The sequence below is a fragment of the Maridesulfovibrio salinus genome (assembly GCF_055394525.1).
This window is the reverse complement of record NZ_AP042461.1, coordinates 3,607,066-3,663,142: the sequence shown is the minus strand read 5'-3', so window position 1 is coordinate 3,663,142 and position 56,077 is coordinate 3,607,066. Positions and strand designations below refer to the sequence as shown.

Below are 56,077 nucleotides of genomic sequence, written 5' to 3'. Positions count from 1 at the left end.
TTTTCGGCAGTAGGCTGCAAAACCTTCTTTAATGATTGGTTCTGACCAGGGAGAAATCCAAGGGCGTTGTTTTGGGCGGTAGTAGGGGGCAAAGCATGCGAAACCGCGTCCGGTTTCGACAAGATTTAAAGCTCTTTTCCAAGGCACGAGTTCGATTGTTACGTCATAGCCGTCCATTTTCGAAAATGCTTTTTTAAGGATTTCAACATAGATGCCGTTAGGAGTGTCACCTTTCAGAAAGGCATAAGGAACGTAGGCGTTCTCACCATAAACTGTGACCTGCTGAGCAGCGTTTGAAATCTGGGTGCAAACCAGAACCGACAATACTACGACCAAATAGACTATCCTTTTCATTTTTATCCTCCGGTCAATTTAAAAATTTCAGGCCTAGTATCTTTATGCCCTATTTTTACGTTGATGGAAATAAAAAATGGAAAATGTAATGCTCAGGTCACAAAAGTGTTTTTATGTTCATAATCTGTATGGTGTAGTTATTGTGGTGCTTTTATGTTGACTTCAGCTCTGCATAATCTAAGTATTTCATATGAATAAATTCCTGATAGAGCATGAAATATAGGTGTAAGCTGATCCAGCCCCTCACTTTTGAAAAAAACAATTGTATCAAAAATACAGTTCAGTTCATTTTCTGGCAGATCAACAATATCTTCAGCTTTTATTTTTCCGGCAGCAACACAACTGGTCAGGTGGGTATAGACTGTAGTGGATTTGATTCCTCTATCGTTTGCTACTTTTTCCACATCCTGCAAGTTTTCGAAATATTCAAGGGTTTCCATGGCGGAGGCGGAAACTTCCGGAGTTTCGGTTTGCGAGGCGGGGTCCGGAAGAGATTTTATTTTGTCTGCGGGAATGGGGAAAAGATCCTCAGGTCTTCCATAGTTTTCTTGATGGTTCATTAGGGCGTCAAGAATCGCATTGCCGTACCTGAATATTTTCTGATCGCCGAGACCGTTGACCGCGTAGAGTTCGCCGATGGTCTGGGGCCGGTAGCAGGCCAGTTCCAGAAGCGTTTTATCGGCAAATATAGCGTATGCCGGAACGTGCTGTTCTTTTGCCAGCGCAGTCCGCAATGTCCGCAGGGAATCAAGCAGTACCTTGGCCTCTTCAGTTGTCAGACTTGGACTGTTCTGGTCCCCGATTACCAGTTTATCAGGCAGTCTGGAGGATTTCCGGGTTTTTGTCTTTGCCAGAACCGGATCTTTTCTGAAAGCCACATTTCTTTCTTTACGGAGTACCTGCCAGCTTTTTTTATTCAGCTTGAGGGAACCGTAGCTTTCAATATCCACATCCACCAGCCCCTGTGAAACCAGTTGGCGGTGAATTGAAAGCCATTCATCGGAGCTGAATTCTTTGCCGATTCCATAGGTGCTCAGTTGATTGTGTCCGAAGCCGGAGATCCTTTTTGTGTCTTTGCCAAGAAGAATCTCAATCAGATAGTTTGCCCCGAACATCTGGTCGGTGCGATAGATGTTGGAGAGAGCTTTCTGCGCTGCAACGGTTCCGTCAAAAGTCGAGGGCGGATTGATACAGGTGAAGCAGTTTCCGCAGGGCTCTTCCATTTGTTCACCGAAATATGAGAGCAGGGACTGGCGCAGGCATCCGGGAGATTCACAATAGGCAAGCAGGGCGTTGAGCTTGCGCAATTCAAGCGCCTTGCGGTCATCGGGTGCATTCCCGGACATGATCATCCGTTTCAGAAACCCGATATCCTGGATCCCAACGGACATCCATGCTTCAGCGGGCAGTCCGTCACGTCCGGCACGCCCTGTTTCCTGATAATATGCTTCAATGGTTTTGGGCATATCCAGATGCGCGACATAGCGGACATCCGGTTTATCAATCCCCATACCGAAGGCGATTGTAGCCACCATGACCAGACCGTCCTCGGACATGAAGCGGGCCTGATTGGCTTCGCGTGTCTGTGGATCAAGTCCGGCATGATAGGGCAGGGCTTTGATTCCATTCCGGCACAGGAATTCAGCTGTTGATTCCACTTTTTTGCGGCTCATGCGGTAGACGATTCCGCATTGGGCGAAGTGGTCGTTTTTAATGAAGTTCAGAAGCTGCCTTTTTTCATTCTCTTTGGGAACAACGGTATAGCGGATGTTGGGGCGATCAAATCCCGTTGCGAAAATATCTTCCTGAGTGAATCCGAGACGCATCAGAATCTCATTTCGGGTTGGCCCGTCAGCGGTTGCGGTCAGGGCAAGGCGGGGAACTGCCGGAAAGCGTTCCGCGAAATCCGAAAGGCGCAGATAGTCCGGGCGGAAATCGTGTCCCCACTGGGCAACGCAATGTGCTTCATCTATTGCAATGAGAGAGATTTTGAATCCTGAAAGCATATCCATGAACCCGGGCTGGGCCAGCCTTTCAGGTGCTACATAGAGCAGGTCCATGTCCCCCGCGTGGAGTTCGTGGATAATATGGTTGGCCTCCGAGGGCTGCACTGAAGAGTTCAGGCAGGCCGCGCGCACTCCCATCTGTTTCAGGGCGGCAACCTGATCTCGCATCAGGGCGATCAACGGGGATATTACAATGCCCACTCCTTCCCGCAGGATGGCCGGAATCTGGTAGCATGCCGACTTTCCGCCACCGGTAGGCATGAAGACGACAGCATTTCCGCCGTCCATGATGCGGTTAATGACATTTTCCTGAATACCCCGGAAAGATTCATATCCGTAGGTCTGGCGCAGTACGTCAAGGGGAGTGCGGGAATTTTTATTCATGAATATTTTTGATTGAATTACCGGGTTGAAAATTTTGAGACGGAATGGATTATACCCGGAAAGGTGGCTTGGTTAAATGTCTGCTGCTCAGGTTAAAGAGAGAGTTGCCCGGCAGCGGAGCGAGTATTTAAAGGCGCATCAATTTATCTGTCTTGGTTTAAAGAAGCGGGGCGAACCTTTATCCGGTAGGCCCCGCAGATATTTTACGCTGATATTCTTCTACATTGCCCAGCCTTCACCGTTGGGTCCGCAGGTCAGTACCTGTGCCCCGTCGGCGGTGACTGCAATGGTGTGTTCGAAATGCGCTGAGGGTTTGTGGTCTTTAGTGATAATGGTCCAATGGTCCTTGAGGGTTTCCGTTGACTTCACCCCGGCATTGATCATGGGTTCCACGGCGATTACAAGACCCTGCTTGAGTTTGAAATCCTTAAGCACCCTGCTGTTGTAGTTGGGGACCTGCGGGTCTTCCCAGAGTCCTTCACCTATGCCGTGCCCGACAAGGGATTCCACAACAGAGAAACCTTCGTTGCGGGCATATGTGGCCATCTTTTTGGCAATTTTGCTCCATTTCACTCCGGGCTTGATGGATTTGATGGCCATGCGCAGGCATTCTTCGGTTACGTCCATGAGTTTTCTTTTCTCATCATCAATTTCACCGATGGCATGGGTTACGGCGCAGTCAGAGCACCAGCCGTTCAGCTTAACACCGATATCAATGCTGAGTATGTCGCCGTTTTCAAGTTTGCGTGCGGAAGGAATGCCGTGAACGATCGCTTCGTTGATGGACATGCAGCAACCGGCCGGAAAAGGGACTTTACCGGGGACTCCTTTGAAAAGAGGAGTGGCGTTGTTGGAAGTAATGAATTTTTCCACCTCAGCGTTGATTGTTTCAGTAGAGACACCGGGTTCGGACATCTCTTTGGCAACCATGTGGGCTTTGTGGAGAAGCAGTCCGGCTTCGCGCATCAGGTCGATTTGTTTTTTATTCTTCAGTATCATTTTATGTGGCTCCGAAATTGTTGTCGTGAAGGAATAGGGATACTCTTTAGAGTATAGATGTCAACCCGCAGAGCCCTCCATTCTGCGAGGCAACACATCTACGGAGTTTAAAAAACTTAACTTAAAATCACTGGACTTCACTTACTATTTACGTATTCTAAAAACAGAATAAGGTTTTCCCTTTAGTTAAGTATCCTGTTGGAGTTGCGGTGGTAAATCATGGAACACAAGTTTTCCGGTGAAGTTGTATCTGTCCGAGGGAGCGTGGTTGACGTTCGTTTCCCAGAAGAAATCCCTCCCCTTCTTGCGGTGATGTATTCTGAAACAGACCGGAGGGTCACGCTGGAAGTGGCGGACCATCTGGACATGAATTCAGTGCGCGCCATTGCCATGACTCCGACCGGAGGATTGGCCCGGGGAGATACAGTAGTTTCCGAAGGTAAAACACTGCAGGCTCCTGTTGGTGAAAAGCTGCTTGGAAGGGTTCTCAATGTTTTCGGGGAACCGGTGGACGGACGAGACCTGCCTGAAGATGTTGAATTCCGTTCCATACACAATCAGCCCATCGAGCTTTCAAGGCGTGTTGTTTCCGAAGATATTTTCTGGACCGGAATCAAGGTTATTGATCTGCTCATGCCGCTTGAGAAAGGCGGTAAGGCCGGACTTTTCGGTGGAGCCGGAGTAGGTAAAACCGTTCTTATAACCGAACTTATCAACAATATGGTCGGCGCGCATAGCGGAATCAGCATCTTCTGCGGCATAGGGGAACGCTGCCGTGAAGGTGAGGAGCTTTACCGTGAAATGGGTGATGCCGGGGTCCTTGATAATACGGTGATGGTTTTCGGGCAGATGAACGAACCGCCCGGGGCAAGATTCCGTACCGGACATACCGCGCTCACCATGGCCGAGTATTTCCGTGATGACCGCGGGAAAGACGTGCTGCTTTTGATCGATAATATTTTCCGTTTCATTCAGGCGGGAATGGAGCTTTCCGGGCTTCTGGGCAGGCTGCCGTCCCGTATGGGCTACCAGCCTACCCTCGGCTCGGATCTCGCGGAACTGCAGGAGCGCATCTCCACCAGCAGTTCCGGGGCTATCACTTCCATTCAGGCAGTCTATGTTCCCGCTGACGACCTGACCGATCCGGCGGCAACGCATACATTCTCGCACCTATCTTCATCCATTGTGCTTTCCCGCAAGCGGGCGGGGGAAGGGTTCTACCCTGCAGTAGACCCGTTGGAATCCCGCTCCATGATGCTTTCACCTTCTATCGTCGGGCAGAAGCACTATGATGTGGCCCGGGAAGTCCGGCGAACTCTGGCCCAGTATGAAGATCTCAAGGACATTATAGCCATGCTGGGGCTTGAAGAACTTTCCCGCGAGGACCGCAGTATCGTTTCACGGGCCAGAAAGCTTGAACGATTCATGACCCAGCCTTTCAATACAACCAAGCATTTCACGGGTATGGACGGAAGAATTGTATCCCTTGAAGATACTGTTTCAGGTTGTGAACGGATTTTAAATGATGAGTTTCCGGATACCAGCGAACGTGATTTTTACATGATCGGCTCGATCGAGGAGGTTGGGTGATGAACTTGAAAGTCTTGCTGCCCTCGGGTGTTTTTCTGGACCGGATAGTGGACAAGGTTCTTGCGGAAAGCAGCACGGGCGGCTTCTGCCTGCTGCCGAAGCATCTTGATATGGCCTCTTCACTGGCTCCGGGGATTCTTACTTATTTCGAAGAAGGCGAACCCGGCTACCTTGCCGTGGACGGCGGGGTTCTGGTCAAGCAGGGTGATTCGGTCCGTATTTCATCCCGGACAGCTGTTGCCGGAGAACTGGGCAGGCTTCAGGCTGAAGTGGAGCGTATGCAGGAAGAGGCCGCGGAAGCGGAAAAGTCCGCCCGCAGTACTGTCGCGAGGCTCGAAGCCGGATTTGTACGCAGCCTGATCGAGGTGGAGACTCAATGAACGCAGACCGTCACGAGCAGAAGAACAAATCCGGAGAGTTCTGCCGTACCGTTGGTTCGAAAGAGCAGCGCAGAATGCTTGCGGAAAAACAGGGGACAGTCGGGACATGGTCCGCTTTCGGTTCCATGGGGTCCGTTGGTTGGTTCATTGCCTTGCCCACGGTTCTGGGAAGTGTTTTCGGGGTCTGGCTGGACCACCGCTGGCCTTCGAAGATCAACTGGACCCTGACCATGCTGGGCGTGGGACTGTTTTTCGGCTGCATGTGTGCGGGAATATGGATGAACCGGGAAAAGAACAGAATAATGAAAGAGCGTGAAGAGTGGCTCAGCCAGAATTCGGATCAGGAGAAGGAGCAGGATGATGGTGAATAGCATCCTGCCGAATCTTGTTTTTCTGGGGCTTGGAGCGGTTTTGGCTGGTATCCATTTCGGGGGGCTGTGGCTTACTGTGCGAATGCTGCCGAATTGTGCGAGGCCTCGTCTGTTCTTCTGGTCCGGTTGTATCGGGCGGTATGCCGTTACCTTGCTGTGTTTTTCAAAGATCATGGCCCACGGCGGAGCGGCTTTGGCTTCGGCTTTTGCCGGATTTTATCTTACCCGGTCATTCATGCTTTCAAGTGTCAGTGGTGTAGGGATGTCTGAATTTCTAGTCTGGAAGAGGCCTTCATGGAAATAAGCCCGGACCATATCATCTATTTCAGTTCAGGTTTTTTCAAACTGAATGCCACCATAGTTTTCACCTGGCTGGTCATGTTTCTGCTTGTGGGATTTTCGTGGCTGGTGGCAAGGCGGGCCACTGCTGCTCCTGAGATCGGCAACCGGCAGAATCTGCTGGAAGTGCTGGTGGGCGGCCTGCTCAACCAGATAAGGGATGCCACCAACCAGCATCCGGAAAGGTTTCTGCCTCTTCTGGGTACACTTTTTATTTTTATACTGGTTTCCAATTTGCTTGCGGTGGTTCCCGGTTTTCAGCCGCCTACGGGGTCGCTTTCCACTACCACCGCTTTCAGTCTCATAGTTTTTTTTGCCGTGCCTTATTACGGCATCAAAGAGAACGGGGTGCGCAATTACCTCAAAAGTTACATTCAGCCCTCGCCGTTCATGCTCCCGTTCAATGTCATCGGCGAACTCAGCCGAACTTTCGCGCTGGCGGTAAGGCTGTTCGGAAATATCCTCAGCGGAACCATGATGGGAGCGATTCTGCTTGTGATAATGCCGCTGTTCATTCCGGTGATCATGCAGATGCTCGGGCTTTTGATCGGGGTGGTGCAGGCTTATATTTTCACTGTTCTGGCGGCGGTGTTTATCGCCGCAGGGCTGGAGGTGCATGGTTAGGCCTCGGCTGTTTTATATGGCGTAGATATGCTTTTAATTTTCAACTGACGAAAAACCTCAAGGAGGAATATAATGGAAAGTCTTGGTTGGATTGCTTTCGGGTCGGTAATAGCGGCTGGAATTTGTATGGGGATCGGGGCGATCGGTCCTGCTGTCGGGCAGGGTATGGCTCTTTCCCGCGCGCTCAGCTCAATCGCTCAGCAGCCTGATGAAACCAACACCATAGTGAAGTTTCTTTTTGTCGGTATGGCAATGGTGGAATCAACCGCCATTTACTGCTTTGTGGTGGCAATGATTCTTCTTTTCGCCAATCCGTTCTGGACATATTTCCTTGAAAAGGCCGGAGGCTGATAATGCTTTTGGACTGGTTCACTGTCTTTGCGCAGATTCTGAACTTTTTCGTCCTTCTGGCCCTGCTGAAAGTGTTTCTCTACGGACCAATCACCAATGCCATGCAGGAGCGCAGGCAGGGTGTGGCGGATGAAATGGCCAAGGCTCGTAAGTCGCGTGCCGAGGCTGAAAGCCTCACCGCCAGACTGCGTGAAGAGCGTGAGGAATTGGAGAATAAAACTTCCGAGGTGATGGCTGAGATCCGTGTTGACGCGGAGAAATGGCAGAAGCAGGAAATGGAGCTGGCCCGTGGGGAGATTGAAGGGTTACGCCGTGAATGGCTGGCTGCTCTGGCCCGTGAAAAGGCCGCCGTGGCGAGCTATCTCCGTAACCGTCTGGTACATGAAGTTGCAAACACAGCAGCTTTGATGGTTCGTGATCTTGCAGACAGTGAACTTGAAGAACTGGTAATGTCGGGATTTTTGCGCAACATATCGTCAGAAGCGCGGGAAGTTGATTGCGGTGACAGTGAGATACTGATCCGTACCGGATTTGAGCAATCAGAAGTCCAGAAAAGGAAACTGGCTGGAATATTGTCAGAGCTGTTTCCTGTTCAGAATGAACGTATCTTCATACATGATGCAGATCTCGGCTTCGGAATTGAACTGATCGCCGGAGACCGCAAATGGGAATGGAACTTATCTTCCTACGTAACTGAACTGGAACACAAAATATTACAAGAGATTAAAGATTAACTGTCCTGTTCATAAAAACGGCACGATCTAATTTCTAGAAAAATTGTGCGGCAACAAAGGCGAAGCCCCGATAAAAGTTTTGGGATTCTTAACCCCTTTTTCAAAAAGGGTTTAAGCCCCGGAGGGACCGCCGGTAGGCATGCCGGAGGCATAACATGGGATTCATATCAGAGAATATAGATCAGGCGCTGGGCGCGTATGAGAAGGGCCGCGAGGAAATGGACTACAGTCCCGAATCCCGCGAGGTCGGGCGGGTTCTTTCTGTCGCCCGAGGTGTTGCACAGGTGGAAGGGCTTGGTTCTGTCCGCTCCGAAGAGCTGATAATGCTTGGCGCGGACACACCCGCCATGGCGCTGGACCTTCTGCCGGACTCTATCGGGGTGGCCCTGCTCGGCGGAAATACAAATCTCAGGGCCGGGGACGAGGCCGTTCCTTCAGGAAGGGTTCTCAGTGTTCCGGTAGGTGACGCTCTGATCGGCAGGATTGTCGATCCGCTGGGCAATCCGCTGGATGACGGGCCCAAGCCGGAAACCTTTGAGACCCGGGTGGTGGAGGCCGAGGCCCCGCCGATTCTAAAGCGTGCCCCTGTGGATACTCCCATGGCGAGCGGCATAAAGGTCATCGACACCCTGATTCCCATCGGGCGAGGTCAGCGTGAATTGATTTTGGGCGACCGCCAGACCGGAAAAACCTCTATCGCTCTGGACATCATTCTCAATCAGCAGAAGGAAGATGTGGTCTGTGTCTACTGCGCCATCGGTCAGCGGAGTACTTCCGTGGCGAGGGTTATCGATACCCTCCGGGCAAATGGGGCCATGAGTTATACTTTTGTTGTGGTGGTTGAGGGAGATTCTCCCTCGGGCATGCAGTACATAGCCCCTTACGCGGCAACAAGCATGGCCGAGTATTTCATGGAGCAGGGCAAAGACGTTTTGATTATTTATGATGATCTGACCCGTCACGCGCAGGCCTACAGACAGCTCAGCCTGCTCATGCGCAGGCCCCCCGGTCGTGAGGCCTTCCCCGGTGATATTTTTTATATTCATTCAAGGTTGCTGGAGCGGTCCACAAGATTGAAGCCGGAGCACGGTGGCGGAACGCTTACAGCATTGCCTATCGTGGAAACCGAGGCCCAGAATATTTCGGCCTACATCCCGACCAACCTCATCTCCATAACTGACGGGCAGATTTATCTGTCACCTGTTCTTTTTCAGAAGGGCATGCTCCCGGCTATCGATGTGGGTAAGTCCGTATCCCGTGTGGGCGGCCGTGCCCAGCCTCCGGCATACCGCAAGGTTTCCGGTGATCTGCGGCTCAGTTATTCCCAGTTTCAGGAGCTTGAGGCCTTCGCAAGGTTCGGGACTCGTCTGGACAAGGATACCCGAAGCCGCATCGAACACGGTCTGAGGGTGCGTGAACTGCTTAAGCAGAACAGGTTCTCTCCGTTGACGGCATCTGAGCAGTTGGCCATTTTATGGACTGTCTCCCTGGGACTGCTTGATGAAGTTCCGCTGGATCGAATTGCTGATGCCCAGGAATTTCTGCTCGGTAAATTGAATGAGGGATTCGAGGCAATGGATACTTTGCCGCAGGCCGGTCCCGATGACGAAGTCTGGGATGCTCTGGAGAAATCCATAAGACATCACGTTGAGCAGTGGGGGAAGAATAATGCAGCAGCTTGAGGCCGTACGGAGGAAGATAGCCACAACAGGTGATCTGCTATCGGTCGTCAAAACCATGAAAGCTCTAGCTGCGGTTAATATCCGCCATTTTGAGCATGCCGCAAACGGTGTGGTCGAATACGCGGATGTCGTCAATCAGGGCTGGACTGTCTTTTTCCGAAATGCCGGGATTGTTCCGCGAGGTCCGCGGGATGGACGGGCCGTGCTGCTTGCGATCGGTTCCGATCAGGGCATGTGCGGACAGTTTAATGAAGTCGCGCGTGTCAAGACACTTGAAGCCGTTGAAAATTTGAACTCCGAAGGACACATGGTTTCCTGCTGGACCTGCGGGGAAAGGCTGAAAGGATCGCTCGAAGACGCGGGGGTTGATGTGGAGCTTAATTTCAGAGTGCCCGGAAGCCTGCGGGGAGTGAATACGGTAGTCGATGAGATCGAATTCAACCTGGAAGACTGGAAAAGCCATAAGGGAATGAACAGGTTCAGTATCGTAGGGAATCTGCATGTAAGTGACGGTGAAAAAGTCAGTGTAAACCATATTCTCCCATTGGCGCGCAGAAGCAACAGGAAGGACTGGAAAAACCGCTCGCTGCCGATGCTGAATGTGTCGACTGAAAGAATGTTCTCCACTCTTTTCCGGGAATATATCTACATATCGGTTTACGGGGCCATCGTGCAGTCACTGGCGGCGGAGAACAGCGCGCGTCTGGCGGCGATGCAGGTTGCGGAAAAGAATATCCTTGAACACGTGGAAGTGCTGGAGTCGGAATACCGCAACACCCGGCAGGGTACGATTACCGGAGAACTTCTGGATATTGTCGCCGGAGTGGAGGCTGTTGTCGGGGGGTGAGGATGGTTGTAATCAGATGTTATTCATTGTAGACGAATTTTAGTTTTATAAAAAAGGATAATTCAACCGTCCCAACCAATTTTCAGGTCTAAGATGATAACAAAGATTCAGCTCATTAATTGGAAGAGCTTTGCAGACGCAACTCTTTATATAGATCCCCTCACTGTTTTGATTGGAACAAACTCCAGTGGTAAGTCCAATGTTTTGGATGCCTTGGAGTTTGTAAGACGTATTGCTTCCGGGGTCGGTGTTGACAATGCGTTAGCTGGTGGTGGTGAACTGCCTCCTTTGCGGGGGGGGCGTGCAGGGGCTGTACGCAATGGAGCAGATGATTTTTCCATAAAGATACAAGTTGCAATCGGTGCTGATGAATATGAGTATTCTGTTTCTGTTGCTATAAGGAAGAATAAAGCGAGGATAGTAAAAGAATCTCTTGATTATATTAACGGTGACAAAAACCTCACTCTATTTGAGGGCGGTACGGATCTGTCATTTGTTTTCGGGAATAGCAATCTGACTGCTGAAATGCATAGATCTATGGGGCCTATTTCTGAACATCCTGAACATATAAATAATTTCCTAAGTATTAAAGAGGTATTTTCTAACCTTTTTCCTTTCAAGCCAATGCCCGAGCGTATGCGAGTCCCAACTCCTTTGTCCGAAGATTTAGCTTACAACGGATCAAATCTCGCCGGATTTCTTGCCAACCGTGAAGATAAAAAAGAGATAGAAGCACAACTGCTTAAGTTTATAACTGAATTGCCTGAAGGGGATATCACAGAAGTTTGGGCTGAAACTATCGGGCGTACCGGAACAAAAGCTGAATTGTACTGTAAAGAAGCATGGGGAAGCACCCAGGACGGAACTATCGTGGATGCCAACAGCATGTCAGACGGAACCCTTCGTTTTATCGCAATTCTTGTCGCCGTTCTGACAATGAAGCCCGGAAGCCTTATTGCAATCGAAGAACTTGATAATGGATTGCACCCTTCCCGTGCGGAACTTCTTTTGAGAGGACTCAGGGAGCTCGGCGCCGAGCGTGGAGTTGATGTACTCGCTGTGACACACAATCCTGCCCTGCTTAATGCTCTTGGCCCTGAGGGAATACCTTTTGTCTCAGTCGTGCATAGAGATTCGAACGGGAACAGCACAATTACCTTGCTTGAAGAAATTGAAAGGCTCCCCAAATTGATTGCAGGTGGGCCGCTTGGCGAGTTGGTGACTCAAGGCAAAATTCAGAGAGCACTGAAGGACGGGGAAGATTCGTATGCCCCGTAAAGTTCTGATTATTGATACTTCGATCCTTTGCGTCCATTTGCAGATACCGGGCAAAGAGACCTGCGGTCCCGATGCAGATAAATGGGATCATGACAGGGTTAAGCAGAAATTTGAGGATGAAGAAAAGGCTGGAACGACTTTTGTTCTTCCCATGGCAACACTGATAGAATGCGGGAATCATGTAAACCAGATTAAATCCGGTGGTTGTTATGATTTTGCCATGGGATTGGCTAAAATACTTGAAAAGGCAGCAAACGAGAAATCTCCATGGGCGGCTTTCACGGACCAATCATCTCTATGGAGTGGTGAACAGTTGTTAAAGCTTGCAAAAGAATGGCCAGAGCATTGTTCAACAATCGGTATCGGTGATTATACAATCAAAGATGTGGCTGAACTTTATGCGAAGGCTGGTAATCCCGTAGAGCTGCTGACTGGTGATAAAGGCCTTAAAGCTTATGAGCCAATAAAGCCAAGTGTGCAGCCTCGACGCCGACAAGCGAAGTAATTATTTACAGCTGATGATATATTTTTAAAGCCCGCCTGCTTGCGCAGACGGGCTTTTCTATCGGGGGTGGTATAGTGATTCTTCAGCGGATCATGTCCGGCGAAGTGAGGCTTTTTACTGTGCTTCCTGAACTGCCTTGGGGTTAACATACTTCACGAGGAAGAATGCCATCGCGGCGATTGCGGCTGCGATACCGATCAGGATTGAGATGTTCATGTCGAGTCCGAAACCGATCTTTGCCTGCGCGATGAAGGTGGTGACAACTGCAGTCATGAAGGTTGCGGGTACGGAAGCGATCCAGTGGAACTTGGCTTTCTGGGCAAGGTATACAGCGGCGGTCCAGAGTACCAGCATGGACAGGCACTGGTTGGAGAAGCCGAAGTATCTCCAGATTGCGGAGAAGTTCTGGGTGGAGATAACGTAACCGAGTGCGAACAGGGGTACTGCGATCAGCAGACGCTTGATGGCGGGACCCTGATCCATCTTGAAGGTTTCCGCCACGATCAGACGGGTTGAGCGGAAAGCGGTGTCACCGCTGGTGATGGGCAGAACAACAACCGCGATGATAGCGAAGATGCCGCCAACAGGTCCGAGCAGGGAGTTTGCTACTTCGGATACCACCGCGGAAGGTGAACCGGCGGCGATAACAGCGTTGAGAGCTTCGGGGGATTCATAGAAGGACAGGCCGAGAGTACACCAGATGAGGCCGATGATTCCTTCGATGATCATTGCGCCGTAGAATACGGGACGGCCTTCTTTTTCATTTTTAACACAGCGGGCCATAAGCGGAGACTGTGTGGCGTGGAAGCCGCTGATTGCACCGCAGGACAGGGTGATGAAAAGCAGGGGCCAGATCGGCCTTCCGGTGGGGCTTGTGTTAACAGTGAAGTCGAGGTTGGGCAGCATGGTGTGGCCGCTGAACATAAGGGCAACCGCCAGAGATATGGTCATGACGAGCAGCAGTGCGCCGAACAGGGGGTAGAGGCGGCCTATGAGTTTGTCGATGGGCAGGATGGTAGCGAGGAAATAGTAACCGAAAATACAGGCCACGAGGATTCCGGTTTCAATTCCGGTCAATCCGGTGAGCAGTTTTGCGGGAGCGAGAACGAATACAACGCCGACCAGCATGAGCAGAACAAAAGCGAATACACGCATGACCTGGCGGGCGGACATGCCGAGGTATTCACCTACGAGTTCGGGTACGGATGCGCCGTTGTTGCGGATGGAAAGCATGCCGCTGAAATAGTCGTGAACCGCACCGGCGAAGATACAGCCGATAACAATCCAGATGAGGGCAACAGGGCCGTAGAGCGCACCGAGGATGGGGCCGAAGATGGGGCCGATTCCGGCAATGTCCAGCACCTGAATGAACATGAGTTTCCACATGGGCATGGGCATGTAGTCCACGTCATCACGCATGGCGTATGCGGGAGTGGTGCGCTGGGCGTCCGGGGCAAAGGCGTTGTCCACGAATTTACCGTAAAGAAAGTATCCAACGATAAGTGATGCCACACAGGCAAAGAAAAATAGCATAATAAGGTCCTCCGTTCCTTGAGCTGATAAAAAGTATGCGCTCTTGTTGCACAGAGAACCGGGGGGATTCCACGGTTTGTGTCTGAAGTGTCGTTTTCGGTGTCTGAAATGACTTATGGGGGATGAAGTGACCGGATTATTGTCTGAGTGTGAGATATATGGTTTTACTGGCGAGTCCGGCAGTGTGAAATTGACAGCTGCATGAAATGAAAATATTCTTCCAGAAATTTTAATATGCTGCGTTGGCCGCGGTGTTCTATTTAACTTAGGGGTTCACATGCATCCTGATAAGAAAAAAGCCTTATTCGTTGCCCGTAAAATTTTTACCGAACTGGTTTTTGATACGCAAAAGCTTGAAGGGATGCCTTTTACTTTTCCAGAGGTTCAGACCTTTATTCAGGGGATTACTGTCGGCGGTCACAAAATATCAGATGCGGAAAAATTGAAGCAGCAGGTATTGGGCTGGGAAGTCCTGCTTGGTTTGGCGGAATCTGGAAAATTTGAGATAAGCAAGAGTATCGCATGTGATCTGCAGGCAGTTATTGCTAAGGATGAAGCTCTGGAGGTCGGGTGTTTCCGTTCCGGGCAGGTCGGTATTGCCGGAACAGATTATAGTCCCCCCATGCCTGAGGAACTGGACGGAGTTTTTCAGAGATCAATGGAATCAATTTTGTCTGAAGAGTCAGTTACTGTTCAAGGGTATCTCTTGCACCTGCTTTTCGCCCGTAATCAGTTTTTTTATGATGGTAATAAAAGAACAGGGCTTTTAATGATGAACGGTCATCTGTTATCGAATGGATACCCGCCTGTGTCTATCCCGGCCAGATTGCTGGCTGAGTATAACGCCGGGATGATCGAATATTACGAAAGCGGAGATCCCGCTGAGATGCTTTCTTTTATTAAGGAATGCCATGAAAAACTCGGGGCAAAATTCGGATTTTGATTCAGTTTCAGAACAGTTTCCTATCTATATAATAAAGCCTGACACGAAAAATCGTGTCAGGCTTATTTCTTTCAAAAAGATTAGGGGGAGGTGGTTCAGCGGTTGATGCACCGTTGGATAAACGCCTTACAAATCCTTACCCGACGAGTTCCTTTGCGAACTCAGCGGCTTTCTGTCTGGCTTCATCCCCGAGGTTGTCGGGGTTTTTACAGCCGCCCATGAAGAGGGTGGCGGTGTGGTTGGTCATGTGTGGTTTCTTCATTCTGGAAAATGCGGTGAATGTTTCTGCCGCGTTGTTTTCGTAAGGGCCGCCACCGGTTACCAGAAAGCCGTGACGCTGATCCTTGATGAGGGAGTCATGGTCCGGCTGGTGGTAGTTGACGTACAGGCTGTAGGTTCTGTCGATAACTGTCTTGAGCTGTGCGGAAGGACCCCAGAAGTAGAGTGGGGAAGCGAAGACTACCGCGTCGGATTCAACCATGCGCTCCAGAATTTCCGGGATATCGTCTTTGATGACGCAACCGATTTCATCCGGTTTTTCCTTGCATTTCGCACAGGCGATACAGCCGTTGAGATCTTTGTCATTGAGATAGACCGATTCAACTTCGTGACCCATTTCCTTGAGATCTTCTTCAACCCAGCCAAGAATTTTAGCTGTGTGTCCATTTTTACGGGCACTGCCCTGAAGACATAGAATTTTCATATTCCGCTCCTGAATTTTATCATGATTATTAGGAAAGACAGCTTAGCCTGCCGGTTATTGACAGGCAGAAATATTGTGGTGAGAAGCTAAGCAAGAATCAATGGAAGTGCAACGGGCAAAAGTCGGAGAAACTTAAATCAGTGCATATTCTTCAGTTCCGCCACAACTTCATCAACAGCGTGGCTGAAAAGTTTCATTACCTGCCCTTCGGTCTGGGGGCGTCCTTTCTTGAATATGAAAATGGGAACGGCCTTGTTTTTCTTTTCCGAATAGAAATAAAAAAGCCGCAGCCCTTTGCGAGCTGAAATGCGCAGCATGGAAATCGCGACTCTGACCTTGCGCAGCGGCATGGTGTTGAGGCCCCGGTATACAACGCCCCCGGCTGGCTTCCTGATTATCTGGCTTTTGGCTTTGACGATATCCTTCCGGGCCTGCGGGTATTTCTTGAGCAGGCTTTTTTCGTAACGCAGGTAGGCATCTGTTTCCTGTAGCTTGAGCAAGTTTAAAGAACCTCCTCAAGCTCGCAGAGGGAGCTCTGTATCTTGGGATCGGAAACAATTGCGAGATCAAGTATAAGATCGTTCCAGTCGATAACCGGTCCGGTTAGCCTTCTTCCGGCCCAGCGGGCCAGCGGGGAGTCCATTGTTAAAAGTCTTGTATGTGCGGAGACAAGTTTGTCTCTAAGTCCCGATGCCCTGTCAAAAACAACAGCGCAATCGCCACCGCTGCCGATGTTGCAGGAAGCCCCGTGCCAGTCTTTAAGAAAGCCCCTTATTACCGCGCGGCTGAACCCTTTTATTACATACAGAGTCTTCAGCGAGCACAGCAGATCCTTTGCGGTAGGAGAACTGGAATGTACCGTGTCGTACAGGCAGTCGATTCTTTCAGCAAAGGAGTTCAGCAGACGTTTGTTGCGGAATTTTCTGTGAGTGCTCATAGGTGTCCGGTCCGTGCAATGGATTTCATTTACACCCATTTTAGAGCAGCTGCATCATTAAATCAAGGTGTCAGCCCGCGCCAAGCACAAACTCCTGCATCTGTACCGCGGTTTTAAGTTTGGGAACCCTGAATTTAATCTCGGTTCCCTGTCCGACTCTGCTTTTTATTTCCATCTTGTATTGAGGTCCGTAAATCTGTTCCAGCCTTCTGATGCAGTTGCGGACCCCGATGCCTTTTTCACGGGAGTCGATTTTCTTGCGTTCGTATATGTGATCTATGCGGCTTTGGTCCATACCGATGCCGTCATCATTGATTCTGATATGCATTTCTTCATTTTCACAATGAATATGTATGGAAACAGTTCCTCCGTCCTCACGTCCAAGGATTCCATGTTTCACGCTGTTTTCCACCAGAGGCTGGATGATGAGAGGCGGTATAGGCCAGTCAAGGCATTCATCCGCAACCTGTAATTCTAAATTGATACGATCACCGAAGCGGGCTTTCTCGATGGCAAGATAACTCTGCAACTGGGCCAGCTCCTCGTGCAGCGGGACATATCCACGGCTGCTGTCGAGGTTTTTGCGCATGTATTTGGAGAGTTCCTGCAGCAGTTCACGGGCCCGGTCCGGGTTGGTGCGGCAGAATGAAGTAACCGTGTTCAGGGAGTTGAAAAGGAAATGCGGGTTGATCTGGGCCTGCAGGCGGCGGATTTCCGCATGGGCCAGCATCTGTTCCTTGACCTGTATTTCTTCGAGCTCCAACTGGGTGGAACAGAGATTTGCAAGACCTTTAGCCATTTCAAAGGAAAGCAGATCAAGCTGGTTTTTGCGTGTTCCGTAAAGCTTGAGGGTTCCCACAACCTGACCGTTTTTGTGCAGGGGAACTACGGCGGCTGAAGTGAAAGGGCATCCCTTGTGATTGCAGCCTATTTTACTGCTGGAATCAAGAAAGATGGGCTCTTCTTCTCTGAGAACATGAAGCGTGGATTCTGTCCTGATCTTTTTGCCGGGCAGGTGGTGATCCACTCCTTCACCAACATGGGCCAGAACATTGACGTTATCCGTGATAGCAACAGCCGCAACGGACATGTGGGCATGGATGATTCTGGCGGTTTCCTTGGCGGAATCAATAGTCAGTCCGGATCGCAGGTGGCTGACTGTAAGGTTGGCGATATCAAGAATGTGCTGCGCTTTAACAGAATCCTGCTTGGTTCCGTATCTGAAAACAATATTGATCACCTGCGCGAATATTGCGGCCCCGAAGGTGTTCAGCACGATCATGGGCATCGCTATCAGCTCCACAAGTTTCAGCGCTTCTTCGTATGGATGCGAAAGGTACAGTACCATGACCATATGGATTATCTCACCCACAAAAGCCAGTCCCGCCGCTGCCCGCCAGTCCATCCGGTTGCTTAAACGGGTGGCGATCAGTCCGGCCGCAAGTCCTTCTAGCATTGTGGCCAGTCCGCAGGGAACCGCGCTGAATCCACCGAAGTCAATGAGGATACGGTGTCCTCCGGCGATTAATCCCGCGCCAAGCCCCACCAGTGGACCACCGAACAGTCCTCCGGTGATTACAGCCATGGCCCGCAGATTCGCCACAGACTGAAAAACGAAGTTACCACCGTATGTGCCGAGTATTCCGAACACACCGAATATCAGAATCTGCAGCATGGTGTTGCTTTTTTTATATTCCTGCCGGAATCCGATGCGGTGGATCGGGGTAATTGTCAGCAGTAGAAATGATCCGGCAACAATCAGCCCGAATCTTTCCGCAAGAGTAATTATCAATGTTTCTGGATTCATAATATTTTTAATGCCGTAAACATAGGCGAAGCCGTATTAAAGTTTTGGGATTCTTAAACGCTAGAGAGAATAAACTTTCTACTCCGCACAATTGCCAGTAACCCTCGGCGAAGCCCTATTAAAAAGTTTTGGGATTCTTAAACCCTTTTCCAAAAGGGTTTAAGCCCCCGGAGGGCCGCCGGAGGCAGACGAAGCTAGGCTAAATTAAGCCAGTCCCAGACGTTGGCGGAAGTCTTTCACGCGTCCTTTGCTGATGATAATTTCTTCTTCATCGATATACTTCATGGTCACGACATACTTCCCGTTAAACCAGGGCGCGAAATCCCGTACATGGGTCAGGTTCACCATTTCGCCGCGATTGGTACGGAAAAAGGGTTGTCCTGCCAGACGTTCCTCAAGCTTGTCCAGAGTTTTGTCTCCATAACAGGGAAACACTCCCTTGGCGGTGTAGACCATTATTTTTCGCTCCTCCACCCGGCAGAGTATTACATCTGCTGGCTCAAGCAGCAGTATCCTTCCGCTTGCTTCCACAGATATCCGCAGAACTTTCTGCCCGAGCCCCATGGTGCTGAGCAGGGCGTTCATATCCGGCATTTCAACCTTCTCTTCACAATTGGCGAATACCAGACAGCGGGCCCTTTCAATGCTTTTCCCCAGTCTTTCGGTGGAGAGCGGCTTCAATATGTAATCAACGGCATTTTCTTCAAAGGCTCTGAGGGCGTACTCATCGTAAGCGGTGGCAAATATGACCAGCGGAGGATTCGGAAACTCCATTATTTCCTGAAGTACATGGAATCCGTTTTTGCCCGGCATCTGAATGTCGAGAAAGACGAGTTCCGGCTCCATCTCCCTTATCAGGCTGATCCCTTTGCTGGCGGATGTGGCGGTTCCGATGATTTCGATATCCTCAAAATCGGAAAGCAGAAAGCTCAGCTCATCAAGGGCCGGGGATTCATCATCTATGAGTATGGTGCGTATTTTATCTGGTACGGGCATGGTCGGGATGTCTTTGAAGACGCGTTTAAGGTGTCTTGATAGCTGAATGGTAAGCATGATGCTTGAGATAGGCAAGTTTACCGGAGGCGCAAAAAAAAGCCGTACTGAAACAGCACGGCCTAAAAATCTTAATCCAAACCCTGTCTACACATACTTCTCATAATCCGTAACCAGCAGATGAACGGGCTTTTCGTCCTCATCCACTTCCGGGAAACGGGGCAGGGGCTCTTCGAAACGGTTGTCGCTGTTGTCATCATTTACTGCGCTTACTTCTCCGACCAGCACATCTCCGGTTCCTTTCTGACAGTAGAAGCAGTGGTACATTCCCGGCTCAAGGCAGATACTTTCCCCCGGTTCAAGGATTACTTCCCCGCCCGCTTCTATGGTACGTTTAAAGCCGTCAACACTGACTTCAAGGGGCTTGTCGGAAAGATCCTCGTTCTCATCGGAACCGTAAAGCCTGATGACCAGATTGCCCCCGGCGCGGTTGATGATGTCCTCACGCTTCGACCAGTGAAAATGCATGGGGCAGAGCTGTCCTTCACGCAGAATCATTATTTTTTCCGCATAAGGCTTGGGGTCTCCTGTTTTGAGGTTGCCGTTGCGGATGGTGAAAAGTATCAGGCCGAGGCTGTCGAAATCCCCCTTGCCGTAATCGGTGAGGTCCCAGCCCAGCATGTTGCGCACGACTTCGCTGTCTCCCTTGCCTTTCCAGTCCTCGGGAGACCAGAAAGCCCATTTGGGAAGATTGAAATGATGCTTCGCGTAAAAATCCTTCGCTTTGATTATGAGAGCGTTTATTTCGCTTCTTTTCATCATTATTCTCCTTCAGCGGAAGAGGGCCGGATTAATCTGAATTCTTCGGGAACTTCAGGCATGGCCCCTTTGTGTGAACAGACATAAGCTGCCAGCCTGTTGGCATGTTCGCTTATTTCTTCGAGGGTATGTTCTTTTATCAGCCCGATGACAACCGCGGCGGTGAAGGCGTCTCCCGCTCCGATGGTGTCCGCAAGTTTTTCCGTTTTATACCCTTTACTCTCCACGTAACGGTCCTGGCTGAGCAGTATGCTGCCCTTATCTCCTCTGGTGAGCACGGAGAGCATGAGGTCGAACTGCTCGTTGAGTGAGGCCAGTTTTTCCCCGTGGTCGCCTTCAAGTCCGAACATGGGCGAGATTATATCTATTTCTTCATCATTGAGCTTGACTATATCGGCCCTCTCCAGAGATTTGCGGATAATCTCTTCCGTGTAGAAATCCTGACGCAGATTCATGTCGAAAATTTTGAGGGCTTTCGGTGTTGCATCGAGAAATACATGAATGGCGCTGCGGGAAGCCTCGCTGCGCTGAGCCAGAGTTCCGAAACATACCGCGTCCACCAGAGGAGCCAGACTCAAAGCCATGGGGTTGAGTGTAAGATGGTCCCACGCCGTGTCTTCGGGAAAGGTATAGCTTGCAATGCCGTTACTATCCACGCTGGCTTCCACATATCCGGTGGGATAGCTGTGCTTGGTGCTGACGGCTTCAAGGTTCAGGCCCCTTTTTTCCAGTTCAATAACGGCCCGCCTGCCGCGCTCGTCCGAACCGATGGTGGAAACCGCGATGGCCTCGGCGCCAAGGGCTCCGGCATGGTAGGCGAAGTTGACCGGAGCACCGCCTATTTCTTCGGAATCTTCAAGAACGTCCCATAATATTTCGCCCAGCCCGGCTACAAGAATTTCCGCCATTTTAACTCCATGGATATGATAAATCTAAAATAATACACTAAGGATCGGGAGATGAATTTCTCCATAATATGAACCTCTTTTTTGACAAACAACGCGCCAAATTGCGAGTTTTTTCTGTGCGCTTCAGTTTTTGAAAATACCCGCCGGTTCTTTATTCATTATCCTTTATCCTTTTTTTCACTGTAATTTACAAGTATCTAAGTTTTTTCTTTTTCTTTTCCTCTCGGCAATAAAGCAGAATAATTGTTAAATTATGTTACGTTGATTATTTATGCTTGACTTCATTGAAGAAATATAAAGGATATGAAATGAAGAACTGCTTTTAATATTCAGGGAGTTTTCATGACACAGGGCAAGATGGATATGCCGGCATTAAGCGAGTATGAGAAACGGATTTCGGAGTGGCTGCCGGAACGCGATAAAGAAGGGAATGAAATGGTTTTGAAGGCACTTGCCTTCGCATACCATCTTCACCGTACTCAACGCCGCAGGTCCGGTGAACCCTATATTGAACATCCGGTGGCTGTTACCCTTATTCTTGCCAATGAATTCAACGTTCATGTTCCTGATATTCTCACGGCGGCCCTGCTCCATGATGTTGTGGAAGATGTGGACGAGGTCACACTGGGAGAGATAAAACGTAAGTTCGGCACTACTGTGGCTGACCTAGTTGACGGCTGTACCAAGCTCAGCAGCTCCAATATCGATAAAAAGCAGCTCAAATCCCTCACTCATGATAAGATATTTCTCAAATCCGGCCGTAATATCGGCGTACTGACCATCAAGCTCGCCGACCGTCTTCATAATCTTCGCACCCTCCAGCATCTTCCCCCGGCAAAACGCCAGCGCATTGCCCGTGAGACAATTGATGTTTACGCTCCTCTGGCCACAGTGCTCAACATGTTCCCCCTCAAGCGCGAGATGTACGAACTTTCCATTACCCATTTTTACAGCAAGAAGTGTAAAAAGATTCTCAGGCGGATCAGGGAGATTGAAAACTCACCGGAGGCGCATGAACTGCGTGAAGGAATAGAGGATAGGGTTTGTTCCGAATTTCCGGGAAGCGAGATCAGGTTCCGGCCTAAAGGACTTTCCAATTACTATGATCCGGTTACGGAGCGGCTAAGCCTCAGCAATTCAAGGGATGTGGCGGACTATACCGTTGTGCTGGATACGGATTCAATGCTCGACTGTTACCGGGTTCTGGGCATCGTCAATACCGGCTTCAAGGTTGTGCCGAGGACCATGCGCGATTTCATTACTAATCCGAAAACCAACGGATACCGCAGTCTGCATGTCCGAATCCGGGGCGATAAAGTCAACTATCTGGTCAAGATCAGAAGTTCGGAAATGGATGACTGGGCTAATTTCGGAATGTTCAACCAGTGGCAGGAAGAGCATCCTTTCAATGAAGAGCACTGGGATGAAGTCAGCTCACTTCTGGAAAGCACTGCCCGTTATGCCGGAGCGGCAGGCAAAAGCGCGCTTCTGCATATTTCAGAGGAAGAGGAAATTTTTGCTTATTCGCCGGCCGGTGATGTTTTTTATCTTCCCAAAGGATCAACCGTTCTGGATTTCGCCTTTAAGGTTCATACCGGTCTGGGAGAGAAATGCAGTTATGGGATTGTGGATGGACAGAAGGTTTCCCCGGTTCATGAAATTAGTGAGGGGGCGACAGTCCAGATTGTTCAGTCTGAGGAACCTCTTGACGCCTCTCCAAGACTGGAAAGTTTCTGCCGCAGCCACAGGGTCAAGTCGCATGTGGCCCGCTTGATGAGGAAGAAGCTTTCCGCTTACGCGGCCGGCCTCGGAGAGTCTATTCTGGAGCAGGCCATGCGCCGCCACGGTCTGCCTGTCGATTGCCTTGAAGGTGATTTTCTTGGCGAGATTCTGGCGATTCTGAATATTGATTCTTTACGTACCCTGCATTCACTTATCGGGCAGAGCAGGCTTAAGACTCAGCTTGTAATTTATTATATTCTGGATTTTTATGAAGGTGAATTGGGTGAAAGGTCTGATACAGATCCTCTGACCGGTGAAAAAATGTACCATCTTAAATTCGGGGAGCTGGTTCCGGGAATTCACAAGATGTCTAACTGCTGCAGTCCTTTTCCGGGGGAGGATGGACTGGTTGCCGCTTTGAGTGAGCGAGGTGTAGCCCTGCACCGGTCCGGATGCGCGGAGCTAGCCCGCAAGATAAAGCCCGCAGACGTTGTTTATAAAGTTGAATGGGATCTTGCCTGCCGTTGGACTAGGGAGAAACTTTTCAAAATAGATATGCACGGGATGGCTGAAAGCAGCCGTATTTTCCGGGTGCTGAGCGGTATGGACGATTGCGGGCGTGTTCTTGAAATGAGTTTTGATGAAGATAAGAAAACATGCAGCATGGCAGCTGTCTTCGGTTCAATTTCTCAGTGCCGTAATTTTGCCCGCGGCTTTGAGAATGTCAGTCTCGGGGTTTCAGAATATTACGATCTTTTGCAAAAAGACAGCTGAGCGGATCAGGTTCTTTCGACCCCGTATGGGACTGGCGAAGCCCTGAACTCATAATATTCTGCCTGCCGGGAAAGCACCGGATGCATGGCGGAGGATTAATCCCGCAAATAAACGTAAATATAAAAGGCCCGCGCTTTTTTTAAAGTGCGGGCCTTTATGTGATTGGTGGTCAGGTTGGAGGATCAGATTATTCCGCCCGGTGGATAACCATCTGGTTGAAAGGAATGTTCCAGTCGTATTCTGTGCAGGCCTGAACGCTGTAGCGCTGCAGTGCCCTGAGCAGACGTCCGTACAATGCGGCTGTTTCTCCGTGAAAGTCGGCTATTATCACCAGATTGAGGGATGATGCTCCGGCAGACTCAAACTCAACGTTCAGATTGAGCAGGTGCTTGTCGTATCCATCTTCCGCGATGCGGGCGGCGATAAATTCCTTGGCTTTTTCGAGGATTGAAGAGGTCGATTCAGCCTGCAGGCTGTAGTCGATGCCGAACACTGATTTAAGCCTGAAGTTGCGGGAGAGGTTCTTGGGGTTCAGGCCGAGAAAGTCCGAGGTCTGGTAGGTTACATAGGCCCCTCCGCGCTGGACCAGTTCAACCATGTCCGGAGACTGGCTTATTACCTTGCCGCGTACTCCGTCCGAAAGGATAACCCAGTCGTTGATGGCACAGGGGAACCATGGTTCATTCCGGCCTACGGGGCGGGAGTTGATGTCGGACATTTCCGCAATGGGAAGGCGTATCCTGCTGGGGCTCAAGGCCGGGTTTTTCAGCCTGCAGAAAAGCTGTAGGCTTTCAACCATCCACGGAACGCCGTTGTAGATTATGCGTTCGTTTTCTCTTACCGAACCCAGGTTCAAAATAAGTTTGACCTGCTCATAGTAGCGGGTGAATCCTTCACGGGCGGTCCATAGCGCGCCGAGAATAAAAATGATCGCGATGCTGAGCAGGAACCAGTCCCCGGAAACATACAGGGTGAATAGGGAAGCCGCTGTTGCCGCAAAGACTGTCATGAAAAGCAGTACAACTTCAAACAGCCTGATATAAAAAGGTCTCTCCTTCGCCTTGAACGCGGGGTGGTATTTTTTAAAACCCCTGTCAATACTGCGGAAAAGCAGAAAAACACCGGCAAAAGCGAGCAGGGCTATCAAAATATTCTTGCCCCGGCTCTTGAAGAAAACGGCCATGATCTGCTTTGTGGATTCAAAGAATGATTTCTCGTCTTCCATCAGGTCCTGCAGTTCAAAGCGGGCAACATCCAACTGGTTGGTGATGTCCGTTTTTCTGCTGACGAATTCTTCCTTTAGCTTCTGCAGTTCACCTTTGAGGACTTTAGCCTCTGTGGAGGCTATGAGCAGGTCTATGTTTTCTATAGCTTCCTGCGCTCTGGGAAGTTTTGCTTCAAAGTAGGCAACCCTGCTTTTCAGCTTTTCAATCTGCCGGGGCCGCTTGGTCATTTCCTTGAGTTCGTGAACAAGGGGCTTGACCAGCGTTTCGATTTCTTCCCGCCAGGCGAATCCCTGTTGGGCCTCTTCTTCGAAAACAGAGACATCTATCCCGGTGGCCACCTTTATGAAGTTATCTTCCACATGTTCAAGCTGCTGCTGAAGCTCCCTGATTTCCATGGTCAGGGCTTCCTTGTCCATGGTGTGTGCGCTTTTGAGCTTGTTCCGCGCGATGCGGATTTGCGTGTCCAGTTCTGACTTGTAGCGCAGCAGATTGACGAGGGTGGCGGTCTGGGTCGGAGAGGTGCTTATCTTTTCAATCGCTTCAACCTTGGCGGGATCGATCGGGGGCTGCTGCTGGGCCGAGCATACCCCTGCCGTGATAATTAATAATGAGGCAAGCAGGAGCTGAATTGATAAAAGTTTTTTGAAAGTTGATTTTCCCATATGAATTCTCCGGATAAGCGCGTGAATTGCAAAACACACTGTTTTTACTGGTTCTTCAGTGTTTTTGGGTTTTGAAGTGATGTATCATTTACAGAAGTTATAGCATACTCCATTAAACCGGGGCCAACAAGGAATTATGGCTCCCCGGTAAGGAGAAAAGAGGCTTGTAGATCAGTTGGAGGGATTTGGGAAGTATATTCTTCCGTCTGATTCTTATGGATATTCTGCAGAGCAGAGTATGCTGGCAGGGTGACTAGGGCCTGTCTTTGAAATTCTCTGCGCTGAGATTGAAGCGGGATATCATTTTCTGTACCGCTACTCTGGAAAGTCCCGAAATCCGGGCGGCCTTTGATATGTTACCTTCGGTAAGGTTGAGTACATCGCAGATGTAGCTGCGGCTGAAGCTGTCCACCAGTTGCTGCTTGGCATCCTTGAAAGGTATGCAGGTCCCCGAAGTCTCGTCCGGTCCGCTGCCTGTCCTGCCTTCGGCAATGTCCACCGCCTGCATGGTCACCACTTCCCCGGTGCTGAAGACAGCCAGCTTGCGCATGGTGTTCTGGAGTTCGCGGACATTTCCCGGCCACTGCTGGGCGGAGAGGTAGCCTACTACCGCCGGATCAAGCTCCTTTTCCGGCAGGCCGAGTTCTATGCAGGCTTTCCGGACAAAGTAGCGGGCCAGAAGAGGGATGTCCCCGGGGCGGTCTTTGAGCGGGGGAAGATTCAGTGGCAGGACATTCAGTCTGTGGTAAAGGTCTTCCCGGAAAGTTTTTTCATTGACCCGTGCCGGAAGATCCTGATTCGTGGAAGCCAGCACCCGCACATCAATGGTTCTCGAGCGGTCGGACCCCACGGGACGGATTTCACCTTCCTGCAGAACTCGCAGCAGTTTGGCCTGTGTTTCAAGGGGGATGTCACCGATTTCATCCAGCAGGATAGTCCCGCCGTCCGCCCGGCTGAACAGTCCCTCACGGTCATTGTCCGCTCCGCTGAACGCGCCTTTGACGTGTCCGAACAGTTCGCTTTCCAGCAGGTTTTCGGGAATGGCGGTGCAGTTGACGGTAACGTATGCCTTATCCGCTCTGGTACTGGATTCCCGGACCATTCCGGCCACCAGTTCCTTTCCTGTGCCGGATTCTCCCATGATCAGAACATTGTAATCAGTCCGGGCAACAGCCCCGATAGACTGCTTCAAGCGCTGCATGACCGGACTCTGGCCCAGAAGTCTGTCTTTGCGCTGTTCAAGCTGGCGGCGCAGCCACAGGTTTTCGTGGAGCAGGCGGCTGCGTTCCAGCCCTTTGTTGATGACTCTGAAAAGGTTTTCCGGTTCAATGGGCTTGGTTACAAAGTCGTAGGCTCCTGCTTTCAGCGCTTCAACGGCGGTTTCCACTGTGCCGTGGGCGGTAAGCATCACCGCGGAGAGGGAGTCTGAGCTGTTAAGGGCGGATTTAAGCAGTTCCAGTCCGCTCATTCCCGGCATCTGAAGGTCGCTGATCATCAGGCTGACATCGTTCTCTTCCAGTATTGAAAGGGCCTGTTCCCCGTTGAAAGCAGTAAGGACCCCGGTCTCGGGAAAAGTGCTTTCAACAAGCCTTTTGACTCCTTTGGCAAAGTCTTCCTCGTCATCAACAATGAGTATTCCGGGATTTCCTGATTCCAGCATATCTATCCTTGAGGCTTTGCCAAAAGGCGAAGCACGGGTATCTTAATAATTATGTGGCGGCCTTTGTTACAGTGGCTGCTTCAACTCAAATCTTAAATTCGCTTTGTCTGGAATTCAAGCAGTGTTATTTCCGCTAATCTGAGGGCTGCTTAAAATTGATCTCAGTATCTCAGCTGCACGGGAATTTCAGTGTGAAAACCGCGCCCTTCAGGTTGTCCGCGCTGCCGTTCTCAACTTTTATGGACCCGCCGATGTCGCTCATGAAGCCGAAAACCACCGCCAGACCGAGTCCCGAGCCCTTGTTCACTTCCTTGGTGGTGTAGAAGGGATCGAATACGAACTGCAGGTCTTCTTCATCTATTCCGGGACCGTTATCCCTTACTTTCAGCACGGCCTTATCAGGCTGTTCGCAGGTCAGGCTGATCTGTATCTGTCCCGTGTTTTCGGGAACGGCGTCAAGGGAGTTCAGCAGCAGGTTGGCGATTATGTGTTCCAGTGCCTGCGGGTCCACGCTCAGTTCCGGGGTTGCCGGATCAAGTTCGAGATTGATTGCCGCGCCTTTTTTCTCGGCCTGAATGCGGAAAACGTCCGCCACGTCTTTTATTATCTGGCCGAAATCAGTTTTTGTCTGCGAGGAGACTTTGGGCCGGGCAAAGTTGAGCAGGTCTTTCAGCACCGCCTGAGCCTGTCTGGTGTGCTTGAGAATGACTTCCACGTCTTCAATGCTCTGGCCAGAGACTCCTTTCTTGAGCAGTTCGGCGTAACAGAGGATGACCCCGAGCGGGTTGTTGATTTCATGGGCCAGCCCGGCGGAAAGTTTGCCGACAGTGGCCATCTTTTCCGCCTGAGTCATCTGGGCCAGCATCTTTTTCTGTGTAGTGGTTTCATGCACATAAACTACGACCCTGCGGTCACGGGAAAGATCCTCATCCTGAACCGGATAGATATTGACGGCAAAAGAGCGGCCTTCGGGCAGGGTTACTTCCCGTGACAGCGGCTTGTTCATCAGCAGGGATTTGGAAATACCGCATGTGCCTGAATCTCCGGGACCCTGACAGAGCAGGCTTACCACGCCCCCGTCATTGATTGCCCCGCCGGAGAGTTCCGCTCCGAGCCTGCGCGCTGATTCATTGGCCACGATGGGTTCACCTGCTCCGTCCGCCAGAAGAAGGGGATCACTGATCCCTTCAAAAATGGATTGCAGATTGGTGTTGTGGCGGACGATGCTGTCCAGAGCTGAAATATTGTCCGCCCCGATTCCGAGCTGCCTTCCGATGGCCCGGAGTACGGTTTTGTCTTCTTCCGTGAATCTGTCACCTTCTTTGCGGAACAGGCAGAGAAGGCCTTCCGCGCTTCCGGTGGATGATTCCACGGGGATGTAGGCCCGGTCTGTCTGCACCAGCGAGATTGACTCGGTCAGCAGCTTGATCCAGTCGGAGGGCAGCGGGGGACGTTCCTCACTTTCCGGGCAGGAGTAGAAGTTTCTGCTTGAGAAAGTGCAGACGTAAGCGGCTCTTTCAAGGTTGAACCGGGACTGAATAAGGGGCAGGGCGGCTCTCCATAGTTCGGCGCGGGACTGGCTGCGGCTTGATCCGGCAAGCAGTTGAACGAAAAGTTCAACATCGGACTGGCGGGCCGTGGCTTCCTTTTCGAATTCCCCGGTGCGTTCCTCAACCATCAGTTCCAGATTGGAGGCATAGTCCTGAAGCTTCTTGCGCGCGTCAAACATGTAATCGCTGAGCTTTTCAATGCCGCCTATCATTTCGCCTATTTCGTCACCCTGTTCAACTTCCCGGAACAGCGCGACTCCTTTCTCGTCGCTGAAGTTGCGCCGGAAATTTGTGGTCAGGATGCGCAGGTTGTTGGCTACAATCCTCTTGAAAAGAATGTTGGTGGCCCCGAGGTAGAGCAGCACGGCAAGCAGGAAAACACCGATATAGGTCATGATGGTATCCTGAATCCGGGCAACAGATGCGGTTACCGGAAGCCCCACGTAATCCACTCCGCCTATGCTGTCCCTGATATGATCGAAACCACGGTCCCCGTACATTTCGACCAGCTCAACAGGCGCGTCTTCCTTATTTCCGTGGCAGCGCAGGCAGCTTTCCTTGAAAACAACCGGACGGGCCATGACAAAATGTTTTTCCCCGTTGATGAATTTATATCCTTCCCAGAAAGACAGCCCCGGTTTCTTTTGAAAGTTATCCAGCAGTTCAAGCTCGATCCCTCTGGCTTCATAGTCCGGGTTGCGGGCTCCCACGGCCACACGGCGGTAAACATGGTTGGGGGAGTTTTCCTCTTCCCGGGCCATAATGTTGCGGCTGATGTAGGATGAAGACATGGCCTGAATCACGAACTTATCGGGAAGCTCCTTATACATCTGGGGGCGCAGCACTCCGCGCACGTAGTTCTGCACCGAGTCCACCTGTCCGAAAACCATGCGGGCTTTATCCCGGACAACGCTTTCGAGAACTTTGCTCATGTGGGTTGAAAAGCCCGCGAAAAGAACCCCGCCGATTACAAGGGAGGTCAGGATAAGGCTCAGAAGAAATTTGCTCTGTATTGAATATGGTCTGGGAAGTTTCATTTGTTACCGCCTGAAGGGAATGTATAGTCATGATTCGCGGTGTCAAGGCCCGTATTCTTGACCTTGGGGAGCGGATGCGGTTAGTGTGTATTTAAGTGGAGTAGTGTTTTCCGGGCGAAACTTTTCCGCAGGGGGCCGCATGAATATATTTATCCAGTTGATTTCAGCTGTTCTGGCCGGTTTCATCAGTGCCGACCTTTTTGTACGGGGCTGGAACGGCTTTCTGGAATGCGCGGCTTCGTTTGTTCTTTTTTTTCAGAAAAAGATTCCCGTAAAGAACCTTTTTTCACGTCTGAACAGTTCCTTTCCGGTAACCGTTCTATGTTTTCTTGCCCTTATTCTTGTCTTCAAGGTCTATTTTTCCATTCTCGGTTTCGGAGTTACCGAACTTGAGCAGCTCGGATATTTTCTGGGGTCAGTGCCGAGGACCGCGTATTATCTGATCTGCGCAGGAAAAATGATCGATGCCATGTTCAAGCCCTGACTCACCCCGCCCCGTTTACTTGAGGCCCTTTTGCGGCTTCACTGTTTCAGCTCACTTAATCAATTCAGGAAATATTCCATCAATATTCCTTTGTGATGCCGGGTATTAAAACCTCAGGGTAAAGGGGATGGGGGATTCTTAAGGGGAAGGGGAGCCCGCCTTCAGACTCTGGAAAAGAGGGGCTCTCCTTCCCCTTAAGCCGGGCAGGTGATTTCTATTCACCTTCAGGTCCGGGACCGTGGGGAAGATATTCCATGGAACTGCGGGCGTTGTGGTCGGCATGCCCGACTATTTCAACGTCCGTGTAGTAGAATTCACCTGTTTCGATTCCTGATTCAGTCACGAAATCAGCAAGGGTACGGAAGGCCGGAGTTGTATTGATGAGCATCGGCCCGGCCACGAAAACCATTGCCCAGATTACGGCACAGGTGGCGAAGAAGGATGTCAGTCTGTATTTCAGCGGTTTGTTTTCCATCATTTTAAATCTCTTAATGTCCCTGTATAGGGAGGGAGGCTGGGGGCCTCCCTCCTCGCAGGGGTTTTTCCAAATCAGGTTAACCTAGATTTTGGAAGTGATGTCCGGGAAGACCACGTAGAACATGAGGTAAGCCATGATCAGGGTCAGGCACAGGTTGAGGGACTGGCCGCATACGTAAAGGATAAACGGCTTTCCGCCCTTGAAGTAGTGCTTGAGTTCACGGAAGTTGGTTGCAAGTCCGATTGCTGCGAAGGACAGGCAGAAGAACCATCCGCGGAAGATGCGCGAGAAGCCGCGGAGTACGCCCTGGTCGATCATGGTGAAACCTGCATCGGAACCGATGGAGGTGTACACGATGGAGAAGATAACGGAAGCGGTGAGGAAGCCGAGTACGAACTTGGGAAAGCGGTGCCAGATTTCCATGGCGTTTACTTTCTGGCCTTCCACGCAGTCAACCTTGGTGCACCAGTAGATAGCGATACCGAATGCGGTAACACCGATCAGCACGTTCTGGATCATTTTGATTGTCGCGGCCACGTAGAGGGCTTTTTCGGAGAGGAAAGCCCCGGCTGCTGCAACAGCACCGGTGGCGTCAATGGTTCCGCCCATCCAGGCACCACCGAGAATGAAGGGCATTCCGGTCGCCTTGATGATTGCGGGCATGACGATCATCATGATGGAAGTGAACACAAGAGAGAGACCGATTGCGAGGGTCAGCTCTTCTTTTTTCGCGCGGCATGCGGCAGCCGCTGCGATTGCTGCGGATGTTCCGCACACGGACATGTCTGCGGATATTACCATGTTGAGGGTTTTCGAAGGAACCTTGATTACTTTCTGACCGAAGATGAAGGTGGTGATCAGAACTACCGGGGTAACAACCCACGCAACGAAGATACCGGGGATACCGATAGCAACGACCTTGTTGAAAAGAACTTCAGCACCGAGCAGAACAAGACCGGTCTTGATGAAGAATTCAACCTGCAGGGCTTTCTTGGCCCAACTGGGAGTACCGATGGTGTTGGATATAACCAGACCAATGGCGATAGCCCATGCGGCGTAACCGATACCGTACTGCTTCATGGTTGCCTGGCTGGCCATGAGATAGGAGACGACCGCAACGGCGAAGACCAGTCCGAAACCTTTGAGGAAGGTCTTGGCGTCACCGTCAATGTAGCGCATACCGAAGGAGAAGAACAATCCGAATCCGACCATCAGCGCGAGCAGGGACGGGATCAGGTTGTAAGGCTTGTTCTTGATTTTTTTCTTAGCCGAAGATTCCTTGGCGCGAAGTTTCAGCCATGTTTCGATGGATGCGGAAGCCGCTGTATTCAGGCTTGCGTCCTTGAAACCGGCATTTTCAGCCTTGATCTGCGCGGCAAGGGCTGCGGCTTTCGCGTCTGCGGCAGCGGCTTTTGCTTTCTGGTATTTGGGCATGGCCGCAGCGTTCTTGGCATCGGCCTGTTCCTGAGTCTGGATGAAAGCGTCCAAAGGATTGGTTGTCCATTTCTGAGGCTTGGCCATGAAAGCTTTGATAGCTTTACCTACAGGCTGGTTCTTGGCCTTGATTTTTTCCTTGGCGGTCTGGGCATCATACCATGCGACTGTTTTGAAGGGAGCGCGGGCCGCTTCCTGAGTCATCACAGCATTGTACTTGGCGAACTGGGCTTCCATGTCCGCGGGCTTGTTGTTGAAAAAGATAACTGCGCCTACGATAAGGATAACAAATCCCAGCCAGATGGCCCAATAATCTTCTTTCTTCCATAGATCGGACCAGGAGCTTGACGCCTTGTCCACAACTACTTCGGTGTCTTTCTTGACTGCATTCTCTGCCATTTTGAAAAATCCTCCAAATTTATTTTAAAAAACAGGAGTGACCTGTTTGTGTCCGGCGGATTTTTCTATGGCAAAAGGCGGGCCAAGTTTTTTTCCTTGTTAACTTATTGAAATTAAATGATTAGTTTTTAGGAGGGTGCAAACCTGAGTTTGCAGTTGCGGTGTGGGGCTGTAATCCTTTGTTGGCGTTTTTGAAGTTATTAATCAGATAAGACGGATTACAAACGGCGAAAAATACGCCCCTGAAACGGATATGATCAAAGACATATACGTTTCAGGGGTAAGTCTGATTTCAGGGCGGCAGTTAAGGTTTACTTCATTCCGTTCCCGGACAGGTTTCTGGCTCTTGTCTGGATACTGTCCGGTCAGGGGCTTTCAGCTTCAATCAGAAAGGGTTTGAGCCGTGGAAGCAGGGAGTCGGTGAGTATTCCGGATCATAAGGATCAAGCAATTCCTTTTCTCCCTGAAAACTGAAATTTATTTTGAGGGCTTTGCCGGAACTGCTCTCTTCAATTGTCACAACAGACTCATTTTGCGGGTCCGGATTCTGAACTGTGACTTCTCTTTTATTGTATCTCATGCAGAATCCCTTGCCTTCACTTAACCGTCCTTTGTTCTGATAAAGGTCGGCTTTGGTCATGCAGGGGCTGTGGCCGATGTAATGCAGCCGTATGATGGCGGTTTCCTTTCCTGTCGGCTGTACCTGCATTTCCCAGTCATGGCCCCGCCAGCAGGAAACGTTCTGCGCTGCCGCGAGGTTTGAAAAGGCAAGGATGATAATCAGCCCGGTTAAATTCAGCAGCAGGATCTTTATCCATTTTGCGGTTTCAGTCATGCTTTGCTCCGTAGTGGGGTGGTTGGAGTTGGTATTGAATTATTTCTCCTCCTGCGTTTCGTCATCCGCAGGCGGTTCTTCGTTGTTGACCACTGCGCATACACCCTGAGTCTGCGAGAGATGGTTCATCAGGCGCATTGCCCCATCGCTTGGCTCGGCGGATTCAACTCTGAGGGTTACATGGAGTCTGCTTGCGCTGTCTTTACTCCCCCCACCGAGATTTACACTGATAGTGTCGACCGGTTTCCTTTTGTTGTTTTCCGGCTGTTCCAGTATTCCGGCAAGTTCCACGTCAAAGGACATTTCCACGTCTTTCACTTTCAAGGTGTTGGGCGGTACCAGCGGCAGCCATGGAACTCGGTACTTTTCCTCTTCGTCCGGGGCCGCTCCGGGGCGCATTGAAGGGACGTTTAGTTCTATACATTTGGGGCGGGAGTCAGTATCGAAATACGTTCTGAAAATATTGATTAACTGATATTTTTCAATTCTGTTCTGGGTCTCAATGACCGATGAAGCCATTGCCTGAATAAAATCCCTGAAATTCAACGTTCCTGACATCAGTTCTTCTCCTGCTGTATCTCGTGTCTGATTCCGGCTTCAGACCTTTGCCGGGGCTCTGCTGCCTGATTTCGTGAGTGATTATGCGGTCCGGTTGTATCTGCGACCCGGTTTCATGCCCCGGTTCGGGATGTCTTTTTCAGTCTGTCCGCCTGCCTGTCCGTGAGCGATAGCCTAAAGCCCCGCCGGTCGAGGAACCAGTCACAGAATCGTCGCATGAACAGACCTGATTCAATTTTTGATCTTTCCGATCTCAAGCGCATGGCATTTCTAGGCGGAATCCTGAGGACTGTTGTTTCAGCCATTCTGAGCGAACCTTCTCCGGTCCTGTAATTTTCAAAATATATATCCATGTGTATGAATCCATTCTCATTGGAATCCCTTCGCCTGTGGCCTGTGTCTATAATTAAATAGGACGCGGAACCTGATTTATGCAGCCATGCCTGAAGTGAAATATAGAATTCAGAAATCCGTAGCTGCACGGGGGAGTGAGTGAGTGCGTTTGCTGGTGCAGCTACGGATTGTCGGGGATGGCATTTCTTTTTGGTATCAGTATTTACATTGCTTTTAATGCGTATGTTCTTTTTCTGATACCAGCTTTCACTTTTCCGGATTACGAGTTCTGCGGCACAAGTGTATTCCTTCTGCAGTGCGTAAAGGAAGTTATCAAGGCTCATTTCATACATACCCGTTACCCGGATTCCTGATCAAGCCACAGCGGTTTGCGCTTGAATCCCACATGGTAAACAGTCCATTGCAGGACTACCTGGTGCTCACCCATCTGCAAAACCGTGAAACTCTTTTCAGTTCCGATTATATGACCTTTGGGCGGCTCATTCAGGCAGCGGTTCAAGAGGGCTGTGGCCTTTTCTATCTGTTCATTGCTCTGCATCTCCGCGGGATTGGTTGTCCCTATGGTGATGCGTTTGATGAATGTGGCTTCATTCAGGTTCATTTCTTTCAACAGCCTTTTCCGGCCTCAGTGTTGCTTCCGTTCCATTCATATGAATTTTACGGGCTAAGAACCGGATTCGGTTTTATTACAAGATAAGCGGACCGCTAATTCCAATACACATTAGGAGGTTATTGATTTGGGGACACACGCTGTCTGCAGGATGTCCATTACCCTTGCCAGTCCTTCAGGCATGCCCGAGTCCGCCGCATGAACTTCCACATGGTATTTTGCGGAGGTGTCGGACGAGCGGGTGTTTTCCTTGTGGGAGGAGACCGAACCGCTAACCGACATCTTGGCCGAGAATATTCCCCAGCCGATTGATGCTTCGGCAGAACCGGACGCCGAGCTGTCTGTCTTCTCCACTGAAGAACTCGCCGACTTGACTTCCATGTCGAAAGTTATGTCCACGGTTTTGATGGACAGGCTCGGTACATTGACGATGGCCAGAAGAGGTACTTCGATTTCGACTTCCTCTTCGGCCCGTTGTCCGGTTGTGCTGTCCTGTTCCTCTTTGGGCCTTTTGAATTTGAACTTGGCAGTCCTTGTTTCAGTGGGCTCATCTCCGGGACCGCCGCCCGCCGGAGGCAGGAAACCTACCACTTTGATGAAATCCGCCGTTGCATTGGCCAGTTTGACCTGTGCCTCGCAGGCAGCGTCCAGAGGGCCGCCTATAAGGTCACGCATCGGTAAGCCGCGAAATTGATCGACAATTGCTGGGTCAGCCATATCGAATCTCCTTAGCTGGGGTTGATGGTTTGGATAAACACTGGATATTTTATTTGTTTATATATTTATAATTGCCGCAATAACTGTTTTATATTAGCTATACTATCACTAGGCTAAGGTATGTCCAGATAAATTATAGCCAGATGCGAAAAAAATTATAAATTTATTACACGGAGGCGGTATGGACATTAAAATGACCCTGACCCGGACTGAAACCGGTGCGGAAGGGACCTTCGGCAGGATTGTTGTAAATGGCGTGGAATCAGGAGATATATCATCATTCACTACAGCGGAACTGCCCTGGAAGGGAAACCGGACGGATGTTTCATGCATTCCTGTCGGCGTGTATCATTGCATGATTGCCACTTCACCTAAGTATGGGCTTTGTCCGCATGTCTTTGATGTGCCGGGCAGAAGTGAAATCCTGATTCATTACGGAAACTGGGCCGGAAGTGTTGAGGATGGCTGGTATTCAAACTCGCACGGCTGCATACTTGTCGGGAAAGGCTTTGGGCAGGCGGCCCCGAAGGATGGGCTGAAAAGGCAGAAAATGGTTACAAGTTCAAGGGATGCACTTGCAGATATGCTGTCGGTACTGGAGCAGGCCGGCATCTCTCCGGGAGATTTGTTCGAACTGGAGGTGAAGTTCGGATAAGCGCAGCATTATTTAGGGTAGCTTTTCCGGATTCATTATTTATCAGGCATCAGTTTGAAAGCCCCCGTAAATCTTTGGTGATTTGCGGGGGCTTGAACGTTAGCTGTTTTTAGTAATATAGTTATTTTAACTGATTTCATCTATCTGTGATCGGAAAGTTACATTGTGTGTATTGACAGGGTAAACCGCTCTGTTAATGTTTCAATAATATTTTGTCAGCTGACTTACACTAATTCAAAAAGCGGGAGCCTCGTATGGAAAATGCAACTCAAGCAGTTGAAAATGCAACTCAAGCGGTTGAAAATGGGCATGCAACCCTTTTCGACTGGTTCGAATATCTTAAAGAAATAGCCATCGGAGTGTGGCAGAACGGTATTCCGGGGGTAAGCCTTGTGAGTCTGGCTCAGGCGGTCGGGGTTCTGCTTTTTTTCCTGATGCTGCGCAAGTTTCTGACCAGATTCATCATGAACCGTCTGCATAGCATCCTCGAAAAACACAATACCAGAGCAGAGGGCAGTGTCCTCAAGGCCCTTGCGGATCCGATCCGTTTCATTCCGGTTGTATTGGGACTTTTTTTTGCCGATCAATGTCTGGATCTGCCCGTTCCTGCTGAAACTTTCACTAATACAGTCGTCAAGGCCCTGACCCTGTTTGTTATTTTCTGGGCCTTGTTCAACCTTGTCTCGATAGCTAATAAAATTTTCCGCAAGCTGGAGAGTGTGCTGACACCTTCACTGGTTGACTGGCTGGTAAAACTGGTCAAGTTCCTCGTGGTTCTCATGGGTGTAGCCAGTATTCTGGAATTGTTCGGAATAGATATCGGCCCTGTGCTTACCGGTCTCGGACTCTTCAGTGTGGCGGTCGCTCTGGGTGCCAAGGACCTTTTCCAGAACATCATTGCCGGGATTTCCATCATAGCTGAAAGCCGTTTTGACGTGGGTGACTGGGTTACCGTTGACGGCAAGGTCGATGGAACAGTCGAATTCATCGGATTCAGATCCACCCGCATCCGCCGTTTTGACAAGGCTCCTGTTTATGTGCCGAACTCCGCGCTTTCCGATAACTGCCTGATCAACTTTTCCAAGATGACCCATCGCCGCATTCTCTGGACCATCGGCGTTGAATACCGGACCACAACCGAGCAGTTGAAGCTTATTCAGGAAAGGGTCATGGGATACATTACGGAAAATGATGATTTCGCCCAACCGCCGGAAGTTTCGACCTTCATGCGCGTGGTGCAGTTCGGTGATTCCTCCATTGATTTCCAGCTCTACGCTTTCACTAAGACCACCAACTGGCTGGACTGGCTTGAGATCAGGGAAAATCTGGCTTACTTCATAAAGAAGGTTGTTGAGGAAGAAGCCGGAACAGCTTTCGCCTTTCCCTCACAGTCAATTTATGTGGAATCCGTTCCCGGAGCAGCTCCCGAGAATTTTGTTCCGCCCAAGGATTAGTATTTAAACTGCTGATCCAATCAGAAAAATCTGCTTGTGTTATATTGATACCCCCGTGATTTCATCGCGGGGGTATTTTTATCATCAATTTATTTTGCGTTGAATGAGAGAGGTGGGGATATTAAGAAAGGAACATATCGGCATCAAATTAAATGATTGAAGATATCGTGTTTTATTCCGGATTGTAGTATTTTGGAATAATTGTACTTGAATGCGTGTGGAAAATACGTTCCGTGAACGGGATGAAGTCTTAAAACCTGAAAAAAGAAGAATTGAGCTGTTATGGTTGTCACTCCGGATATCGTATTGGTTTTGTGTGTTCTTTCCGCTGTAATTTTAATGTTTGTTTTTGAGTGGGTCAGAGTCGATGTTGTCGGCATTATTGTGATGGTGCTTCTTCCGGTTCTCGGGCTGGTGACACCTCAGCAGGCGGTCAGCGGACTGAGCAGTAACGCGGTGGTTTCCATCATTGCGGTGATAATAATCGGGGCCGGGCTGGACAGGACCGGAGTAATGAACCGTCTTGCCCGTCTGATTCTCCGTTTTGCCGGGAAAAGTGAAAACCGTATTTCAGCCATGGTTGCCGGAACCGTGGCTGTCATCTCCGGGTTTATGCAGAATATCGGGGCAGCGGCCCTGTTTCTCCCGGCAGCGAAAAGAATTTCCGCCCAGACAGGAATCCCCGTGGCCCGGATTCTACTGCCCATGGCTTTCTGTGCCATCATCGGCGGAACACTTACCCTTGTGGGTTCCAGTCCCCTGATTCTGCTTAATGACCTTCTGGTAGTGCGGGGAAAGTCTTACGAGCATTTCGGCATGTTCAGTATGACTCCTATCGGCCTGATGTTAATCGCCGCGGCCCTTCTTTATTTTGCCCTGTTCAGAAAGTGGATTCTTCCGGCATGTGAGCAGCAAAAGATGCACGGACCGCTTTCACCGCTTCTGGATAAAACCTACCATGATGTCGGACAGATTTATGAAATGGTCATCCCCGAAAAGGGGTTTGAGGAAAAATCCCTTGTGGAGCTCCAGATACGTTCGGAATACGCCTGCAGCGTTGTGGCCTCATACAACCATACCACCCATAAGAGAAATGTTGCTCCTCTTGCGGAGGATACCCTGTGCCCCGGCGATATTGTGGCAGTGGTCGGAGACGAGATGTTTATCCGCAGGCTGGCCATGGATTACGGCTGGACCTATTCTGATGAACTGAAGGTTTTTGCCGATGATCTCTCCCCGGTCAACGCGGGTATCATGGAAGGCATCGTGACTCCGCGCTCCCGGCTGGTTGGAAAGACTGTAGGGGACGTGAAGCTGCGTAAAACTTACGGGGTTACGCCTCTGGCGGTTTTCAGCGGCCATGAAATGATCATCAGCGAACTTACCGATCTGACCATCAGCGAAGGGAACGCCTTTCTGCTTCACGGCCAGTGGAGTGCCTTCCACCGTCTGAAAGAGCAGAACGATTTTGTTTTTACCGAGCCTCTACAGGGGGAGTTGGTCAGGGAGAAAAAAGCTCCGTGGGCTTTGTTCTGGCTTGCGGTTTCCCTGTTCATGATTCTCGGGTTAGAGTTCCAGCTTTCCATTTCCCTGCTTGTGGGGGCGTTGGGGATGGTGCTCAGTCAGGTTCTGACTATTGATGAAGCATACCAGTCCGTGGACTGGATGACCGTGTTTCTGCTGGCCGGACTTATTCCCCTTGGCCTTGCCTTTGAAAGTACCGGGGCGGCAAAGCTGATCGCGGACACCCTGATGCATATGCTCGGAGTACCTTCCCCCACAGTGCTTCTGGCGAGTATTGCCGTGCTTACTTCCTTTTTCACCCTGTTTACATCAAATGTGGGCGCGACGGTCCTTCTGGTTCCTCTGGGGATGAACCTTGCTCTGTCCTGTGGTTGTGATCCCCGGGCGGCAGCCATGACTGTGGCCCTTGCCGCTTCCAACACTTTCATCCTTCCTACACATCAGGTCAACGCTCTGGTCATGCGCCCAGCGGGGTTGCATTCGGTTGACTATCTGCGGGCAGGCTCCGGCATGACTGTTATTTTCCTGATTGTACTGGTTGCCGGTATGCGGATATTTTTCTGATGTACAGTGATGTTGTTATTTATTTGATTGCTAACTGACAGATGTTTGCCCCGCAGTGATGGACGAGAACACCTATTAGTCATGGATTAAAAGTTATAGCTGTGCTATGAAGTTCAATACTGATAAGTATCGGTAATTTGAATATACGGAGTCTTGGCATACTGCGACCATTGTAATTGTGTAACATGTAAAATAAAATAAATAACAATGGAGACGGCTTTTATGAGTGACGAAAAAAGATGCCCTGTGACAGGTAAGTCCGGCAGAATGGTTGCCGGAAGCGGAACCAGAAATAAAGACTGGTGGCCTGATCAGCTCAATCTCAATATTCTGCATCAGCATTCATCCAAATCAAATCCGATGGATGAAGATTTCAACTATGCTGAGGAATTCAAAAAACTTGATCTCGAAGCTGTACGTAAAGACCTCTTTGATCTGATGACTGATTCCAAGGACTGGTGGCCCGCTGATTACGGCCATTACGGTCCTTTTTTTATCCGCATGGCCTGGCACAGTGCCGGAACCTACCGCATCGGAGACGGCCGAGGCGGCGCCGGATCAGGCAGCCAGCGTCTGGCTCCGCTCAACAGCTGGCCCGACAACGTGAACCTTGATAAAGCACGCAGGCTGCTCTGGCCCATCAAGCAGAAATACGGCCGCAGGATTTCATGGGCGGACCTCATGGTTCTGGCGGGAACCTGCGCCATCGAGTCAATGGGCCTCAAACCCTACGGATTCGCTGGCGGACGTGAAGATGTCTGGGAGCCCGAGCAGGATATCTACTGGGGTGATGAGGACACCTGGCTCGGCGACACCCGTTACAAGGGCGATCGTGAACTGGACAACCCCCTTGCCGCGGTACAGATGGGGCTGATCTATGTTAACCCCGAAGGCCCCAACGGGAATCCCGATCCGGTTGCGTCCGGTAAAGACGTGCGTGAAACTTTCGCCAGAATGGCAATGAATGATGAAGAAACCGTCGCCCTTGTAGCCGGAGGGCATACTTTCGGTAAGTGCCACGGAGCAGGGGACCCGTCCCATGTCGGTCCCGATCCCGAGGCGGCTCCCGTTGAGCAGCAGGGTCTCGGCTGGAAAAGCAGCTTCGGCAGCGGCAAGGGCGGAGACACCATCGGCAGCGGCATTGAAGGCGCATGGAAGCCCAAACCTACAACATGGGATATGGGTTATCTGAAAGTTCTCTTCAAGTATGACTGGGAGCTGGTGAAGAGTCCCGCGGGAGCCAACCAGTGGCTTGCCAAGGATGTTGATGAAGAGGACATGGTTGTGGCCGCGCATGATCCGAACCAGAAAGTCCGGCCGATGATGACCACGGCTGACCTTTCACTTAAATTCGATCCGATTTACGAGCCTATAGCCAGACACTTTCTTGAAAATCCCGAGGAGTTCGCGGATGCTTTCGCCCGTGCCTGGTATAAGCTTACCCACCGTGATATGGGACCCCGTTCCCGCTATCTTGGACCCATGGTCCCTGATGAGGAACTCATCTGGCAGGACCCGGTTCCTGCTGTTGACCATGAGTTGATTGATGATAAGGACATTGAGTTTCTTAAGGTAAAGCTCCTTGCCGCGGGTCTTCCTGTTTCCAGAATGGTTTCCACCGCCTGGGCTTCGGCCTTCCCCTTCCGTGGTTCGGATATGAGAGGCGGGGCCAACGGCGCGCGCATACGCCTTGCTCCCCAGAAAGACTGGGAAGTCAACGAGCCGCAGCAGCTTGCCGAAGCTCTGAAGGTTTATGAGTCCGTGCAGCAGGAGTTCAATGCCGCGCAATCCGGTGGCAAAAAGGTTTCTCTGGCCGATCTTATCGTGCTTGGCGGATGCGCTGCCGTTGGAAAGGCAGCCCGGGATGCCGGGCATGCTGTTACTGTTCCTTTCACTCCGGGACGTACCGATGCCTCACAGGAGCAGACCGATGTTGAATCCTTTGCACCTCTTGAGCCTTCTGCGGACGGTTTCAGAAACTACCTGAAAGGCAAGTTCTCCGTTTCCGGCGGTGAGCTTCTTGTGGACAAGGCTCAACTGCTGAATCTGACCGCACCTGAAATGACAGTGCTTATCGGCGGTATGCGAGTTCTGAATGCCAACTACAAGCAGTCACAGCTTGGCGTTTTCACTGAGCGACCCGAAGTGCTGAGTAATGATTTCTTCGTGAACCTGCTGGATATGGGAACCGAGTGGAAGCCTATTCCGGACAGCAACGAGGAATTCGAAGGACGTGACCGTGAATCCGGTGAACTTAAGTGGACCGCTTCATATGTTGATCTGGCCATCGGCGCGGATGCACAGTTGCGGGCCATTGCAGAAGTCTACGGCAGCTCTGATTCACAGGAGAAGTTTGTGAAAGACTTTGTGGCCGCATGGTGCAAGGTCATGGAACTTGACCGTTTTGATCTTGCTTAAAACTAAGATGCTGGGCGGGAATAACTTCCATTTGTGATTCCGGCTCACCTGTAAAAGAAAAAACAGCGGCGTTCGGGGATTACCTGAACGCCGTTTCAGTTTGATGATAAAGAATTTTTCTGAGCCGTTATGAGGGGTGCCGCAGAGTTCCGGTAGATCAGAATTTCAATATATAAATTCACTGTTCAGTTTTTATTGTGCCCTTGGCGAAATGCGCTTTGCAGGCGTATCCGGGGTCAGGACCATTTCCCTGAATCAAGGTTCGAAAGGATTCTGATAGATTTAGCGCAGGTGGCCGATATCCTTCCAGTCTATCCCGAGTATTTCAGCAGCCCTGCGGTCAAGCTCTTTCGGGTCGAATCCCGCCAGAATGACTTCCGGAGCAGGATCGCAGACAGCGCCTCCCAGATGATAATCCGCAAGTCCCACACTGCCGTCCATTACCGAGAGCCACGGAGTAACGTAGCGGTTCAGTTCTGAAACGGATTTCTGCATCTGCTGATGGAAAAAATCCTTCTTCCAGCCCCCTCGGGAATAGTGGGCGGGAGGTGCGAAACCCATCATGTTTTTCATGGCCCCGGTAATACCCGCAAGGGAGTGTGCCTTGAGGTTGGGCAGGGATATGACTTTATGGGTGAAGGCTATTTCCGGCAGAAATATCGAGGGGAAAACCGTTGTGTCCGGCAGGGACTTTTCACAAAGCGGGGCATGGTTCAGGTCCAGCAGTTCCACTCCAAGCTCTGCGGCCATTTCTGTATACCCGAGAGTTGAAAAGATGCTGTCCGTTTCAAGTCGGGAGTCACCGCAGCCTTCGGCTATTACTATTTCAGCGTCGGGATTGCTTTTTAGGATGTACTCGACCACTGCCCGGCAGAATTCGGGCGAGGTTGTAACCGGATGGGGAGATGAGTTGACCAGATTCGGCTTTACAAGGAACCGTGATTCATTGCGGATGGCTTCGCCCGCGTTGATACTGTCCAGGGCTTCAGTGACGGATTTATTGTAATCGGTGAATTTTGTTTCTGCTACACTTTGCATTTTTACCTTCAAGTTTTTTTCTGCTGCTTTTGAAATCCAGCAAATATATTAATGCTGATTTCCAAATAAGCAAGTGGTGGATCGCTGCTGCTGTCCTTTCCTGAAAAACAAGATAGATTTATTATTCTATCTATCTAATATACCGGAGCTGTTACCGGTCGGGTACGGTAACAGTATATGTTGTGGTTTCGGTACTAATCCCTTGTTTTGGGAGGCTTCAGCGTTGTTCATGTGTAACAGCCTTATTGGTAACATGTTACCTTTCATGACCGGTATCATGACCGGTATCAATGCGGTCAGGTTACCATACCTGATCGGTAACAGGGGGGATGATACCGCTCAGGTCCGGTAACATGTGATACCTTGGTGACCGGTATCAGTCTGCGGGTTTTATCTGGAATGTGGCAAATGTGGTAGAATGTGGCAGAATGCGCTGATTTTTAATGCTTGAAAGCTGCTGCCGGAGAGATTGGTATCAGGCCGCAAAAGAAAAAGGACTTGGCGGCAATCATAAGAAAGCTGCTAAGTCCTTAATTTTATTGGTGGTACCGGGAGCGGGATTTGAACCCGCACAATCCTAGGATTACGAGATTTTAAGTCTCGGGTGTCTACCAATTCCACCATCCCGGCACGGAAGTAATGCTTGATATACTTTGTCTTTTATATAGTCAAGACTGCTGGCAGTTTATTACAGAAGATTTTTAATGTCGAGATAGTTCCTGTACAGTCTTTTGCTCACTCTTGAGAATTTGTCAAAGTCGGACACTATTTCCAGTCCGGGGACTATGGCCCGTGTTACCGGGATTTCGAGGTCCTTGCGGGTCAGGTTCACATAGTGCGGGTGGAAGCCGTTTGCGGCCAGAGTCTGCTCGACAACCATCACGTCACCATCCGCGCTTCCGGTGGAGAGATCGGGAAGTTCTTCCAGCTTGCGGACAGGCAGTCCTTCCGGCATTTCGGAGGTGGGCGGTCCGGGGAAGGGGTAGGGAACTTCCGTCAGCGCGGAGAGCAGGGCTCTTTTACCGTTAAGCGAGCATCCGCCGCCTTTGTTTATATCGCCAAGCCTGCCCACAGCGAAAGCCTTGTAGCAGGGGATGCCCAGTTCGGATGTCATGTCCTGAAACCAGACATTGATTCCGCTGGATTTCAGATCATCAAGATGTTTCTGCACTTCCGGGTCATCGGTTTCAATGGTGAAACAGCGGGATCTGTCAAACGGGACGGTGGAATCGCTGTCCCTTTCAAGGACTTCCAGAAGTCCGCTGAGCCTCGCTTCGTTTGTTGTGTTACCGGATGCCAGTCCGGTGGAGTTCAGGCCGCTGAACAGGTTCTGTTCATCAAGATTGCAGAAAAGAAATACATGCTGGACGGGCAGCCATGCCTGAACATGTTTTTCCCCGTCAAATTTATCAGAAGGCATCCACCAAAGGGGCTGTCCGCTGTATGGAACCTCAAGCCGGAGTCCGGAAGGATCAAGGGCTTCGCCCTGTTCCTTTATTTCCGCATAGGTTCCCCTGATCACAGGAAGCTCGGATGTTCTTCCCGCAACACCTGATTTACCGATACTGGCGTAGGAACTTACACGTTCCGCCACTTCCATGGCACAGGAAACACAGGCCTGCTCGTAGGTGAATCCACGTCCGTAACTGGTCTGGATTGCCCGCAGGGAGTTGCTCAGGGTTCCGTTTGAGGTCTTGTTCTCAACCATCCAGTGATGCAGAACCGCAAAGGGGCTCAAGCATCCTTTCTGGCGCATCTGGGGGCCCATGAAAACGCCCGCAGCATCGAGCTTTTTATTGGCGTTTGCGGTTACCTCTTCGATGGGGGCACGCTCTTTTGCCGGGGGAAGTTTGCCTTCGCTCTCAAGCTCAGAACGTATCTGCTCTGCGGTGGTGAAGCTGGCGGATGGAAGTTCATCCACATTGTATAGCGGCTCCAGCCCGGCTTCATCGATAGTAGGCATGTCTTCATGAGTTTCGATGTTATCGGCAAAGATGGATGTCCACTTGTTGTGCAGCGGCTGGTCTTCCTGCAGATGGGAGCGGATGTGCAGTGCGGGTGAGTATTCTTTAAGCTCTTCGGGGTCGAATTCGGAGAGAACTTCCGCTTTCAGGGATTCCAGACGGGGATGGGTCAGGACCGCTTCATAGATCAAGGCCGCCAGAACTTTTTTATTCGGATCGCCTTTGATTTCCTTGATCAGCTTCTGGATTTTGCGAGTGCGGTGGTTACCGAGCATCTCCAGCATGTGGCGGTGCATGAATTCATCGTAAGGATGGGCTTCAAGATGTTCAAGCACTTCAGAGAAACTCAGGTTCGGGCCGGGAAAAGCCGCGAAACAACCTGTTCCTGAAAGTGTGTCCATTAATTTTAACTCGTAGCGCATATTTTTCCCCTGATTATTGTTTTCTGAAACATCATTTTTCAGTAATAAAACTAAATGTCGGTCTGCGTGTGTTATCCTTATCTTTTACGGATGTCACGCGTACATCGGACTGGAATGGTATGAAATTTCAAATACAATAAGCGGGCAGACATGAATACTGAAGAAAAACATGATCACAAGCTGCTAAGGCACGGCCTGTTTCTGCTGATAATTACAGGTGTTATCTCCTTCGCCGCGGAGCATTTCGGCGAAGGCCATTTAAGTGACCTCACACATTGGATTGACGAAAGCGGAAATTTCGCCCCTCTGGTGTTCATGCTCATCAACGTGCTGGGCATGATTCTGGTTCTGCCGCAGACTCTGTTCACCGTGGTCGCGGGAGTTCTTTTCGGTGCGGTGAAAGGCACAGCCATGTGCCTTGTAAGCATGGCTGCTGGCTCCACCATATCTTTTTTTCTGGGCAGATTTGTCTTCAGGGGGTGGATTCTGAGCAGATTCGGCTCGGACCCCAATTTCAAACGCCTTGAAATGCTGAGTCGCAGACATCCGGTAAAAGTTCTGGCTTTAAGCCGCATCGTGCCGGTTGTGCCGTATTCCGTGGCCAACTATCTGTGGTCTGTAACAAGAGTTCACTTTATACCGTATATTCTGATGAGCGTGCTCTGTCTGATTCCGGAAACGGTTTTTCTCACCACCGGGGGACATATCCTCTCGGCCGGGGTGATTAAAGGGACCTTTAACTGGGGAATGCTTGTTGCCCTTTTTGTTGCGGGGGCTGTAGTGTTTATTTTGGTGAAAGCCGTTAAACGCAGTATCGATATGGACAATTCTCCCGGTTAAACAGTCAATTATTTATCAAAATGGATTTGGTTGAAGATTTCCCGGATTTTGTATGATACAGTGGGTAGTGATTTAATAACAAGTCTGCATCTGTTTGTTGTAAATGGTTGATTTATTTTCTGAACGGGGATTGTCCGGATGATTGACTACACTAAATTCTGCCGGAATTGGGTTTTGTCCTCTTTTCTTCCTGTTGCTCTGGTGCTGGGGCTGGGTATCTACGTCATTGCCTATCAGGAAGTCTCACGCCATAGCGAGCAGCTTTATGGTAATGAGCGGTCGCTGATCAGATCAACGGAGATGGCAGTCTCGATGGAGCTTGAGAACCTTTCGCTGAGCCTCAGATTCCTGAGCGGTCATGAAGCATTGCACAATTTATGGGATGACGGGGGGAACGAAAATTTTGATATTTTACGAAAAGAATTTATCAGTTTTGTAGATGCCGCCAACAAATTTGATCAGGTGAGAATTGTCGACCTTTACGGTAATGAAGTTCTCAGGGTCAACAGCGGACGGAACGGGGCTTATTCTGTTCAGCCTCCTGAACTGCAGAATAAAAGCAGAAGCTACTATTTTAAGGAAGCAATTAAAAATGGACCTTCAAAGGTCTATGTTTCTGATTTTGATCTGAACGTGGAGTGGGGAAGAGTCAACAAACCTTTCAAACCGGTCATTAGAGCTGTTTACCCTCTGACTTCTTTAAGCGGAGAGCCGAAAGGTTTTCTGATAGTTAATTTTCTGGGCAAACCGATCCTTGACAGGATTGAGGCGGTTTCCGGGGATTCTTTTGGGAAAATAATGTTTCTAACTGCTGACGGACAATGGCTTTTCGGCGGTCCCGGGGACTGTGACTGGGCTTTCATGTTTCCGGATAAAGAGCAGTGCTATTTCAAAGACTATTATCCCGGAGACTGGGATAGAATCTCTTCTGAGCAGGAAGGGCAATTTTCAAGTGATAATGGTTTATTCACCTTCAAGTCCGTAAATCTGCCGGATTTCGGGAAAGTTTCGGACGGAGATTCGAACACAACATCTGAGAAGACCTGGAAGCTGGTTACCCATGTTTCCGCTGAAGAAATCTGGAAAGCTGAGATTCAGCCCTATCTTATAGGTGCGGTTGTGTACGCCTTTGTCCTGCTTATACATGCCTTCATATCTTCAGCCTTTTACAGGGTCAAAGCAGCCCAGTGTCTGGTGATTGACCGTCTGCATGCCAGTGAACGCCGCCTTCGTGAAGCTGAGAAAATAGCCTGCCTCGGAAGTTGGGAATACAACTATGAAAGCGGTGAACTGGTCTGGTCGGATCAGACCTACAGGATTTTCGGGTATGAACCGCATGAAATCACCCCTTCATTCTCACGGCTGATGCGCCATATTGTCCCTGAGGAGCGGCGTGTGGTTCTGGAGGGGGCAAGTCCCGGCAGCGGTGTATATTTCATGAATATAAATGTCTTACGTAAGGACGGACAGAAACGCAGCCTGAGGGTCAAGCGGCAGTTGGTTGAAAATAACGGTGTTGCGGTTAAAGAACTCGGAACAATTCATGACATAACTGAAATCCGGGAACGCAGCGAGGAGTTGCAGAGGCTATGGAGAGCTGTCGAGAATTGTCCTACTTCAATTATTATTACCAACGCGCAGGCTGATGTTGAATATGTTAATTCTGCCTTTGAAGAACTTACAGGTTACAGTTCCGATGAGATCTTCGGTAAAAATTTGAGAGTGCTGCAATCCGGCGTCCAGACGAGGGGATTTTATGAGCAGATGTGGGCCGAACTCGTTTCCGGCAAAACCTGGAAAGGTGAAATGTGCAACAGGAAAAAGAACGGTGAGATATTCTGGGAACGTTCAGTGATTTCTCCTGTTGTAGATGAGCGTGGAGTGACTACTCATTTTATAGGCATCAAGGAAGACATAACCGAGTTGCGGCACAGGGATGAAGAATTCAGGGTAGCCATGCAGGAGTTTGAAGCACTGTTTGAAAACAGCTCAATCGGAATTGCCTACATGAAGCAGGAGCGTATTTTTCATCGTGTAAACAGCCGTTTCTGTGAAATACTTGGCTACAGCCAGAGTGAAATTATAGGGGAAACCACCCAGAGTCTCTACCTGAGCGATGATCATTACCAGTCATTCTGGAACCAGACCAGAAACAGGCTTGCAGCCGGAAAGGTTGTGCAGAAAGAAATGAAGTTCAGGCGCAGGGACGGAAGTATCATCTGGGTCGCCGTTAACGGCAAGGCTGTTGCCCCGCCGGATCTGGATGCCGGTATAATATGGACCATGGATGATATCTCGGTCCGCAAGGAACTTGAAAAAATGCGCGAGGATGTTGAGAGGATCATGCGCCATGACCTCAAGGCACCACTTAACGGAATTATCAACCTGCCTACTCTTGTAGCCATCGGCGGAAACCTGAGCTCTGATCAGAAGGAAAATCTGGAGCTTATTTCGGAAGCAGGCAAAAGGATGCTGTCCCAGATTAATACCTCCCTTGATTTGTATAAAATTGAAACAGGAACCTTCGAATATAATCCGAGTCAGGTTGATATCGCCAGGCTGTTTGTTCAGATAGTCAAGGAGTTCTCTGTATTTCTGGATTCCAAGGATCTGTGGCTGGAGATAATTGTGGACGGCCATCAGCTTAGTGAGCTGGATTCCTTTGTAGTGAAAGGGCGCAAGGATTTCTGCCACAACATGTTTTCCAACATTCTTAAAAACGCCTGTGAGGCTTCTCCCAACGGGGAAGGGATTATTGTAGTTCTTGAAAGAAATGGCTCCCCGAGGGTTTCCATCAAGAACAAAGGTGTGGTTCCGGTTGAGCTGCGCGAGGTCTTTTTTGAGAAATATACCACCGCCGGAAAAAGGAACGGAGTCGGTCTGGGTAACTACAGTGCCAGAATGCTCATGGAGGCCCAGCTGGGTAAAATAGAAATGCGTACCTCGGAAGAAGAAGGGACCACAATCACGTTTATATTCAGTAACGGATAAATGCGGCTTAGCCTCATGCCTTATCGCATGCGGGCAGTGCTGCGGGCCTTACTTCCGGTTGTTGCGGCGGTTTTGGTTACGATTCTGTTATTCCATTTCCGCGGCCATCGAGGATGAACCGGAACGGATCTGCTGAATGTAGAGCGGCTTGTGGGCAGTGCGGCCTTTGAATGAAATTTTTCCGCTCACACCTTCAAAATCTTTGACTGAATTGATGTTTTTACGGATTTCTCCGGAGCCGGGCCCGTGCTTCCGGGCTGTGTCGGCCAGAATCATAACCGCATCGAAACCGAGGGCCGCGTAACCGCTTTTCGGGGCGGAACCGAAAAGTGCGGCATAGTCCGTAACAAAATCCTGCACCAGTCCGGCAGGGCGGGTCAGGCTGGCCTGAGAAGCATAATATACTGTTTCGGGCCAGTTCAGCACTTTGGCCTGCACCGCGGGAGTATCAAAACTGCTGCCGCCGATAATCCTGTAAGTCATTTTGTTCTGCCGCAATTTCTCCATTACCCTGATGGAAATATGCTCCGGAGCAAAGATCACTAGCGACTCCACCTGCGGACCGGTCTGAGGGGAGGCCCTTTTTTCGGTGATTATTTCGGAAGCTGAATCAACAAAATCTGTTGCCGCCATGCCTTCTTCCACCACAGTATTATTTGTTGAAGTCTGCGGGATAAGGCTTTTAAGTCTGCTGACGATGAAAGTGAGGTCCTGATTTATTTCGGTTATGGGCAGATCGGCCATGACCGTTCCGCCATTCTGCTTGAAGCGGCGTGCAAAGCTGTCGGCCTGACGTGCGCAGGAGTCGTTGAGTTCTGATCTTATGAGTGCGATATGACCGGACTGGACGGTGTTAACGGTAAATTCCGCAAGCAGCTGCCCTATCCTGATATCCGGGACAGCAAGGGTGAATATATTTTCTCCAACAGACATTGCCAAGCCGTCCGTCTGTGCTCCCGCACACAGGAAGGGAATACCGGATGCCTGAAGGGCGGGGGCCGCGGTCATGGCCGCGTCATCGGAAATTACTCCCGTGACGGCAGAAAGGTTCGGAATCTTCTTCAGGGCTTCAACCGTCCTGATGGTATCCTCGGGAGCGGAGGAGGTGGACTGCATTTTAAACTTCAGAGGATATGCCGGGTCCGACTGGTTGATTTTTTTCAGTGCCAGAAGCGCGCCGTTCATGGCTTCCTGGGCGGTGGCCTGCTGCGGTCCGGAGAGCTCGAAAATTGTGCCCAGAATAAGTTCCTGCGCCTGAACAGGACAGGAAAACATCAGGAAAAAAATAGCGGCAAGGATTACGTTTTTCATACGCCTTTACCTTTTCTGTCGGGATTCTTTTTTTTAATGATTTTAAATTTTCGTTTCTGCGCGGGAGATTCCTGTTGATTTTTTTCGGGGGCGGATTCTTCTTCCTTTTTGAATTTCCGTACCGCTTCTTCCTGCTCTTTTTGTTTCTCCGCGTTGACGGCTTCCCGGGCCTTTTCTTCTTCCGCCTGTTTTTTCTTTGCCTCCGCCCTCATTTCCGCTTTCTGCCTGAATTCAACCACCGCTTCCTGAAAATCCTTTTTTCGTTTGGCAAAGGCGACCTTCCCGGCATGTACGATTTCATTAAGCTTGTTGACTTCCCATAGCTCAATCGGCCGGGGGTGTTTTATATAGACGGGAATTATTTCATGGTGGTGCATGTCAATGGAAAGTGGAAGCTGACTGGTGAGAATCGAGCGTTTGAAAATTCTTGAAGTGTTGAAATAACTCTCCAGAAAGCTTTCCGGCTCCGGGTTGCAGGCATCATCAAAGTATATGGCGATGATGATATCGATCTGGCGTTTGACGCATTCCATTACCGGTATCGGTGAGGAGAAGGCTCCGTCAATGAGTCTGCGTCCATCCACATTACCGGGGGGCATCAGCGGGTATATGGCACTGCTGGCGTAGATCGCCTGTGCAAGGTTGCCCTTGTCCAGAATCACGGGCTTCCCTGTACCAAGGTCGGTTGTGGTGATCAGTGTTTTCGGGGTCAGTTCGGATATGTCGGTTTCTTTGAAAAGGTTTTCGTAGGTTCTGCGCAGGCAGTCCGTCTTCAGTATGCCGGATTCGGAATTGAAGCGTCCCATGCCCGTGCTGGCAATTTCAAGAACGGAGTTGTAATCCACATCGGTGAAAAAACGGGGATCTACAGTTCTGGAGAAAACATCCTGAATCTGGCGGAGGTCATAGCCCGCTCCCATGAATCCGGCCAGCAGCGCACCACCGCTTACCCCGATAACAAGGTCCACAAGGATTTCCTCCTCCTGCAGGTACTCAATGAACGGGAGAGCGGAAAAGGATTTGATTCCCTCCGAGCCGATGATGAGCGCAACGGAGGGACGCTGCTTTACCGCATCCTTCTTTTCCGGATCAGTGTTCTGTTCCCGGATTTCTTCATTTTTCTTTTCTTCCATCATTTCTCCATTCTTTATGGGAAAGATAACTCTGTGAAAAGAAAAAAACAATCCCCGCTCCTTCTATGACTGGAAAGAACGGGGCCGGATTGCAATAACTTTGATACCGGGCTTGTCAGTCGCGGTTGATATCCAGTGAATCCAGAAAAGATTTCAGTACCGGAAAAATGCGCTCCACCATGATCTCGACTCCCTCGGCATTGGGATGAACCCCGTCAGGCTGGTAGAATTCGGGGTTTTCTCCTATGCCTGAGGTCAGGTCCGGGTAGAGCGGCACAGCTGATTCTTCTGCCACCGCCGGAAAAACAGCGTTGAATGCCGACGCGTACGACTGAGGAGTGAAATTCATGGGTCTGAATCCCAGTAAAATTACCGGTATCCCGGCATCCCTGAAAGCTTCAATCATACTGGTAAGGTTGATTTTAAGCTGTTCAGGGTCCATGAGCTGGAAGCAGTCGTTGGCGCCGAATTCAATATAGGCGGCGTCCGGTCCGCTTTCGATAACATCGGCAAGGCGAAGCAGACCGTCAGCGGAGGTATCCCCGGACACGCCGAAGTTGATAATCTCCACATGGTGTCCTTCTTCGAGCATTTTCCTTTCAAGCTGGGCCGGAAAGGAGCTGTATGCAGGAAGCCCGAAACCTTCGGTCAGGCTGTCGCCGAATGCTGCCAGCGTTATCTTTGACATGTTATTTTTCGCCCTCTCTGAGCCAGTGGCGGAATTGCGCCACTTCATCCTGCCATCCATCGGATATTCTCAAGGTGATGAATTCCTTGAAAACATGGTCGAACATGGCAATGCATTTTTCTATGAGATAAATTTTTTCAAGGAACTTTGCGTCCGGGTCATCCCCTTCCTCGTCCTTCATATCCACTTTGGGTGTTTTAAGACCGCTGAGAGTGAAATCCTCGGCCTTAACCTGAACCTGCCATAGATTTTCATCAATTTCCATCTTGAGCTGTGCCCGGGTAACTTTCTTGCCTGTGCGCAGACCATAGAGAACTTCGGTCATGTCTCCGCTCGCGGAGTTTACCGTGGCGGTGTCGACGTTTTCACCATCGCCGCCCTGAACGGACATGCGCTGTTCCATGTAGAGCATGAAACGTTCGCCGTTTTCCAGCTCGAACATCCCGTCGTTTTTTTCGCTTTTATACCAGAGCCAGGTGAGAAAGTCCTGACCAAGCAGTGTATTTTCCCGTTCGGCGAGCATTAAGAGGTCCATGTTTGCTCCTTATATGATTCTAGCCCACGAAGTATGTGGGATCGAGGGATTCAAGTTTCTGTACGGCCTCTTCGCCAAGCATTTCCATGGCCAGGAAAAAGGGTGTCAGCGGCTCAAGGGTCAGCTCGAAAGTGTCGGAAAAATGATCGGTAAAAAGATCCATGACTTTCGTGTTGGTCGCAGACAGGTAGACCCTGTTTTCCGGAACATTCCAGACCACGTCAAAAACAGCGGGGATCGGCAGGGAGCGGGCCCTTAATTTGAGGGTAACCTGTTCCTTGATTTCCCTTTTCCGGTCACGGGAAACGAAATTTTTTCCCTCTTTCTTGGCTTCGGCCATCTCGTGGTTGAGTGCGATCTGATAATGCTTTTTCAGAACTGCGGGCTGAATGCGCCGGGTATCCAGACGAAGGGCAAAGGTGAAATACTGGGCTTTTTCCGGAGGTGACATGGCCCATTTATCATCGAGCATATCATCCATGTTCACCCATCCGAAAGAGCGTTCCTCTGCGGTATGGTCAATATCCATGAAAGCGAATTTAGCAAGTCTTTCGGGAATTTCCCTGATGAGATCATCACTGACTTCGTCCGGAATCCTGTATCTGGTGATTCCTGTGCTGGCTGAAAGTATAGGCAAAACATGCTCCTTGAACCGGCCGTTTATTTATATGGAAAGGCCGGATGAATTTAACAGGTGTGTTGAACACAAACGATTATGGTTAAGACCATTTTTTGAGGATGTAAAGAGAAACAATCCGTGCTCCTGATTCGATGGCATACTAGGTGCATAGTATATTTCAGTTGTAGAAGATTGTAAATCAGGTAACCCCTTACGGAGGATTCAGTCAGTAAGAGCTGAGCAAGCTGGTGGAGGTCGATATGACCGTATTAAACGTGAGAACCGAAGGTGATTTTTTTGTAGTAGGAAACCAGCGTAGAAGGAAGCTGACACCTGACGGCTGCAATGAGCCGTTCAAGGACAGATTCTGGTGCCCGCGTAAAAAGTGGTTTATGAAAGGGGTTTGTCCTTTTGTAAACAAGATTGAATGCGGGAATTACAGACAAATGTGCGGCTCGCTCTGATTTTTAAATTTCGAAATGTTAATATTATTTTACAGTTCTTCCCTTGCTTTTGGGATTTCCCGAGTTTATCTTTAACGGGAAATTCCATAGCTGGGAGTTGTAATGAACTATAATCCTTATGAAATGCTGGCCGGATGGCTTGAAAATGAAGCCGGTGAGATCCGTAAAATTGAGAGAAAAGCCCATCTTGCTCTGTACAACGAGAAAGATGAGCCGCTCTACCGCGACCTGATGAAGGCAAAAGCTCTGAAACTTGCCGATCTTGCAGAAAGTGTATCTCCATATATTTCAGCACTGGATACGAAAGACAGGGAAATTGTGGGTGAGCGTATGGAACGCTTTTCTATTTCAGCTTCAAAAGCGCTTGAAATAGGAAGTGTTTTTTTTATGTCCGCCTTATTGTACCCTGAAGATTATAAAGATGGAGAAAAAAATGATCTGGAAAATTTCGCAGATCGTGTAAAAAGGCTGGGTTGAATGAGTTTTGTTTTTCTTAATTTGTCATTTTGCGTGACAAATTTGTCAGAGTTGATATTTTGAATAAAACAGATTGCCATTGCCACATCGTTGTTATATCAACTGCGCGTGAGGCATGGGAGGCGTGTTGCCTTTAGGTTGTCCGCTTTTTGACACAATACAGGTATTTAATGAGCATTGATAATAAAAGTGCTTCCGGCTTTAAAGAAAACAACGGAGCGTTGAAATCTTTGAATATACTTCTTGCTGAAGACTGCGAAAACAATGTGCTGCTGGTACAGCTTTATTTGAAGAAACTGCCCTATTCCATTGATGTTGCAGAAAATGGTGAGATAGCAGTGCAGAAATTCATGCGCAATGATTACGATGTCGTGCTGATGGATATAGAAATGCCCTGCACTGACGGGTATGAAGCAACAGGGCGTATCAGAAGCTATGAAAAAAGCAGAAGCATGAGTAAAACTCCAATCATTGCCGTTACAGCTCACGCTCTGCCGGAAAATGAAGATCGCGCCTATGCGGCGGGCTGCGATTATTTTTTGACCAAGCCGGTCAAGAAGAACGATCTGATCGAAGTTGTTCAGCGTTTCACTGCCTAGTTCCGCATCCCCCCGAATAAGACTATACCTGTTTTTACTGGTTTATTTCTGAAGCCTTATGTCCATTGAAATCAAATTGAAAGTTCAGCGGACAGAAGGGCGGATCGTTCTGTAATTTCACATGTTAGATTAATCCCGCCTTTACACTCCGTTGACAACGTTTATTGTCTGACCTTTAATAAAAGCAGATACATTGCCGACAGTTATTTCTGTCAGACGGGAGCGCGCCTCCAGCGTGGCCCAGGCAATGTGCGGAGTTACAATCAGATTGGGTGCTCCTGCCAGCGGACTGCCGGGCTGCATCGGTTCAGTCTCAAGAACATCCAGAGCCGCTCCCGCAATTCTGCCTTTGAGCAGTGCCTCGGCAAGATCTGTTTCGTTTATCAACTGGCCTCTTGCGGTGTTTATCAGCAGAGCCGTATCTTTCATTTTTTCGAGCAGATCGCTGTTGATGAATCTTTCATTTTGGTCAGTCAGGGGACAGTGCAGAGAAATTATATCCGATTCACGGAAAAGTTCTTCCAGTTCTGCAAATCTGAACGGGGCATAGTCCGGTTCAGGTTTGGGACGCGGGGCATAAGCCAGCACTTCCATGCCAAACCCATGCGCGATATTACCGACCATGCGTCCTATTCCGCCGAATCCGACAATGCCTATTTTTTTGTCTTTCAGTTCAAAAAGGGGGGCTTTCCAGAAACAGAAATCATCCTGCATCGCCCATTCCCCGTCCTTGACCGCTCTGTCATGCATGCCGACTCTGTTGGCAAATTCCAGAATCAGCGCGAAAACATGCT

General features: G+C 50.0%; 53 protein-coding genes and 1 tRNA gene (2 of these 54 running past the window's edge). 24 read left to right on the top strand and 30 right to left on the bottom strand.

Annotation, left to right across the window (positions count from 1 at the left end):
• The 3 genes from ACZ5PW_RS16880 to map form a co-directional block, all read right to left on the bottom strand.
• Positions 1 to 354, bottom strand: the 5' portion of a protein-coding gene (locus ACZ5PW_RS16880; protein WP_464555829.1) for a substrate-binding periplasmic protein. Its footprint begins 396 nt before the window's first position; the window shows 354 of its 750 coding nt (coding positions 1-354); it begins with the start codon at positions 352 to 354; the stop codon falls past the left edge of the window.
• A gap of 137 nt (positions 355 to 491) precedes the next feature.
• Positions 492 to 2,744 carry a DNA helicase RecQ gene (gene recQ / locus ACZ5PW_RS16875; RefSeq protein WP_464555828.1) on the bottom strand — a complete coding sequence of 751 codons (2,253 nt, stop codon included), beginning with the start codon at positions 2,742 to 2,744 and terminating at the stop codon, positions 492 to 494.
• A gap of 219 nt (positions 2,745 to 2,963) precedes the next feature.
• Positions 2,964 to 3,743: a type I methionyl aminopeptidase gene (gene map, locus ACZ5PW_RS16870; protein ID WP_464555827.1), complete on the bottom strand. Its 780-nt coding sequence runs from the start codon at positions 3,741 to 3,743 to the stop codon at positions 2,964 to 2,966.
• 219 nt (positions 3,744 to 3,962) lie between these two features.
• Here map and atpD point away from each other — a divergent pair, with 219 nt between their 5' ends.
• From atpD to ACZ5PW_RS16815, 11 genes are all read left to right on the top strand, one after another.
• Positions 3,963 to 5,333 carry a F0F1 ATP synthase subunit beta gene (gene atpD, locus ACZ5PW_RS16865; protein WP_464555825.1) on the top strand — a complete coding sequence of 457 codons (1,371 nt, stop codon included), beginning with the start codon at positions 3,963 to 3,965 and terminating at the stop codon, positions 5,331 to 5,333.
• Positions 5,333 to 5,713 carry a F0F1 ATP synthase subunit epsilon gene (locus ACZ5PW_RS16860; protein WP_464555822.1) on the top strand — a complete coding sequence of 127 codons (381 nt, stop codon included), beginning with the start codon at positions 5,333 to 5,335 and terminating at the stop codon, positions 5,711 to 5,713. Before atpD ends, ACZ5PW_RS16860 begins: the two co-directional genes overlap by 1 nt.
• Positions 5,710 to 6,084 carry an AtpZ/AtpI family protein gene (locus ACZ5PW_RS16855; RefSeq protein WP_464555819.1) on the top strand — a complete coding sequence of 125 codons (375 nt, stop codon included), beginning with the start codon at positions 5,710 to 5,712 and terminating at the stop codon, positions 6,082 to 6,084. Before ACZ5PW_RS16860 ends, ACZ5PW_RS16855 begins: the two co-directional genes overlap by 4 nt.
• Positions 6,071 to 6,388, top strand: coding sequence for an ATP synthase subunit I (locus ACZ5PW_RS16850; protein WP_464555816.1), 318 nt, complete (start codon positions 6,071 to 6,073; stop codon positions 6,386 to 6,388). The genes ACZ5PW_RS16855 and ACZ5PW_RS16850 overlap by 14 nt, the downstream gene beginning before the upstream one ends.
• The gene (locus ACZ5PW_RS16845; RefSeq protein WP_464555814.1) at positions 6,379 to 7,047 is read left to right on the top strand and encodes a F0F1 ATP synthase subunit A; all 669 of its coding nucleotides are present in this window, start codon (positions 6,379 to 6,381) and stop codon (positions 7,045 to 7,047) included. Before ACZ5PW_RS16850 ends, ACZ5PW_RS16845 begins: the two co-directional genes overlap by 10 nt.
• A 72-nt stretch (positions 7,048 to 7,119) precedes the next feature.
• A complete protein-coding gene (locus ACZ5PW_RS16840; protein ID WP_464555812.1) occupies positions 7,120 to 7,398 on the top strand; it encodes a F0F1 ATP synthase subunit C in 279 nt (92 codons plus the stop codon).
• A 2-nt stretch (positions 7,399 to 7,400) separates the two neighbouring features.
• On the top strand, positions 7,401 to 8,132 hold the full coding sequence (locus tag ACZ5PW_RS16835) for a F0F1 ATP synthase subunit B family protein (RefSeq protein WP_464555810.1): 732 nt from the start codon (positions 7,401 to 7,403) through the stop codon (positions 8,130 to 8,132).
• Between the two features lie 155 nt (positions 8,133 to 8,287).
• Positions 8,288 to 9,814: a F0F1 ATP synthase subunit alpha gene (locus ACZ5PW_RS16830; RefSeq protein ID WP_464555808.1), complete on the top strand. Its 1,527-nt coding sequence runs from the start codon at positions 8,288 to 8,290 to the stop codon at positions 9,812 to 9,814.
• A complete protein-coding gene (locus ACZ5PW_RS16825; RefSeq protein ID WP_464555805.1) occupies positions 9,801 to 10,661 on the top strand; it encodes a F0F1 ATP synthase subunit gamma in 861 nt (286 codons plus the stop codon). The genes ACZ5PW_RS16830 and ACZ5PW_RS16825 overlap by 14 nt, the downstream gene beginning before the upstream one ends.
• Before the next feature lie 93 nt (positions 10,662 to 10,754).
• The gene (locus ACZ5PW_RS16820) at positions 10,755 to 11,939 is read left to right on the top strand and encodes an AAA family ATPase (protein WP_464555802.1); all 1,185 of its coding nucleotides are present in this window, start codon (positions 10,755 to 10,757) and stop codon (positions 11,937 to 11,939) included.
• The gene (locus ACZ5PW_RS16815; protein WP_464555800.1) at positions 11,929 to 12,444 is read left to right on the top strand and encodes a hypothetical protein; all 516 of its coding nucleotides are present in this window, start codon (positions 11,929 to 11,931) and stop codon (positions 12,442 to 12,444) included. The genes ACZ5PW_RS16820 and ACZ5PW_RS16815 overlap by 11 nt, the downstream gene beginning before the upstream one ends.
• A gap of 114 nt (positions 12,445 to 12,558) precedes the next feature.
• Here ACZ5PW_RS16815 and ACZ5PW_RS16810 read toward each other — a convergent pair whose 3' ends face one another.
• Positions 12,559 to 13,977, bottom strand: a complete 1,419-nt coding sequence (locus ACZ5PW_RS16810) for a carbon starvation CstA family protein (protein ID WP_464555797.1) — start codon at positions 13,975 to 13,977, stop codon at positions 12,559 to 12,561.
• A 277-nt stretch (positions 13,978 to 14,254) separates the two neighbouring features.
• Here ACZ5PW_RS16810 and ACZ5PW_RS16805 point away from each other — a divergent pair, with 277 nt between their 5' ends.
• The gene (locus ACZ5PW_RS16805; protein ID WP_464555794.1) at positions 14,255 to 14,920 is read left to right on the top strand and encodes a Fic family protein; all 666 of its coding nucleotides are present in this window, start codon (positions 14,255 to 14,257) and stop codon (positions 14,918 to 14,920) included.
• Between the two features lie 136 nt (positions 14,921 to 15,056).
• Here ACZ5PW_RS16805 and ACZ5PW_RS16800 read toward each other — a convergent pair whose 3' ends face one another.
• The 7 genes from ACZ5PW_RS16800 to ACZ5PW_RS16770 form a co-directional block, all read right to left on the bottom strand.
• Complete coding sequence (locus ACZ5PW_RS16800) at positions 15,057 to 15,623, bottom strand: flavodoxin family protein (RefSeq protein ID WP_464555792.1); 567 nt, start codon at positions 15,621 to 15,623, stop codon at positions 15,057 to 15,059.
• A 137-nt stretch (positions 15,624 to 15,760) separates the two neighbouring features.
• Positions 15,761 to 16,123 (bottom strand): hypothetical protein, encoded by a 363-nt coding sequence (locus ACZ5PW_RS16795; RefSeq protein ID WP_464555790.1) that lies wholly within the window; start codon positions 16,121 to 16,123, stop codon positions 15,761 to 15,763.
• 2 nt (positions 16,124 to 16,125) lie between these two features.
• Entirely contained in the window at positions 16,126 to 16,560 is a 435-nt protein-coding gene (locus ACZ5PW_RS16790; RefSeq protein WP_464555786.1) for a hypothetical protein, read from the bottom strand.
• Between the two features lie 70 nt (positions 16,561 to 16,630).
• Positions 16,631 to 18,367, bottom strand: coding sequence for a LytS/YhcK type 5TM receptor domain-containing protein (locus ACZ5PW_RS16785; protein ID WP_464555784.1), 1,737 nt, complete (start codon positions 18,365 to 18,367; stop codon positions 16,631 to 16,633).
• A 204-nt stretch (positions 18,368 to 18,571) separates the two neighbouring features.
• On the bottom strand, positions 18,572 to 19,420 hold the full coding sequence (locus tag ACZ5PW_RS16780) for a LytR/AlgR family response regulator transcription factor (RefSeq protein ID WP_464555783.1): 849 nt from the start codon (positions 19,418 to 19,420) through the stop codon (positions 18,572 to 18,574).
• 87 nt (positions 19,421 to 19,507) lie between these two features.
• The gene (locus ACZ5PW_RS16775) at positions 19,508 to 20,182 is read right to left on the bottom strand and encodes a D-lyxose/D-mannose family sugar isomerase (RefSeq protein ID WP_464555782.1); all 675 of its coding nucleotides are present in this window, start codon (positions 20,180 to 20,182) and stop codon (positions 19,508 to 19,510) included.
• The gene (locus tag ACZ5PW_RS16770) at positions 20,182 to 21,087 is read right to left on the bottom strand and encodes a carbohydrate kinase family protein (protein ID WP_464555781.1); all 906 of its coding nucleotides are present in this window, start codon (positions 21,085 to 21,087) and stop codon (positions 20,182 to 20,184) included. Before ACZ5PW_RS16770 ends, ACZ5PW_RS16775 begins: the two co-directional genes overlap by 1 nt.
• Positions 21,088 to 21,429: 342 nt before the next feature.
• On the opposite strand from ACZ5PW_RS16770, the gene ACZ5PW_RS16765 reads away from it, so the two are divergent.
• Positions 21,430 to 23,583 (top strand): HD domain-containing protein, encoded by a 2,154-nt coding sequence (locus ACZ5PW_RS16765; RefSeq protein ID WP_464555780.1) that lies wholly within the window; start codon positions 21,430 to 21,432, stop codon positions 23,581 to 23,583.
• A gap of 187 nt (positions 23,584 to 23,770) precedes the next feature.
• Here ACZ5PW_RS16765 and ACZ5PW_RS16760 read toward each other — a convergent pair whose 3' ends face one another.
• The 3 genes from ACZ5PW_RS16760 to ACZ5PW_RS16750 all read right to left on the bottom strand — a co-directional run bounded on the left by ACZ5PW_RS16760 (position 23,771) and on the right by ACZ5PW_RS16750 (position 29,718).
• Entirely contained in the window at positions 23,771 to 25,471 is a 1,701-nt protein-coding gene (locus ACZ5PW_RS16760; RefSeq protein WP_464555779.1) for a zinc ribbon domain-containing protein, read from the bottom strand.
• A 253-nt stretch (positions 25,472 to 25,724) separates the two neighbouring features.
• Positions 25,725 to 27,131: a sigma-54-dependent transcriptional regulator gene (locus ACZ5PW_RS16755; RefSeq protein WP_464555778.1), complete on the bottom strand. Its 1,407-nt coding sequence runs from the start codon at positions 27,129 to 27,131 to the stop codon at positions 25,725 to 25,727.
• A 169-nt stretch (positions 27,132 to 27,300) separates the two neighbouring features.
• A complete protein-coding gene (locus tag ACZ5PW_RS16750) occupies positions 27,301 to 29,718 on the bottom strand; it encodes a c-type heme family protein (protein WP_464555777.1) in 2,418 nt (805 codons plus the stop codon).
• Between the two features lie 139 nt (positions 29,719 to 29,857).
• Here ACZ5PW_RS16750 and ACZ5PW_RS16745 point away from each other — a divergent pair, with 139 nt between their 5' ends.
• Positions 29,858 to 30,202, top strand: a complete 345-nt coding sequence (locus tag ACZ5PW_RS16745; protein ID WP_464555776.1) for a hypothetical protein — start codon at positions 29,858 to 29,860, stop codon at positions 30,200 to 30,202.
• A 214-nt stretch (positions 30,203 to 30,416) separates the two neighbouring features.
• Here the strand turns inward: ACZ5PW_RS16745 and ACZ5PW_RS16740 are convergent, their stop codons facing one another.
• The 7 genes from ACZ5PW_RS16740 to ACZ5PW_RS16710 form a co-directional block, all read right to left on the bottom strand.
• Complete coding sequence (locus tag ACZ5PW_RS16740; protein WP_464555774.1) at positions 30,417 to 30,680, bottom strand: hypothetical protein; 264 nt, start codon at positions 30,678 to 30,680, stop codon at positions 30,417 to 30,419.
• 81 nt (positions 30,681 to 30,761) lie between these two features.
• Positions 30,762 to 32,513, bottom strand: coding sequence for a YeiH family protein (locus ACZ5PW_RS16735; protein WP_464555772.1), 1,752 nt, complete (start codon positions 32,511 to 32,513; stop codon positions 30,762 to 30,764).
• Positions 32,514 to 32,898: 385 nt separating this feature from the next.
• Entirely contained in the window at positions 32,899 to 33,348 is a 450-nt protein-coding gene (locus ACZ5PW_RS16730; protein ID WP_464555769.1) for a hypothetical protein, read from the bottom strand.
• 39 nt (positions 33,349 to 33,387) lie between these two features.
• Positions 33,388 to 33,906 (bottom strand): DUF2589 domain-containing protein, encoded by a 519-nt coding sequence (locus tag ACZ5PW_RS16725; RefSeq protein ID WP_464555766.1) that lies wholly within the window; start codon positions 33,904 to 33,906, stop codon positions 33,388 to 33,390.
• Positions 33,907 to 34,019: 113 nt separating this feature from the next.
• On the bottom strand, positions 34,020 to 34,592 hold the full coding sequence (locus ACZ5PW_RS16720; protein ID WP_464555762.1) for a hypothetical protein: 573 nt from the start codon (positions 34,590 to 34,592) through the stop codon (positions 34,020 to 34,022).
• 5 nt (positions 34,593 to 34,597) lie between these two features.
• Positions 34,598 to 34,870 (bottom strand): hypothetical protein, encoded by a 273-nt coding sequence (locus tag ACZ5PW_RS16715; RefSeq protein WP_464555761.1) that lies wholly within the window; start codon positions 34,868 to 34,870, stop codon positions 34,598 to 34,600.
• Between the two features lie 111 nt (positions 34,871 to 34,981).
• Complete coding sequence (locus tag ACZ5PW_RS16710; protein WP_464555758.1) at positions 34,982 to 35,587, bottom strand: DUF2589 domain-containing protein; 606 nt, start codon at positions 35,585 to 35,587, stop codon at positions 34,982 to 34,984.
• 181 nt (positions 35,588 to 35,768) lie between these two features.
• Between ACZ5PW_RS16710 and ACZ5PW_RS16705 the strand changes: the two genes are divergently transcribed.
• The 4 genes from ACZ5PW_RS16705 (at position 35,769) to katG (ending at position 42,202) form a co-directional block, all read left to right on the top strand.
• The gene (locus ACZ5PW_RS16705; RefSeq protein ID WP_464555756.1) at positions 35,769 to 36,242 is read left to right on the top strand and encodes a DUF5675 family protein; all 474 of its coding nucleotides are present in this window, start codon (positions 35,769 to 35,771) and stop codon (positions 36,240 to 36,242) included.
• Positions 36,243 to 36,496: 254 nt separating this feature from the next.
• Positions 36,497 to 37,696, top strand: coding sequence for a mechanosensitive ion channel family protein (locus ACZ5PW_RS16700; RefSeq protein ID WP_464555754.1), 1,200 nt, complete (start codon positions 36,497 to 36,499; stop codon positions 37,694 to 37,696).
• Between the two features lie 282 nt (positions 37,697 to 37,978).
• Entirely contained in the window at positions 37,979 to 39,784 is a 1,806-nt protein-coding gene (locus ACZ5PW_RS16695; RefSeq protein WP_464555752.1) for an SLC13 family permease, read from the top strand.
• Positions 39,785 to 40,006: 222 nt separating this feature from the next.
• On the top strand, positions 40,007 to 42,202 hold the full coding sequence (gene katG, locus ACZ5PW_RS16690) for a catalase/peroxidase HPI (RefSeq protein ID WP_464555751.1): 2,196 nt from the start codon (positions 40,007 to 40,009) through the stop codon (positions 42,200 to 42,202).
• A 282-nt stretch (positions 42,203 to 42,484) separates the two neighbouring features.
• Here the strand turns inward: katG and ACZ5PW_RS16685 are convergent, their stop codons facing one another.
• On the bottom strand, positions 42,485 to 43,240 hold the full coding sequence (locus ACZ5PW_RS16685) for a DUF362 domain-containing protein (protein WP_464555749.1): 756 nt from the start codon (positions 43,238 to 43,240) through the stop codon (positions 42,485 to 42,487).
• A 229-nt stretch (positions 43,241 to 43,469) separates the two neighbouring features.
• Between ACZ5PW_RS16685 and ACZ5PW_RS16680 the strand changes: the two genes are divergently transcribed.
• Complete coding sequence (locus ACZ5PW_RS16680) at positions 43,470 to 43,592, top strand: hypothetical protein (RefSeq protein ID WP_464555746.1); 123 nt, start codon at positions 43,470 to 43,472, stop codon at positions 43,590 to 43,592.
• A 191-nt stretch (positions 43,593 to 43,783) separates the two neighbouring features.
• Here ACZ5PW_RS16680 and ACZ5PW_RS16675 read toward each other — a convergent pair.
• A tRNA-Leu gene (locus ACZ5PW_RS16675) sits at positions 43,784 to 43,870 on the bottom strand.
• Between the two features lie 58 nt (positions 43,871 to 43,928).
• Positions 43,929 to 45,626 carry a YcaO-like family protein gene (locus ACZ5PW_RS16670; protein WP_464555744.1) on the bottom strand — a complete coding sequence of 566 codons (1,698 nt, stop codon included), beginning with the start codon at positions 45,624 to 45,626 and terminating at the stop codon, positions 43,929 to 43,931.
• A gap of 150 nt (positions 45,627 to 45,776) precedes the next feature.
• Here ACZ5PW_RS16670 and ACZ5PW_RS16665 point away from each other — a divergent pair, with 150 nt between their 5' ends.
• Positions 45,777 to 46,466, top strand: a complete 690-nt coding sequence (locus tag ACZ5PW_RS16665; protein ID WP_464555741.1) for a TVP38/TMEM64 family protein — start codon at positions 45,777 to 45,779, stop codon at positions 46,464 to 46,466.
• A gap of 138 nt (positions 46,467 to 46,604) precedes the next feature.
• A complete protein-coding gene (locus ACZ5PW_RS16660) occupies positions 46,605 to 49,457 on the top strand; it encodes a PAS domain-containing sensor histidine kinase (RefSeq protein ID WP_464555738.1) in 2,853 nt (950 codons plus the stop codon).
• Between the two features lie 87 nt (positions 49,458 to 49,544).
• Here the strand turns inward: ACZ5PW_RS16660 and ACZ5PW_RS16655 are convergent, their stop codons facing one another.
• The 5 genes from ACZ5PW_RS16655 to rdgC all read right to left on the bottom strand — a co-directional run bounded on the left by ACZ5PW_RS16655 (position 49,545) and on the right by rdgC (position 53,761).
• Positions 49,545 to 50,768, bottom strand: coding sequence for an ABC transporter substrate-binding protein (locus ACZ5PW_RS16655; protein WP_464555737.1), 1,224 nt, complete (start codon positions 50,766 to 50,768; stop codon positions 49,545 to 49,547).
• On the bottom strand, positions 50,765 to 51,901 hold the full coding sequence (locus tag ACZ5PW_RS16650; RefSeq protein WP_464555735.1) for a patatin-like phospholipase family protein: 1,137 nt from the start codon (positions 51,899 to 51,901) through the stop codon (positions 50,765 to 50,767). The genes ACZ5PW_RS16655 and ACZ5PW_RS16650 overlap by 4 nt, the downstream gene beginning before the upstream one ends.
• A 115-nt stretch (positions 51,902 to 52,016) precedes the next feature.
• Complete coding sequence (locus tag ACZ5PW_RS16645) at positions 52,017 to 52,589, bottom strand: arylesterase (RefSeq protein ID WP_464555732.1); 573 nt, start codon at positions 52,587 to 52,589, stop codon at positions 52,017 to 52,019.
• Position 52,590: 1 nt separating this feature from the next.
• Positions 52,591 to 53,124: a hypothetical protein gene (locus ACZ5PW_RS16640; RefSeq protein WP_464555730.1), complete on the bottom strand. Its 534-nt coding sequence runs from the start codon at positions 53,122 to 53,124 to the stop codon at positions 52,591 to 52,593.
• A gap of 19 nt (positions 53,125 to 53,143) precedes the next feature.
• The gene (rdgC, locus tag ACZ5PW_RS16635) at positions 53,144 to 53,761 is read right to left on the bottom strand and encodes a recombination-associated protein RdgC (protein WP_464555728.1); all 618 of its coding nucleotides are present in this window, start codon (positions 53,759 to 53,761) and stop codon (positions 53,144 to 53,146) included.
• Between the two features lie 242 nt (positions 53,762 to 54,003).
• Here rdgC and ACZ5PW_RS16630 point away from each other — a divergent pair, with 242 nt between their 5' ends.
• The 3 genes from ACZ5PW_RS16630 (at position 54,004) to ACZ5PW_RS16620 (ending at position 55,283) form a co-directional block, all read left to right on the top strand.
• Complete coding sequence (locus ACZ5PW_RS16630) at positions 54,004 to 54,207, top strand: hypothetical protein (protein ID WP_464555724.1); 204 nt, start codon at positions 54,004 to 54,006, stop codon at positions 54,205 to 54,207.
• Between the two features lie 102 nt (positions 54,208 to 54,309).
• Positions 54,310 to 54,684, top strand: coding sequence for a hypothetical protein (locus ACZ5PW_RS16625; RefSeq protein ID WP_464555721.1), 375 nt, complete (start codon positions 54,310 to 54,312; stop codon positions 54,682 to 54,684).
• A gap of 170 nt (positions 54,685 to 54,854) precedes the next feature.
• Positions 54,855 to 55,283 (top strand): response regulator, encoded by a 429-nt coding sequence (locus tag ACZ5PW_RS16620; protein WP_464555719.1) that lies wholly within the window; start codon positions 54,855 to 54,857, stop codon positions 55,281 to 55,283.
• A gap of 141 nt (positions 55,284 to 55,424) precedes the next feature.
• Here ACZ5PW_RS16620 and ACZ5PW_RS16615 read toward each other — a convergent pair whose 3' ends face one another.
• Positions 55,425 to 56,077: the 3' portion of a D-2-hydroxyacid dehydrogenase gene (locus ACZ5PW_RS16615; RefSeq protein WP_464555718.1), read on the bottom strand. 310 nt of this gene lie beyond the right edge of the window; 653 of the gene's 963 nt are visible here — the last part of the coding sequence; its start codon lies off the right edge, out of view; it ends in the stop codon at positions 55,425 to 55,427.

What these genes read in the sequence shown, in the direction of transcription:
- recQ (WP_464555828.1), bottom strand. Translation starts at nt 2,744, where the DNA reads ATGAATAAAAATTCCCGCACTCCCCTTGACGTACTGCGCCAGACCTAC.
- map (WP_464555827.1), bottom strand. Translation starts at nt 3,743, where the DNA reads ATGATACTGAAGAATAAAAAACAAATCGACCTGATGCGCGAAGCCGGA.
- atpD (WP_464555825.1), top strand. Translation starts at nt 3,963, where the DNA reads ATGGAACACAAGTTTTCCGGTGAAGTTGTATCTGTCCGAGGGAGCGTG.
- ACZ5PW_RS16860 (WP_464555822.1), top strand. Translation starts at nt 5,333, where the DNA reads ATGAACTTGAAAGTCTTGCTGCCCTCGGGTGTTTTTCTGGACCGGATA.
- ACZ5PW_RS16855 (WP_464555819.1), top strand. Translation starts at nt 5,710, where the DNA reads ATGAACGCAGACCGTCACGAGCAGAAGAACAAATCCGGAGAGTTCTGC.
- ACZ5PW_RS16850 (WP_464555816.1), top strand. Translation starts at nt 6,071, where the DNA reads ATGATGGTGAATAGCATCCTGCCGAATCTTGTTTTTCTGGGGCTTGGA.
- ACZ5PW_RS16845 (WP_464555814.1), top strand. Translation starts at nt 6,379, where the DNA reads ATGGAAATAAGCCCGGACCATATCATCTATTTCAGTTCAGGTTTTTTC.
- ACZ5PW_RS16840 (WP_464555812.1), top strand. Translation starts at nt 7,120, where the DNA reads ATGGAAAGTCTTGGTTGGATTGCTTTCGGGTCGGTAATAGCGGCTGGA.
- ACZ5PW_RS16835 (WP_464555810.1), top strand. Translation starts at nt 7,401, where the DNA reads ATGCTTTTGGACTGGTTCACTGTCTTTGCGCAGATTCTGAACTTTTTC.
- ACZ5PW_RS16830 (WP_464555808.1), top strand. Translation starts at nt 8,288, where the DNA reads ATGGGATTCATATCAGAGAATATAGATCAGGCGCTGGGCGCGTATGAG.
- ACZ5PW_RS16825 (WP_464555805.1), top strand. Translation starts at nt 9,801, where the DNA reads ATGCAGCAGCTTGAGGCCGTACGGAGGAAGATAGCCACAACAGGTGAT.
- ACZ5PW_RS16820 (WP_464555802.1), top strand. Translation starts at nt 10,755, where the DNA reads ATGATAACAAAGATTCAGCTCATTAATTGGAAGAGCTTTGCAGACGCA.
- ACZ5PW_RS16815 (WP_464555800.1), top strand. Translation starts at nt 11,929, where the DNA reads ATGCCCCGTAAAGTTCTGATTATTGATACTTCGATCCTTTGCGTCCAT.
- ACZ5PW_RS16810 (WP_464555797.1), bottom strand. Translation starts at nt 13,977, where the DNA reads ATGCTATTTTTCTTTGCCTGTGTGGCATCACTTATCGTTGGATACTTT.
- ACZ5PW_RS16805 (WP_464555794.1), top strand. Translation starts at nt 14,255, where the DNA reads ATGCATCCTGATAAGAAAAAAGCCTTATTCGTTGCCCGTAAAATTTTT.
- ACZ5PW_RS16800 (WP_464555792.1), bottom strand. Translation starts at nt 15,623, where the DNA reads ATGAAAATTCTATGTCTTCAGGGCAGTGCCCGTAAAAATGGACACACA.
- ACZ5PW_RS16790 (WP_464555786.1), bottom strand. Translation starts at nt 16,560, where the DNA reads ATGAGCACTCACAGAAAATTCCGCAACAAACGTCTGCTGAACTCCTTT.
- ACZ5PW_RS16785 (WP_464555784.1), bottom strand. Translation starts at nt 18,367, where the DNA reads ATGAATCCAGAAACATTGATAATTACTCTTGCGGAAAGATTCGGGCTG.
- ACZ5PW_RS16780 (WP_464555783.1), bottom strand. Translation starts at nt 19,420, where the DNA reads ATGCTTACCATTCAGCTATCAAGACACCTTAAACGCGTCTTCAAAGAC.
- ACZ5PW_RS16775 (WP_464555782.1), bottom strand. Translation starts at nt 20,182, where the DNA reads ATGATGAAAAGAAGCGAAATAAACGCTCTCATAATCAAAGCGAAGGAT.
- ACZ5PW_RS16770 (WP_464555781.1), bottom strand. Translation starts at nt 21,087, where the DNA reads ATGGCGGAAATTCTTGTAGCCGGGCTGGGCGAAATATTATGGGACGTT.
- ACZ5PW_RS16765 (WP_464555780.1), top strand. Translation starts at nt 21,430, where the DNA reads ATGACACAGGGCAAGATGGATATGCCGGCATTAAGCGAGTATGAGAAA.
- ACZ5PW_RS16760 (WP_464555779.1), bottom strand. Translation starts at nt 25,471, where the DNA reads ATGGGAAAATCAACTTTCAAAAAACTTTTATCAATTCAGCTCCTGCTT.
- ACZ5PW_RS16755 (WP_464555778.1), bottom strand. Translation starts at nt 27,131, where the DNA reads ATGCTGGAATCAGGAAATCCCGGAATACTCATTGTTGATGACGAGGAA.
- ACZ5PW_RS16750 (WP_464555777.1), bottom strand. Translation starts at nt 29,718, where the DNA reads ATGAAACTTCCCAGACCATATTCAATACAGAGCAAATTTCTTCTGAGC.
- ACZ5PW_RS16745 (WP_464555776.1), top strand. Translation starts at nt 29,858, where the DNA reads ATGAATATATTTATCCAGTTGATTTCAGCTGTTCTGGCCGGTTTCATC.
- ACZ5PW_RS16740 (WP_464555774.1), bottom strand. Translation starts at nt 30,680, where the DNA reads ATGATGGAAAACAAACCGCTGAAATACAGACTGACATCCTTCTTCGCC.
- ACZ5PW_RS16735 (WP_464555772.1), bottom strand. Translation starts at nt 32,513, where the DNA reads ATGGCAGAGAATGCAGTCAAGAAAGACACCGAAGTAGTTGTGGACAAG.
- ACZ5PW_RS16730 (WP_464555769.1), bottom strand. Translation starts at nt 33,348, where the DNA reads ATGACTGAAACCGCAAAATGGATAAAGATCCTGCTGCTGAATTTAACC.
- ACZ5PW_RS16725 (WP_464555766.1), bottom strand. Translation starts at nt 33,906, where the DNA reads ATGTCAGGAACGTTGAATTTCAGGGATTTTATTCAGGCAATGGCTTCA.
- ACZ5PW_RS16720 (WP_464555762.1), bottom strand. Translation starts at nt 34,592, where the DNA reads ATGTATGAAATGAGCCTTGATAACTTCCTTTACGCACTGCAGAAGGAA.
- ACZ5PW_RS16710 (WP_464555758.1), bottom strand. Translation starts at nt 35,587, where the DNA reads ATGGCTGACCCAGCAATTGTCGATCAATTTCGCGGCTTACCGATGCGT.
- ACZ5PW_RS16705 (WP_464555756.1), top strand. Translation starts at nt 35,769, where the DNA reads ATGGACATTAAAATGACCCTGACCCGGACTGAAACCGGTGCGGAAGGG.
- ACZ5PW_RS16700 (WP_464555754.1), top strand. Translation starts at nt 36,497, where the DNA reads ATGGAAAATGCAACTCAAGCAGTTGAAAATGCAACTCAAGCGGTTGAA.
- ACZ5PW_RS16695 (WP_464555752.1), top strand. Translation starts at nt 37,979, where the DNA reads ATGGTTGTCACTCCGGATATCGTATTGGTTTTGTGTGTTCTTTCCGCT.
- katG (WP_464555751.1), top strand. Translation starts at nt 40,007, where the DNA reads ATGAGTGACGAAAAAAGATGCCCTGTGACAGGTAAGTCCGGCAGAATG.
- ACZ5PW_RS16685 (WP_464555749.1), bottom strand. Translation starts at nt 43,240, where the DNA reads ATGCAAAGTGTAGCAGAAACAAAATTCACCGATTACAATAAATCCGTC.
- ACZ5PW_RS16680 (WP_464555746.1), top strand. Translation starts at nt 43,470, where the DNA reads ATGTGTAACAGCCTTATTGGTAACATGTTACCTTTCATGACCGGTATC.
- ACZ5PW_RS16670 (WP_464555744.1), bottom strand. Translation starts at nt 45,626, where the DNA reads ATGCGCTACGAGTTAAAATTAATGGACACACTTTCAGGAACAGGTTGT.
- ACZ5PW_RS16665 (WP_464555741.1), top strand. Translation starts at nt 45,777, where the DNA reads ATGAATACTGAAGAAAAACATGATCACAAGCTGCTAAGGCACGGCCTG.
- ACZ5PW_RS16660 (WP_464555738.1), top strand. Translation starts at nt 46,605, where the DNA reads ATGATTGACTACACTAAATTCTGCCGGAATTGGGTTTTGTCCTCTTTT.
- ACZ5PW_RS16655 (WP_464555737.1), bottom strand. Translation starts at nt 50,768, where the DNA reads ATGAAAAACGTAATCCTTGCCGCTATTTTTTTCCTGATGTTTTCCTGT.
- ACZ5PW_RS16650 (WP_464555735.1), bottom strand. Translation starts at nt 51,901, where the DNA reads ATGGAAGAAAAGAAAAATGAAGAAATCCGGGAACAGAACACTGATCCG.
- ACZ5PW_RS16645 (WP_464555732.1), bottom strand. Translation starts at nt 52,589, where the DNA reads ATGTCAAAGATAACGCTGGCAGCATTCGGCGACAGCCTGACCGAAGGT.
- ACZ5PW_RS16640 (WP_464555730.1), bottom strand. Translation starts at nt 53,124, where the DNA reads ATGGACCTCTTAATGCTCGCCGAACGGGAAAATACACTGCTTGGTCAG.
- ACZ5PW_RS16630 (WP_464555724.1), top strand. Translation starts at nt 54,004, where the DNA reads ATGACCGTATTAAACGTGAGAACCGAAGGTGATTTTTTTGTAGTAGGA.
- ACZ5PW_RS16625 (WP_464555721.1), top strand. Translation starts at nt 54,310, where the DNA reads ATGAACTATAATCCTTATGAAATGCTGGCCGGATGGCTTGAAAATGAA.
- ACZ5PW_RS16620 (WP_464555719.1), top strand. Translation starts at nt 54,855, where the DNA reads ATGAGCATTGATAATAAAAGTGCTTCCGGCTTTAAAGAAAACAACGGA.